The organism is Ancylobacter tetraedralis, assembly GCF_014195655.1.
Taxonomy (GTDB): Bacteria; Pseudomonadota; Alphaproteobacteria; order Rhizobiales; family Xanthobacteraceae; genus Ancylobacter; species Ancylobacter tetraedralis.
The window spans coordinates 1-55,920 of record NZ_JACICD010000009.1 but is presented as its reverse complement, the minus strand read 5'-3'; the positions used below and the strand labels follow the sequence as shown (position 1 = coordinate 55,920).

53 protein-coding genes, 1 tRNA gene and 2 pseudogenes (1 of these 56 only partly in view) are annotated in these 55,920 nt (G+C 66.8%); 30 read left to right on the top strand and 26 right to left on the bottom strand.

Translation table 11 applies throughout. The features are described 5' to 3' along the window. From FHS55_RS19350 to FHS55_RS19330, 5 genes are all read right to left on the bottom strand, one after another. A protein-coding gene (locus tag FHS55_RS19350) for an LptA/OstA family protein (RefSeq protein ID WP_183191435.1) crosses the window boundary here: on the bottom strand, positions 1-614 show its 5' portion. It extends 139 nt beyond the left edge of the window; only the first 614 of its 753 coding nucleotides appear in the window; the start codon lies at positions 612-614; its stop codon lies beyond the left edge, outside the window. Between the two features lie 76 nt (positions 615-690). Continuing rightward, positions 691-1,401: an LPS export ABC transporter periplasmic protein LptC gene (gene lptC / locus FHS55_RS19345; RefSeq protein ID WP_183191434.1), complete on the bottom strand. Its 711-nt coding sequence runs from the start codon at positions 1,399-1,401 to the stop codon at positions 691-693. A 258-nt stretch (positions 1,402-1,659) separates the two neighbouring features. Beyond that, entirely contained in the window at positions 1,660-2,292 is a 633-nt protein-coding gene (locus FHS55_RS19340; protein ID WP_183191433.1) for a ribonuclease D, read from the bottom strand. 84 nt (positions 2,293-2,376) lie between these two features. After that, on the bottom strand, positions 2,377-3,351 hold the full coding sequence (gene ubiA / locus FHS55_RS19335; RefSeq protein WP_183191432.1) for a 4-hydroxybenzoate octaprenyltransferase: 975 nt from the start codon (positions 3,349-3,351) through the stop codon (positions 2,377-2,379). Positions 3,352-3,361: 10 nt separating this feature from the next. Next, the gene (locus tag FHS55_RS19330) at positions 3,362-4,162 is read right to left on the bottom strand and encodes a hypothetical protein (RefSeq protein WP_246340298.1); all 801 of its coding nucleotides are present in this window, start codon (positions 4,160-4,162) and stop codon (positions 3,362-3,364) included. Positions 4,163-4,279: 117 nt separating this feature from the next. On the opposite strand from FHS55_RS19330, the gene FHS55_RS19325 reads away from it, so the two are divergent. The 3 genes from FHS55_RS19325 to FHS55_RS19315 all read left to right on the top strand — a co-directional run bounded on the left by FHS55_RS19325 (position 4,280) and on the right by FHS55_RS19315 (position 7,949). Further along, positions 4,280-5,059 (top strand): 16S rRNA (uracil(1498)-N(3))-methyltransferase, encoded by a 780-nt coding sequence (locus FHS55_RS19325; protein ID WP_183191431.1) that lies wholly within the window; start codon positions 4,280-4,282, stop codon positions 5,057-5,059. A 273-nt stretch (positions 5,060-5,332) separates the two neighbouring features. Further along, on the top strand, positions 5,333-6,454 hold the full coding sequence (locus tag FHS55_RS19320) for a carboxylate-amine ligase (RefSeq protein WP_183191430.1): 1,122 nt from the start codon (positions 5,333-5,335) through the stop codon (positions 6,452-6,454). Between the two features lie 124 nt (positions 6,455-6,578). Continuing rightward, entirely contained in the window at positions 6,579-7,949 is a 1,371-nt protein-coding gene (locus FHS55_RS19315; RefSeq protein ID WP_183191429.1) for a glutamate--cysteine ligase, read from the top strand. A 17-nt stretch (positions 7,950-7,966) separates the two neighbouring features. Here FHS55_RS19315 and FHS55_RS19310 read toward each other — a convergent pair whose 3' ends face one another. Then, positions 7,967-8,851: a LysR substrate-binding domain-containing protein gene (locus tag FHS55_RS19310; protein ID WP_183191428.1), complete on the bottom strand. Its 885-nt coding sequence runs from the start codon at positions 8,849-8,851 to the stop codon at positions 7,967-7,969. A 192-nt stretch (positions 8,852-9,043) separates the two neighbouring features. Between FHS55_RS19310 and FHS55_RS19305 the strand changes: the two genes are divergently transcribed. Both FHS55_RS19305 and FHS55_RS19300 read left to right on the top strand, forming a co-directional pair. After that, positions 9,044-9,391, top strand: a complete 348-nt coding sequence (locus FHS55_RS19305; protein WP_183191427.1) for a DUF1127 domain-containing protein — start codon at positions 9,044-9,046, stop codon at positions 9,389-9,391. 311 nt (positions 9,392-9,702) lie between these two features. Beyond that, on the top strand, positions 9,703-10,764 hold the full coding sequence (locus FHS55_RS19300; protein ID WP_183191426.1) for an LLM class flavin-dependent oxidoreductase: 1,062 nt from the start codon (positions 9,703-9,705) through the stop codon (positions 10,762-10,764). A 203-nt stretch (positions 10,765-10,967) separates the two neighbouring features. On the opposite strand, the gene FHS55_RS19295 is transcribed toward FHS55_RS19300, so the two are convergent. Further along, positions 10,968-12,368: a glutamine synthetase family protein gene (locus tag FHS55_RS19295; RefSeq protein WP_183191425.1), complete on the bottom strand. Its 1,401-nt coding sequence runs from the start codon at positions 12,366-12,368 to the stop codon at positions 10,968-10,970. 194 nt (positions 12,369-12,562) lie between these two features. Between FHS55_RS19295 and FHS55_RS19290 the strand changes: the two genes are divergently transcribed. From FHS55_RS19290 to FHS55_RS19255, 8 genes are all read left to right on the top strand, one after another. Then, positions 12,563-13,738 (top strand): ABC transporter ATP-binding protein, encoded by a 1,176-nt coding sequence (locus tag FHS55_RS19290; RefSeq protein ID WP_183191424.1) that lies wholly within the window; start codon positions 12,563-12,565, stop codon positions 13,736-13,738. Between the two features lie 11 nt (positions 13,739-13,749). Next, the gene (locus FHS55_RS19285; RefSeq protein ID WP_183191423.1) at positions 13,750-14,661 is read left to right on the top strand and encodes an ABC transporter permease subunit; all 912 of its coding nucleotides are present in this window, start codon (positions 13,750-13,752) and stop codon (positions 14,659-14,661) included. Further along, positions 14,662-15,480 (top strand): ABC transporter permease, encoded by an 819-nt coding sequence (locus FHS55_RS19280; protein WP_183191422.1) that lies wholly within the window; start codon positions 14,662-14,664, stop codon positions 15,478-15,480. A gap of 79 nt (positions 15,481-15,559) precedes the next feature. Then, positions 15,560-16,192 (top strand): dual specificity protein phosphatase family protein, encoded by a 633-nt coding sequence (locus FHS55_RS19275; protein ID WP_343056284.1) that lies wholly within the window; start codon positions 15,560-15,562, stop codon positions 16,190-16,192. An 88-nt stretch (positions 16,193-16,280) separates the two neighbouring features. Then, on the top strand, positions 16,281-18,143 hold the full coding sequence (gene mutL / locus FHS55_RS19270) for a DNA mismatch repair endonuclease MutL (protein WP_183191421.1): 1,863 nt from the start codon (positions 16,281-16,283) through the stop codon (positions 18,141-18,143). 24 nt (positions 18,144-18,167) lie between these two features. Continuing rightward, positions 18,168-19,448: an NAD(P)/FAD-dependent oxidoreductase gene (locus FHS55_RS19265; RefSeq protein WP_183191420.1), complete on the top strand. Its 1,281-nt coding sequence runs from the start codon at positions 18,168-18,170 to the stop codon at positions 19,446-19,448. A gap of 10 nt (positions 19,449-19,458) precedes the next feature. Further along, on the top strand, positions 19,459-19,983 hold the full coding sequence (locus FHS55_RS19260; protein ID WP_183191419.1) for a VTT domain-containing protein: 525 nt from the start codon (positions 19,459-19,461) through the stop codon (positions 19,981-19,983). 84 nt (positions 19,984-20,067) lie between these two features. After that, positions 20,068-20,589 carry a macro domain-containing protein gene (locus tag FHS55_RS19255; protein ID WP_183191418.1) on the top strand — a complete coding sequence of 174 codons (522 nt, stop codon included), beginning with the start codon at positions 20,068-20,070 and terminating at the stop codon, positions 20,587-20,589. A gap of 79 nt (positions 20,590-20,668) precedes the next feature. Here FHS55_RS19255 and FHS55_RS19250 read toward each other — a convergent pair whose 3' ends face one another. The 7 genes from FHS55_RS19250 to FHS55_RS19220 all read right to left on the bottom strand — a co-directional run bounded on the left by FHS55_RS19250 (position 20,669) and on the right by FHS55_RS19220 (position 26,591). Beyond that, complete coding sequence (locus FHS55_RS19250) at positions 20,669-20,881, bottom strand: hypothetical protein (protein WP_246340304.1); 213 nt, start codon at positions 20,879-20,881, stop codon at positions 20,669-20,671. A gap of 13 nt (positions 20,882-20,894) precedes the next feature. Further along, positions 20,895-21,185: a BrnT family toxin gene (locus FHS55_RS19245; protein WP_183191416.1), complete on the bottom strand. Its 291-nt coding sequence runs from the start codon at positions 21,183-21,185 to the stop codon at positions 20,895-20,897. Positions 21,186-21,299: 114 nt separating this feature from the next. Continuing rightward, positions 21,300-22,319, bottom strand: a complete 1,020-nt coding sequence (gene ilvC / locus FHS55_RS19240; RefSeq protein ID WP_183191415.1) for a ketol-acid reductoisomerase — start codon at positions 22,317-22,319, stop codon at positions 21,300-21,302. A gap of 15 nt (positions 22,320-22,334) precedes the next feature. Then, positions 22,335-23,006, bottom strand: a complete 672-nt coding sequence (locus FHS55_RS19235; protein ID WP_183191414.1) for a TetR/AcrR family transcriptional regulator — start codon at positions 23,004-23,006, stop codon at positions 22,335-22,337. Positions 23,007-23,083: 77 nt separating this feature from the next. Beyond that, positions 23,084-24,040, bottom strand: coding sequence for a DMT family transporter (locus FHS55_RS19230; RefSeq protein ID WP_210287077.1), 957 nt, complete (start codon positions 24,038-24,040; stop codon positions 23,084-23,086). Positions 24,041-24,109: 69 nt separating this feature from the next. Continuing rightward, complete coding sequence (gene ilvN, locus FHS55_RS19225) at positions 24,110-24,625, bottom strand: acetolactate synthase small subunit (protein ID WP_183191413.1); 516 nt, start codon at positions 24,623-24,625, stop codon at positions 24,110-24,112. A 205-nt stretch (positions 24,626-24,830) separates the two neighbouring features. Beyond that, positions 24,831-26,591: an acetolactate synthase 3 large subunit gene (locus tag FHS55_RS19220; protein WP_183191412.1), complete on the bottom strand. Its 1,761-nt coding sequence runs from the start codon at positions 26,589-26,591 to the stop codon at positions 24,831-24,833. A gap of 326 nt (positions 26,592-26,917) precedes the next feature. Here FHS55_RS19220 and dapB point away from each other — a divergent pair, with 326 nt between their 5' ends. From dapB to FHS55_RS19205, 3 genes are all read left to right on the top strand, one after another. Then, positions 26,918-27,733, top strand: coding sequence for a 4-hydroxy-tetrahydrodipicolinate reductase (gene dapB, locus FHS55_RS19215; protein ID WP_183191411.1), 816 nt, complete (start codon positions 26,918-26,920; stop codon positions 27,731-27,733). Between the two features lie 47 nt (positions 27,734-27,780). Further along, a complete protein-coding gene (locus tag FHS55_RS19210; RefSeq protein ID WP_183191410.1) occupies positions 27,781-28,404 on the top strand; it encodes a 2,3-bisphosphoglycerate-dependent phosphoglycerate mutase in 624 nt (207 codons plus the stop codon). A gap of 237 nt (positions 28,405-28,641) precedes the next feature. Next, positions 28,642-28,977: an SMR family transporter gene (locus FHS55_RS19205; protein ID WP_210287079.1), complete on the top strand. Its 336-nt coding sequence runs from the start codon at positions 28,642-28,644 to the stop codon at positions 28,975-28,977. A gap of 18 nt (positions 28,978-28,995) precedes the next feature. Here the strand turns inward: FHS55_RS19205 and FHS55_RS19200 are convergent, their stop codons facing one another. Together FHS55_RS19200 and FHS55_RS19195 are read right to left on the bottom strand one after the other, a co-directional pair. After that, positions 28,996-29,895 (bottom strand): bifunctional helix-turn-helix domain-containing protein/methylated-DNA--[protein]-cysteine S-methyltransferase, encoded by a 900-nt coding sequence (locus FHS55_RS19200; RefSeq protein ID WP_210287076.1) that lies wholly within the window; start codon positions 29,893-29,895, stop codon positions 28,996-28,998. Positions 29,896-29,970: 75 nt separating this feature from the next. Further along, positions 29,971-30,504: a DUF2244 domain-containing protein gene (locus tag FHS55_RS19195; protein ID WP_183191408.1), complete on the bottom strand. Its 534-nt coding sequence runs from the start codon at positions 30,502-30,504 to the stop codon at positions 29,971-29,973. A 118-nt stretch (positions 30,505-30,622) separates the two neighbouring features. Between FHS55_RS19195 and nth the strand changes: the two genes are divergently transcribed. Beyond that, positions 30,623-31,471: an endonuclease III gene (nth, locus tag FHS55_RS19190; RefSeq protein ID WP_183191481.1), complete on the top strand. Its 849-nt coding sequence runs from the start codon at positions 30,623-30,625 to the stop codon at positions 31,469-31,471. Here nth and FHS55_RS19185 read toward each other — a convergent pair. Then, the gene (locus tag FHS55_RS19185; RefSeq protein ID WP_183191407.1) at positions 31,428-32,138 is read right to left on the bottom strand and encodes a sulfate transporter family protein; all 711 of its coding nucleotides are present in this window, start codon (positions 32,136-32,138) and stop codon (positions 31,428-31,430) included. The two genes, nth and FHS55_RS19185, sit on opposite strands and share 44 nt — an antisense overlap. Positions 32,139-32,404: 266 nt before the next feature. On the opposite strand from FHS55_RS19185, the gene FHS55_RS19180 reads away from it, so the two are divergent. Then, complete coding sequence (locus tag FHS55_RS19180; protein WP_183191406.1) at positions 32,405-33,805, top strand: flavin monoamine oxidase family protein; 1,401 nt, start codon at positions 32,405-32,407, stop codon at positions 33,803-33,805. A gap of 56 nt (positions 33,806-33,861) precedes the next feature. Here the strand turns inward: FHS55_RS19180 and pheT are convergent, their stop codons facing one another. From pheT to FHS55_RS19150, 6 genes are all read right to left on the bottom strand, one after another. After that, entirely contained in the window at positions 33,862-36,267 is a 2,406-nt protein-coding gene (pheT, locus tag FHS55_RS19175; RefSeq protein ID WP_183191405.1) for a phenylalanine--tRNA ligase subunit beta, read from the bottom strand. 48 nt (positions 36,268-36,315) lie between these two features. Next, the gene (locus tag FHS55_RS19170; RefSeq protein ID WP_246340297.1) at positions 36,316-36,846 is read right to left on the bottom strand and encodes a hypothetical protein; all 531 of its coding nucleotides are present in this window, start codon (positions 36,844-36,846) and stop codon (positions 36,316-36,318) included. Beyond that, a complete protein-coding gene (pheS, locus tag FHS55_RS19165; RefSeq protein WP_183191404.1) occupies positions 36,843-37,943 on the bottom strand; it encodes a phenylalanine--tRNA ligase subunit alpha in 1,101 nt (366 codons plus the stop codon). Before pheS ends, FHS55_RS19170 begins: the two co-directional genes overlap by 4 nt. 206 nt (positions 37,944-38,149) lie before the next feature. After that, the gene (rplT, locus tag FHS55_RS19160; protein WP_183191403.1) at positions 38,150-38,518 is read right to left on the bottom strand and encodes a 50S ribosomal protein L20; all 369 of its coding nucleotides are present in this window, start codon (positions 38,516-38,518) and stop codon (positions 38,150-38,152) included. Positions 38,519-38,552: 34 nt separating this feature from the next. Beyond that, complete coding sequence (rpmI, locus tag FHS55_RS19155; RefSeq protein WP_183191402.1) at positions 38,553-38,753, bottom strand: 50S ribosomal protein L35; 201 nt, start codon at positions 38,751-38,753, stop codon at positions 38,553-38,555. A gap of 227 nt (positions 38,754-38,980) precedes the next feature. Beyond that, complete coding sequence (locus FHS55_RS19150) at positions 38,981-39,787, bottom strand: SH3 domain-containing protein (RefSeq protein WP_183191401.1); 807 nt, start codon at positions 39,785-39,787, stop codon at positions 38,981-38,983. Positions 39,788-40,123: 336 nt separating this feature from the next. Here FHS55_RS19150 and FHS55_RS19145 point away from each other — a divergent pair, with 336 nt between their 5' ends. Beyond that, positions 40,124-40,930, top strand: a complete 807-nt coding sequence (locus FHS55_RS19145; protein ID WP_183191400.1) for an undecaprenyl-diphosphate phosphatase — start codon at positions 40,124-40,126, stop codon at positions 40,928-40,930. 76 nt (positions 40,931-41,006) lie between these two features. On the opposite strand, the gene FHS55_RS19140 is transcribed toward FHS55_RS19145, so the two are convergent. Beyond that, the gene (locus FHS55_RS19140; protein ID WP_425485835.1) at positions 41,007-41,963 is read right to left on the bottom strand and encodes a complex I NDUFA9 subunit family protein; all 957 of its coding nucleotides are present in this window, start codon (positions 41,961-41,963) and stop codon (positions 41,007-41,009) included. Between the two features lie 469 nt (positions 41,964-42,432). Here FHS55_RS19140 and FHS55_RS19135 point away from each other — a divergent pair. From FHS55_RS19135 to FHS55_RS19090, 11 genes and pseudogenes are all read left to right on the top strand, one after another. Next, a tRNA-Leu gene (locus tag FHS55_RS19135) sits at positions 42,433-42,517 on the top strand. Positions 42,518-42,684: 167 nt separating this feature from the next. Beyond that, positions 42,685-43,437 carry a tyrosine-type recombinase/integrase gene (locus tag FHS55_RS23860; protein WP_343056282.1) on the top strand — a complete coding sequence of 251 codons (753 nt, stop codon included), beginning with the start codon at positions 42,685-42,687 and terminating at the stop codon, positions 43,435-43,437. Positions 43,438-43,455: 18 nt separating this feature from the next. Further along, positions 43,456-43,887: pseudogene (locus FHS55_RS23855) on the top strand (tyrosine-type recombinase/integrase); the annotation flags it as partial. A gap of 86 nt (positions 43,888-43,973) precedes the next feature. Then, a complete protein-coding gene (locus tag FHS55_RS19125; protein ID WP_183191398.1) occupies positions 43,974-44,663 on the top strand; it encodes a hypothetical protein in 690 nt (229 codons plus the stop codon). A 130-nt stretch (positions 44,664-44,793) separates the two neighbouring features. Beyond that, positions 44,794-45,021, top strand: a complete 228-nt coding sequence (locus FHS55_RS19120) for a helix-turn-helix transcriptional regulator (RefSeq protein WP_183191397.1) — start codon at positions 44,794-44,796, stop codon at positions 45,019-45,021. Between the two features lie 16 nt (positions 45,022-45,037). After that, positions 45,038-45,517 carry a helix-turn-helix domain-containing protein gene (locus FHS55_RS19115; RefSeq protein ID WP_183191396.1) on the top strand — a complete coding sequence of 160 codons (480 nt, stop codon included), beginning with the start codon at positions 45,038-45,040 and terminating at the stop codon, positions 45,515-45,517. A gap of 3 nt (positions 45,518-45,520) precedes the next feature. Further along, a complete protein-coding gene (locus tag FHS55_RS19110; RefSeq protein ID WP_183191395.1) occupies positions 45,521-46,624 on the top strand; it encodes a tyrosine-type recombinase/integrase in 1,104 nt (367 codons plus the stop codon). Positions 46,625-46,736: 112 nt separating this feature from the next. Further along, complete coding sequence (locus FHS55_RS19105; RefSeq protein ID WP_246340296.1) at positions 46,737-48,575, top strand: class I SAM-dependent DNA methyltransferase; 1,839 nt, start codon at positions 46,737-46,739, stop codon at positions 48,573-48,575. Further along, entirely contained in the window at positions 48,568-49,851 is a 1,284-nt protein-coding gene (locus FHS55_RS19100) for a restriction endonuclease subunit S (RefSeq protein WP_183191394.1), read from the top strand. The genes FHS55_RS19105 and FHS55_RS19100 overlap by 8 nt, the downstream gene beginning before the upstream one ends. Continuing rightward, positions 49,848-50,966 carry a Fic family protein gene (locus FHS55_RS19095; protein WP_183191393.1) on the top strand — a complete coding sequence of 373 codons (1,119 nt, stop codon included), beginning with the start codon at positions 49,848-49,850 and terminating at the stop codon, positions 50,964-50,966. The genes FHS55_RS19100 and FHS55_RS19095 overlap by 4 nt, the downstream gene beginning before the upstream one ends. Before the next feature lie 122 nt (positions 50,967-51,088). Beyond that, the gene (locus FHS55_RS19090; RefSeq protein WP_183191392.1) at positions 51,089-54,229 is read left to right on the top strand and encodes a type I restriction endonuclease subunit R; all 3,141 of its coding nucleotides are present in this window, start codon (positions 51,089-51,091) and stop codon (positions 54,227-54,229) included. Positions 54,230-54,515: 286 nt separating this feature from the next. Here FHS55_RS19090 and FHS55_RS19085 read toward each other — a convergent pair. After that, positions 54,516-55,643, bottom strand: a pseudogene (locus tag FHS55_RS19085) (IS3 family transposase). A gap of 69 nt (positions 55,644-55,712) precedes the next feature. Further along, the coding region (locus tag FHS55_RS23260) for a hypothetical protein (RefSeq protein WP_210287075.1) at positions 55,713-55,920 on the bottom strand (208 nt) is incomplete at its 5' end.

The following is a 55,920-nucleotide window of genomic DNA, read 5'->3' as shown; positions in this document are numbered from 1 at the left end:
CTGGTGAGATCGACGGTCAGCTTCCTGCCGCGAATGACGTTCGGACCCTGGGTCAGCACCACCGGGTTGCCGGTGAGGGTGATGGTGTTCGCCGCCGTCTCGAACACACCCTGGTCGCCGGTCGCCGTCTGCTCCTTGGTGGTGACAACCACCGAGCCGTTGATTTCGAGGCGCCGTATGGCGGAGGAATTGATCGGGCTGCCAGCACCGACCCCGGCCGGGGCCTCCGTGCCAGCGGCGGCCGTCTTCGCCTGACCAGCCTTGGCCTCGCCAGCCTTGGCCTCACCCGTCTTGGCATCGCCCGTCTTGGCCTCGCCCGTCTTGGCCTCGCCAGCCTTGCCGTCCGCTGCAGTCTTGCCGTCGTAGAAAACCACCAATTCCTTCGAGCGCATGGTGGTGTCGCCCTGCGTCACCACGACATTGCCGGAGAAGATGGCCTTTTTGTCCTGGTCGAGCACTTCCAGGCTGTCCGCATCGATGCGGATCGGCTGGTCGCGGTTGGACGCAAAGCCCTGCAGTGCATTCGGCACGCTGCGCGTTTGTGCAAACCCGGCATGCGGGGCACAGACGGACAGGAATATGGCGGCGGCGGCAAGGCGGGGGAGCGCGATCATGACACCATGTCTAGCCGTGAGCGGGCGCGCATTCAATGCTTCGCGTCCAAGCTTTGTCGCGGGCACCCGCTTTGCATCACGGCGAACCGTCGACCATCGAGCGGCGAAGCGCCGGATCGCCTCCCGGCAACGCCGCGGCACCGTCCTTCGCGTCCGCCGGCAGCTTGAAATCGAGCTGTACCCGGCCGGTCAGCAGCGCGCGCGCGTCCTTCTGCCAGACCTCCATGCGGTCGGCCGTGAGCTTGCCGTCGAGATAGGTCAGCACGACCGGATTCTCGGTCGACAGCCGCCCGCCTTTGATGTCGACGGTGGCGTCCTGCAATTCCCCGCCATAGCCGGAGGAGGTGGAGAAATGCACGCCGTTGCCGAGCGTGATCTGCTCGACCTTGGTGTCGTAGCTGCCGGTCTGGGCGATGAGCCGTGCCCAGCCCTGATCGGTCAGTTCCAGATTGGCGTTGATCTTCTTGAGGTCGATCTTGTTCGGCTGGGTGAGGTCCTGCGCGGCGGTTTCCGCCGTCACCTTGTAGCCGCGATTATCCTGGGTAAACCCCTGCAGCTTGGGGGACTCCATCACCACCTGGGTACCCGAGAACGAGACGCGCCCAAGCTCGAACGGCAGGTCGACCGACAGGCTGAACGGGTTGAGGTATTGCACCGCCAGCACACCGCCCACGACGAGCAGGACGCCCGCCGGGAGTGCGCGGCGGAAGAAGCGTACGCGGCGGCTGTGGCGCCGGGCGCGGGCGAAGTCATCACGCTCGCGGCGCGTGAGCCCGGACGCATGCATGGCGTCAGGCTCCGCAGCCGCTTTCGCGCGGACTGGAGGTTCCACATGGCGATTCATGCGCGACGACACATCCCCGGTAGCCCGGCTCCCTCCGGCACAATTGCAAGATGGCGGCTTAACGGGCCGCATGCAAGCACGCTGCCATCCGGCTGGCGGCCGGGCGACGCTTGCAGGCTCGTTTAAGCGAAAGATTACGGCGACTGTGGGTCCCCGTCCGGGCGGGACCCGGCACGCGGACTGGAACCGGATCGCCGCGCATCACGAATGCGAGAAAATATCCTGTTCCGGCCAGCCGGCGAGATCGAGCGCGGCGCGGGTCGGCAGAAAATCGAAGCAGGCCTGCGCCAGCTGGGTGCGATTCTCGCGCGCCAGCATCGCCGCGAGCCGGACCTGGAGCGCGTGCAGATGCAGCACGTCCGACGCGGCATAGATCAGCTGGGCATCGCTCAGGTCCTCGGCAGCCCAGTCCGAACTCTGCTGCTGCTTGGAGAGGTCGATACCGAGCAGTTCGCGCACCAGTTCCTTGAGCCCGTGGCGATCCGTATAGGTGCGCACGAGGCGCGAGGCGATCTTGGTGCACCAGATCGGACCGACGGTGAGGCCAAATGCCTTGCCGAGCACCGCGACGTCGAAGCGGGCGAAGTGGAACAGCTTCACGATGGCCGGATCGGTCAGCAGCTTCGAAAGGTTCGGCGCGCTGCCCGGACCGGCCCCGGCCGGGATCTGCACCACATCGGCCGTGCCGTCGCCGGGCGAAAGCTGCACCACGCACAGCCGGTCGCGATGCGGGTTGAGCCCCAGCGTCTCGGTATCGATGGCGACGAAGGGCGTGCGCTCGGCGCTGTAACGGGAGAGATCGACGAGGTCGCCGCGATGCAGGCGGATGCTCATGGCTGAAGGCTCTCCCGGAGGCGCGCACTGGAAAGGCGGCTCCTTACCACCGCGCGGGCCGTGACGGCAACCGCGATCGGCCCGTCACAGCGGCATGAGGTCGAGCATCATCCCCGCGAACAGCAGGAGGCCGGCATCGCGGTTCGAGCGGAACAGCCGCAGGCACAGCGCGCGGTCGTCAATATCCAGCCGGCGCACCTGCCAGCCCAGTTGCAGCGCGAACAGGGCGAGGCCGCCCCACGCGAACAGCCCCGACCCCGCGCTCCACAGCGCGAGCGCGAACAGCCCCACCGCCCCGGCATAGAACCCCGCCAGCCACGGATGGGTGTTGCGCTCGAACAGCCGGGCGGAGGACTTCACCCCTACCAGCGCATCATCCTCGCGGTCCTGATGCGCGTAGATCGTGTCATAGCCCACCACCCACAGGATCGAGCCGGCATAAAGCAGGAAGGCGCTCGCGGGAAGGCGCTCCAGCAGGGCGGCAAATCCCATCAGCGCGCCCCAGGAGAAGGCAAGGCCCAGCACCAGCTGGGGAATCCAGATGATCCGCTTCATCAGCGGATAGATCGCCACCACGCCGAGCGAGGACAGCGCCACCCCGATGGCGAAGGGCGGCAGGCACAGCAGCACGGCGAGGCCGACCAGCGCCTGAATGCCGAGGAACAGGAAGGCCCCGACCAGCCCCACCTGCCCGGAGGGCAGCGGGCGCCCGCGCGTGCGCTCCACCTTGCCGTCGATGTCGCGGTCGAGAATGTCGTTCCAGGTGCAACCCGCGCCGCGCATGGCGACGGAGCCAAGCGCGAACAAAGCCAGCAGCGCGAGCGCATAACCCGGCAGGGCCGCGCCCTCGCTCATGCCAATGCGCAGGGCCATCGCGGTGGACCACCAGCAGGGAATGAGCAGCAGCCAGCTGCCGATCGGCCGATCGGCACGCGCCAGCCGCAGGTAGGGGCGCAGGAAGGCGGGGGCCCAGCGCCCGACCCAGTCGCTGGTGGCATCCTCCGGCACGAGGCCGGCCAGCGGCCCCGAGGCCGGTCCGGGCGAGGCGGGGCCTGTCATGCTGGGCGGATCAGCGCAGCGCGTCGCCGGCGAGCGTGTCGAACACGCCGCCCTTGGCCGTGCCGGTCGGCGGCAGGCCGCTGGACAGGCCAAGCCCCGAGGACAGGGCGCCCTGCGGCGGAGGACCGCCGCCGCCGCTCTTCTCCAGCTGCGCGGCCTTGCAGACCTTGTCGCGAATGCCGGCAACCTGGCCGGAATTCTTCTTCAGGCCGGTCAGCACCTCGCCGGGCACGCCGCACTTGGTCTTGTTCGTGTTGAGATAATTGTAGAATTTCTGCTGCGCCGTGACGAAGTTGCGGAACAGCGGGCACAGCTCCGACGGGGGAACCTTCTTGTCCGCCGCCTTGCGCAGCGTGTCGTTGCGCGATTCCAGATCGTCGCGCAGCTTGGTCACGTTGCTCTGGCAGTCGGCGACATCGGCCGAGTTCGGGCCGGCCTGCGGGGCCGGCGCCATGCCGCCCGGCGCGGGCGCGAAGCCGCCGGCGAAACCGTCGGGAACCGCGCCCGGCATGCCGCCCGACATGGACGGCTCCGATGGCGCTACGGCCGGGGCCGGGGTGGCCGCGGGCACGGCGACACTCGTCGGAGCGGGCGCGGCCGTGGGGGCGATAGTGGGGGCGGTCGCGGCCGCCTCGCCGGTGCCGCCGGGCGTGCCGATCCACTGCGCACCGGCCGGAGAGGCGAGAAGCCCGCCGGCCAGCAGAACACCGAAGGCCAGCGCGAACGTACCCGCGCGGGTACGCGCTCCCGCAACAGCAGGCATTCCAGGCAGCGAGAGCGCGGCGCGCTCATCGGAAATCGACCGTCTCATGCAGCTTACCCGCCCGTGCAGCGTCGTTTACCAAGCGTGATACAAAGGCCCCACAGATGGGGCAATATCACGGCGGCTGGCGTTGACCGGTTAATTTGCGTCAGAATGTTCGCCATCATGGCCCGACCTCACGAAGATTCGACCGACCACCCCTATGATTTCCGCGCCCAGCGCCTGTTCGTCGAGGATGATCTCGGCGAAGGCGCGCTTGTGCCGCTCGACCGCGACCGCGCGCATTACGTCTCCGATGTGATTCGCCTCGAGGTCGGCGGTCATCTGCATCTGTTCAACGGGCGCGAGGGCGAATGGCGCGCCCGGCGCGAAGCGGGCGGGCGGCGCGAGGTGCTGCTGCGCTGCGAGGCGCGCCTGCGCGCGCAGGCCCCCCGGCCCGATCTCGACTATGTCTTCGCCCCGCTCAAGCATGCGCGCCTCGACTACATGGTGCAGAAGGCGGTGGAGATGGGCGCCGGCCGGCTGCAGCCGGTGATGACGCAGCATACCCAGGCCACGCGCGTGAACACCGAGCGCATGCGCGCCAACGCGGTGGAGGCCGCCGAGCAGTGCGGGATCCTGTCGATTCCCGACGTGCTGGAGCCCCTGCCCTTCACCCGCTGGCTCGCCGGACTGGAGGCCGGGCGCACGCTGCTCTTCTGCGACGAGGCGGCCCCGCTGGCTGATCCGCTCGCCCCCCTGCGCGCGGCGCTGCCCGGCCCGCTCGCCGTGCTGATCGGCCCGGAAGGTGGGTTCGCGGAAGGCGAGCGCCGCCAATTGCAGGGCCGCGCGGGCACGATCGTGCTCTCGCTCGGCCCGCGTATCCTGCGCGCCGACACCGCCGCCGTCGCCGCGCTCGCCCTGGTCGAGGCCGCCCGTCAGGGCGCCGCGCCGCCTGCGGACTGAACGCCTCGGGAACCCTGCGCCGGCTGCCGCGTTGATCGGCGCCCCCCACCGCCCCCGGCGGGCCGGGTGAGCCTTGTGACGCTTGGTGATCAGGTAACGTCGTCCGTCGATGACAGCAAACGCAACAACAATGCGTCGATTTTCGAATGATCAACGGGTCATACTCCGGTCTCACTCCGCCATCATCACTCCAGCCGGCTCGGACAGGCCGATTCTGCGTCGGCTAAGCTGCACGCGCTCGCCTGTGTTTCGATTCCTTCGGAGAAAGACGCCATGATCGAAGAATACCGCATCGGCATCGAGGAGGAATATTTCATCGTCGACGGCGAGACCAAGGGCACGCTCCGGCATATGCCCACCGCTTTCATGGCGAAGGCGCGCGAGGCACTTGGTGAGCGGGTCTCCGGCGAAATGCTGCAATCGCAGATCGAGGTGATGACCCGCCCCCATGACAGCGCGGCCGAGGCACGGGGCGAGTTGCAGGGGCTGCGCCGCATACTGGGCGGCGTCGCTGCCGATTTCGACCTTGCCTTCCTCGCCGCCGGCACCCACCCCACGGCCAGTTGGCAGGGTGGCAAGAAGACGCCGACGCGGCGCTATGACGGGCTGATGCACGACCTGCAGATGCTGGGCGAGCGCAACCTGCTCTGTGGCCTGCACGTGCATGTCGAACTGCCCGATCCCGACACCCGCATCGACGTGATGCGCCGCATCCTTCCCTTCCTGCCGGTGTTCGTGGCGCTGTCCACGTCCTCGCCCTTCTGGGAATCCAAGCGCACCGGGCTGATGGGCTACCGCCTCGCCGCCTATGACGAGTTGCCGCGCACCGGCCTGCCCGAGCTGTTCGAGAGCGCCAGGGACTATCAGGACTATATCGACGCGCTGGTAGCGGCGCGGGCGATTCGCGATTCGAGCTATGTCTGGTGGACCATCCGCCCCTCGCAGAAGCACCCGACGCTGGAACTGCGCGCGCCCGACAGCTGCACGCGCGTGGAGGATTCGGCAGCCATCGCCGCGCTCTACCGGGCCGTGGCGCGCCACCTCGTGCGCAATCCGAAGGTGAATGCCGGCATCGACGCCGTCGACCGCGCCATCGCGGTGGAAAACAAGTGGCGCGCCCAGCGCTACGGCATCCATGGCAGCTTCGTCGACCGCGATTCGAAGCAGGCCATTCCCGTGGCGCTGGCGGTGGAGACACTGATCGACCGCGTGGCGGAGGATGCGCAGGCGCTCGGCAGCCGGCAGGAGCTGGAGCATGTGCGCACCATTCTGGGCGGGGGCACCAGCGCGGATGTGCAGATCGCCATCTATCAGGAGGCGGAGCACCGCACCGGCAATCGCGGCGAGGCGCTGCGGGCGGTGACGAGTTGGCTCGCCCATACCTCGGCGCAATAGGCGCGCGAGCGGCCTGCTCCGCCCATCCCTGCTATTTCGCGTAACGGATCGGTGATTACGGCGATTTGCGTCGCCGCGCCGCCTGTGTATGGTCGCGCGCCCCAGCAGCCCGCCGGAGTCTTCCATGGCGCGAGACCAGATCGACACGCAGCACATCCAGAGCCGCGACGAACTCGTCGCCTGGTTCGAAGCCGGCTGCAAGGCGCCCTCGAAATTCCGTATCGGGACGGAGCACGAGAAGTTCCCCTTCACGCTGGAGGGGCACCATCCCGTTCCCTATGAGGGAGCGAACGGTATCCGCGCGCTGCTGGAGGGCATGCAGGCGTTGAATGGCTGGGAGCCGATCCTCGAGGGCTCCACCATTATCGGCCTCGCCGACAATATCGGGGGCGGGGCGATCTCGCTGGAGCCGGGCGGCCAGTTCGAACTGTCCGGCGCGCCGCTCATGACCATTCACGAGACCTGCGCCGAGGTGAATTCCCACCTCACCCAGGTGCGCGACGTCGCCACCCCGCTCGGCTTCGGCTTCCTCGGGCTCGGCATGAGCCCGAAATGGACGCTCGCCGAGACGCCGGTCATGCCCAAGGGCCGCTACAAGATCATGACCAACTACATGCCGAAGGTCGGCACGCGCGGCCTCGACATGATGTACCGGACCTGCACCGTGCAGGTGAATCTCGATTTCGCTTCCGAGCCCGACATGGTGAAGAAGCTGCGCGTCGGCCTCGCCCTGCAGCCGGTGGCCACCGCCCTGTTCGCCAACTCGCCCTTCACCGAGGGCAAGCCGAACGGCTTCCTCTCCTACCGCTCGGAAATCTGGCGCGACACCGACAATAACCGCGCCGGCATGCTGCCCTTCGCCTTCGAGGAGGGCATGGGCTTCGAGCGCTATGTCGACTACGCGCTCGACGTGCCGATGTATTTCATCAAGCGCGGCGACACCTATATCGACGTCGCCGGCTCCTCCTTCCGCGACCTGCTGGCGGGCCGGCATCCGGCGGTGCCGGGCGAGACCGCGACCGTCTCGGACTGGGCCAACCACCTCTCCACCATCTTCCCCGAGGTGCGGCTGAAGCGTTATCTCGAAATGCGCGGCGCCGATGGCGGGCCCTGGGGCAACCTGTGCGCCCTGCCCGCGCTGTGGACCGGGCTGTATTACGACACGACCAGCCTCGATGCTGCCTGGGACCTGGCCAAGGGCTGGACCTCTGACGAGCGCCAGAAACTGCGCGACGACGTGCCCCGCCTCGGCTTCAAGGCCGAGATCGCCGGCCGCCCGATGCTTGAGCTGGCCCGCGAGGTGGTCGCCATCGCCCGCGCCGGCCTCGCGCGCCGCGACCAGCGCGACAGCCAGGGCCGCGACGAGACGCGCTTCCTCAAGCCGGTAGAAGAGAGCCTCGCGGCTGGCCACACCCCGGCGGAGGCGCTGCTGGAGCGCTTCCACGGCGCGTGGGCCGGCTCGGTGGAGCCGGTCTTCGACGAAGACGCCTATTGAGGCATGCGCCGGGCGGCCTACTCTGCCGCCATCGACGTCTCGGAAATATTGTCCAGCCCCTGCACGATATGGATGGCGAGGGCGTCGGCCAGCGGGGAGGCTTCGTGCCGGTTGCGCAGCAGGCCGATGCGGCAGGGCGGCAGCGTGGGGAAGCCCTCGGAGGAGCCGAGAACCCGCATGCCGGGACGCAGGCCCGATTCGGGTAACACCGAAATGGCGAGGCCCGCCAGCACCGCCGCCGAGACCGCCGTGCTGTTCGATGAGGTGTAGAGGATGCGGAAGGGACGGCCGAGCGCCTGCAGCATGGCGATCGCCTCCTGCCGCCAGTTGCAGCTCTGCCGGCCGAGCGCCAGCGGCACGACGTCTTCCAGGTGCAGCGAATGGCGCATCGAGCCGACCCAGAGAAGCTGCTCGCGGCGGATGATTTCCGGCTCGCGGTGCATCGTCTCGCAATCGGTGACGATGGCGAGGTCGAGATCGCCGGTATCGATGCGGTCGATCAGATCCGTGGAAGGGTCGCACACCACGGTGAGTTCGACATTGGGATGGGTGGCGGAAAAGCGCGCCATGATTTCCGGGAGATAGCGGTCGGCGTAATCATCCGGCACGCCGAGCCGCACGCGGCCGGACAGTTCGGCGGAGGCCAGGCTCGCCATCGCCTCCATGTTCAGCTTGACGATGCGGCGCGCATAATCCAGCAGCCGCTCGCCCTCGTCGGTGAGGCGCGAGGCGCGCCCGTCGCGCGCGAAGATCGGCTTGCCGACCCGCTCCTCCAGTCGCTTCATCTGCATCGACACGGCCGACTGGGTCTTGTGCACCACTTCGGACGCTTTTGTGAAACTGCCCGTTTCGGCAATCGTTATGAATGTTCTTAATTGATCAATATCGAGCAGAACGGTCATGGACGGCCTCCCGGGCGGATGACATCACTGATGATGATAATTCAGATCAGAAACATTCGCTAGTGTGATTGGTCGGGTCCCCGCATAAGGATCCCGTCGCGAACGGGTGATGTCGAGAACGGGTGGTCGGCGGTGCCGGCCCCGCTCAGAAGAGGGACATCGCCGCCGCGCGGCCGACAGATGGAGGGATCAATGTCGTATTTTGGCGAAGCCCGCAGAAGTGCATTTTCGACCGTCGGCGCCACGGCTGGCGGCTGGCTGGTGAATGGCGTCCTGGGCGCCGTGCGCCTCGTCAAGGCGATCGGCCACCGCCGCTATCTCGTCCAGCTCGGCGAGTTCGACGATCACATGCTCAAGGATATCGGGCTGACCCGCGCCGACCTGCGCGACGCCTCGTCCGGCCCGCTCTGGCAGGACCCGACCGCCACGCTGGTGGTGCGCTCGGTGGAACGCCGGGCCAGCCGGCGTCAGGTGTCCCGCGCCAATCTGCGCCTCGTGAGCGCGCCGGCGCCGAAGGACGACCTCATTTCGTGCGGCTGATCATGCGCCGCGCCGTTCGAATTACCAGCGGTATCGACCCCCTCGTGCCGCTCAACTGAAGCCCGCTGGCTCTGTCCGGCGGGCTTTTTTCTTGGCGCGCACGGTCTCGCGCTCTCGCGCTCCCGAATTGTTCGCGCGCGACTCTGCTGCCTTCGCCACAAGGCCATGCCCTCCCGCGCGATGCCGGTCGCTTGCACGCGCGAAAGATCGACCTTGCAGACCGGGCGATGCATCCCGCGACGCGCCGGTCCATATGGAGACGGCCGGCGCAAGGCCGGTTCGCCCTTCAGGAAAACCGGGACATCCGCGTCATGGCAAAGCATCTCGATTTCGGGCTCGACACTTTCGGCGACGTGATGGCCGATGGCGAGGGCCGTCCGCTCACCCAGGCGCAGGCGCTGCGCAACGTGGTGGAGCAGGGCGTGCTCGCCGACGAGGTCGGCGTCGACTTCTTCGCCGTGGGCGAGCATCACCGCGACGATTACGCGATCTCGGCGCCCGAAGTGGTGCTGGCCGCCATCGCCGCCCGCACGCAGCGGGTCCGGCTCGGCTCGGCGGTAACGGTGCTCTCCTCCGATGACCCGATCCGGGTCTATCAGCGCTTCGCCACCGTCGACGCCATCTCGAACGGGCGCGCCGAGATCATTCTCGGCCGCGGCTCCTTCACGGAATCCTTCCCGCTATTCGGCTTCAACCTCGACGATTACGAGACGCTGTTCACCGAGAAGCTCGACCTTTTCACGCATCTCCTGCGGGAGAACGCGAGCGCGGAGGGGGTGAACTGGACCGGCAACCTGCGCCCGCCGCTGGTGAACCAGCACGTCTACCCGCTGCCGGAAAGCGGCACGATGAAGACGTGGATCGGGGTGGGCGGCTCGCCCGAATCGGTGGTGCGCGCGGCGACCTACGGCCTGCCGATGATGCTCGCCATCATCGGCGGCGGCGCCAGTCGCTTCAAGCCCTATGCCGAGCTGTACCGCAAGGCCTTCACGCAGCTGGGCACCCCGGTGCAGCCACTGGGCGTGCACTCGCCCGGCTATATCGCCGACACCGACGAGGCGGCCCGCGAGGAGTTCTTCCCCGCCTTCAAGGCCAATCGCGACCGCATCGGCCGCGAGCGCGGATGGCCGCCCATCGGGCGCGAGGAATTCGAGCGCGAGGTCACGGTCGGCTCGCTCTATCTCGGCTCGCCCGAGACGGTGGCGCGGAAGATCGCCCGCACCGTCCGGGCGCTCGACCTCGATCATTTCGACCTGAAATACAGCGCCGGCACGCTCGGCCATGCGCAGGCGATGCGCGCCATCGAGCTGTACGGCACCCGGGTGATCCCGCGCGTGCGGGAAATCCTGGCGGAGGAGAAAGCCGAGGCATAGGCGAGAGCATCGCCTTCCTTGCAGGCTGTCATCCCGGCTCACAGCCGAGCGCCGGCAGGAACGAGGCGGCGCGAAACGCCGTTTCCTCCCCCCATTGGGGAGAGGTGGCCCGCGCGGCGGGTCGGTGAGGGGAGCACGCGTGCGGAGCCACGAAGCCCCCTCACCCCAGCTCCCTCCCCGACGGGGAGAGGGAGCAGAACCCCTCACACGTTCAGCAGCAGATATTCCCGCTCCCATGGCGAGATGACGCGCATGAAGGTGTCGAACTCGGTCTGCTTCACCGCCGTGTAGGTCTTCACGAAGGAGGGCCCGAGCACGGTGGAAATCTCGTCCGAATGCTGCATCGCCGCCACCGCTTCCAGCAGGCCGCGCGGCAGCTCGAAATCGAGGCCCTTGGCATCGGATTCCAGCGGCTCGGTCGGGCGCAGCCCCTCGACCAGCCCGAGATAGCCGCAGGCCAGCGAGGCCGCGATGACGAGATAGGGGTTGGCGTCCGAGGACGGCACCCGGTTCTCCACCCGCCGCGCCGCAGGTGACGAGGGCGGCACGCGCAGGCCGGCGGTGCGGTTGTCGTAGCCCCACTGCACGTTGATCGGCGCCATCGAATCGCGGGTGAGCCGGCGATAGGAATTCACGTAAGGCGCGAGGATCGACATGACCGCCGGCAGGTAGCGCTGCTGGCCGGCGATGAAGGAGAAGAATTCCGGCGTCGGGTCGCCCTCCGCATCGGAAAAGATGTTCTTGCCCGTCTCGGAATCGACGATGGACTGGTGGATATGCATGGCCGAGCCGGGCTCGTCGGCGATCGGCTTGGCCATGAAGGTGGCGTAGATCTTGTGGGCAAGCGCCGCCTCGCGGATGGTGCGCTTGAACAGGAACACCTGATCGGCCAGCACGATCGGGTCGCCGTGCAGCAGGTTGATCTCCATCTGCGCCGCGCCGTCCTCGTGGATCAGCGTGTCGATCTCCAGCCCCTGCGCTTCGGAATAATCGTACATATCCTCGAACAGCGCGTCGAACTCGTTCACCGCCTGGATCGAGTAGGACTGACGGCCGATTTCCGGCCGGCCGGAGCGCCCGATCGGCGGCTTGAGCGGATAGTCGGCATCGACATTGGGCTCCACGAGATAGAATTCGATCTCGGGAGCGACGACCGCCTTCCAGCCCTTCTTGGCATAGAGGTCGACGACGTTCTTCAGCACCTGGCGCGGGGCCAGTTCCACCGGGCGCCCGTCGCGGTGATAGGCGTCGTGGATGATCTGGGCGGTGGGATCCTGCGCCCAGGGCACGATGGCCAGCGTGGAGAAATCCGGCTCCATCACCAGATCCGAATCGACCACGACCGAATCGACGAGATTGTCATAGGGCGGGTAGTCGCCCGAGATGGTCTGGAAGAACACCGAAAGGGGCAGGTTCATCGTCGGGCCGGAGAGGAACTTCGACACCGGCATGATCTTGCCGCGCCCAACCCCGGCGAGGTCCGGCACCGCGCATTCAATCTCGGTGATGCCGCGCGCGGCCATCCACGCTTTCGCTTCCTCGAGGGAGGCGACGCCGCGGGTGGAGCTGACGGCGTCCTTCTCGGTCCGCTTCTTCTTGGCCATGATTTCCGTATCCTGAGGCGCATGGTGCGCCGTCTGGAGGCAACCATGCTCTCACGACAGCCGTCAAGGCGAAGCCAGCTGCCCATTTCCGGGCATGGTAAAATTGTTCGCACTGTGCCGTTGAGTGCCCGCCCGAAGCCGGATAGCGTTCGCGTCAACAGCCGAGCATCCGGCGGGGACAACGGGGCCGACACATGAGCGCAGGCGTCGCCGAAAAGACGCAGAAGACGATCGGCGGCATCCGCCGTAAATTTGCCCCCTGGAAGGATCCGAGCGCCGTGCCGCTCATCCGCTTTCAGAACGTGACCAAGCGCTTCGGCGATTTCATCGCCATCGAAAATCTCTCCCTCGACATCTATGAGCGTGAATTCTTCGCGCTGCTCGGCCCCTCGGGCTGCGGCAAGACCACCTTGATGCGCATGCTCGCGGGCTTCGAGGAGCCGAACGAAGGCCGCATCACCCTCGCCGGCGAGGACCTCGTGGGCACCCCGCCCTACCGCCGGCCGGTGAACATGATGTTCCAGTCCTACGCGCTGTTCCCGCACATGAGCGTATGGGACAACATCGCCTTCGGCCTGCGGCAGGACGGCATGGAAAAGGGCGCCGTCGCCGCCCGCGTCGAGGAAATGCTCAAGCTGGTGAAGCTGGGGCAGTTCGCCAAGCGCAAGCCGCACCAGCTCTCCGGCGGCCAGCGCCAGCGCGTGGCGCTCGCCCGCTCGCTCGCCAAGCGGCCGAAGGTGCTGCTGCTCGACGAGCCGCTCGGCGCGCTCGACAAGAAGCTGCGCGAGGAAACCCAGTTCGAGCTCATGGACATCCAGATGGAGCTCGGCATGACCTTCCTGATCGTGACCCACGATCAGGAGGAAGCGATGACCGTGGCCGATCGTATCGCGGTGATGAACCACGGCAAGCTGGTGCAGGTCGACCAGCCGGCCGTGATCTACGAACACCCCAATTCCCGCTACGTCGCCGATTTCGTCGGCGACGTGAACATTCTCGATGCCACGGTCGTCTCGGTCGAGCCGGGCCTCGTCACCGTCCGGCCGGTGGCGGCGCCGGACATGCTCTTCCGCATCGCGCAGGATTGCCCGGCCAAGGTGGGCGACAGCGTGGCCATCGCGCTCCGCCCGGAGAAGCTGCGGGTGGAACTCGACCCGCCGGCGGATGCGAGCGTCAACTGCCTCTCCGGCGAGATCTGGGACATCGGCTATCTCGGCGACCTGTCCATCTACCATGTCGAGCTGCCCGGCGGCTCGCGGGTCAAGGCGGCCAAGCCGAACCTGACCCGCATGGTGGAGCGGCCGATCAGCTGGGACGACAAGGTCTATGTCTCCTTCTCGCCGGATGCCGGCGTCGTGCTGACGAGCTGAGGGGCAAGGTCATGACGGGCAAGGCGAGAGGGCGATGGCTGGTCGTCGCCATTCCTTATCTGTGGCTGCTGGCGCTGTTCCTCATCCCGTTCCTGATCGTCTTCAAGATCAGCCTGTCGCAGGATGCGATCGCCCAGCCGCCCTACACGCCGGTCTTCGATCTGGCGGCGGGCTGGGCGGCGTTCCGGGAGAGCCTCGGCGAGCTCTCGATCGACAATTACGGCTATGTTCTGAGCTGGGACAACGAGTTCATCGAGGCCTACGGCTCCAGCCTGTGGATCGCCGGCATCTCGACCGTGCTCCTGCTGCTGGTGGGCTACCCCATCGCCTACGCCATGGCGCGGGCGCCGAAATCGATCCGCCCGACCCTGCTGATGCTGGTGATCCTGCCGTTCTGGACCTCGTTCCTGATCCGCGTCTATGCTTGGATGGGCATTCTCTCGCCCGAGGGGCTGCTGAACCAGCTGCTGATCGCGCTCGGCATCATCTCGCCCGACGCGCCGCTGCAGATCCTCGCCACCGATACGGCGGTCTATATCGGTATCGTCTATTCCTATCTGCCCTTCATGATCCTGCCGCTCTATTCAGCGCTGGAAAAGATGGACGAGACGCTGCTGGAGGCCGCGGCCGATCTCGGCTGCCCGCCGCTCGCCGCCTTCTGGAAGATCACCTGGCCGCTCTCGCTGCCGGGCGTGTTCGCCGGCTGCCTCCTGTGCTTCATCCCGGCGGTGGGCGAATTCGTCATCCCGGACCTGCTGGGCGGCTCCGACACGCTGATGATCGGCAAGGTGCTGTGGACCGAATTCTCGGTGAACCGCTCCTGGACCGTCTCCTCGGCGGTCGCCGTGCTGCTGCTGCTGGTGCTGGTGGTGCCCATCGTCTTCTACCAGAACGTCCAGCAGCGCCAATTGGAGGGAAGGTAGATGCGCAAGGGCCTTTCCTGGTTCAACGTCACCTCGATCGCGTTGGGATTTGCCTTCCTCTACATTCCGATCATCCTGCTGGTGGTCTATTCCTTCAATGCCTCGCGCCTCGTCACGGTGTGGGCGGGCTTCTCCACGCACTGGTACTGGCAGCTCTTCCAGAACGAGCAGCTGCTCGATGCCGCCTGGGTGACGCTTCGCGTCGCCTTCATCACCGCCTCCGTCGCCACCGTGCTCGGCACCATGGCGGCGATCACGCTTACCCGCTATGGGCGGTTCAATGGGCGCATGCTGTTCTCCGGCATGATCTACGCGCCGCTGGTCATGCCGGAGGTGATCACGGGCCTGTCGTTGCTGCTGCTATTCGTGGCGGTGAACATCGATCGCGGCTTCTGGACCATCACGCTGGCGCACATCACCTTCACCATGTGCTTCGTCTGCGTCGTGGTGCAGTCGCGCCTCGTCACCTTCGACCGCAGCCTGGAGGAAGCCGCGCTCGACCTCGGCTGCCCGCCGCTGAAGACTTTCCTGGTGGTGACGCTGCCCATCATCCTGCCGGCCGTGGTCTCGGGCTGGATGCTGGCCTTCACCCTCTCGCTCGACGACCTCGTCATTGCCAGCTTCACCACCGGCCCCGGCGCGACCACGCTGCCCATGCGCATCTACAGCCAGGTGCGCCTCGGCGTGACGCCGGAAATCAACGCCGCCTGCACCCTCCTCATCGCCATCGTCACCGTGGTGGTGATCATCGCCTCCATCATGACCAAGCGGCAGGAAATGGAGCGGCAGAAGGCCGAGAGACTGGCCGCCGCGGGCTGAATTCCGACATGATTGCTGCCGAAGGATGGCGGAGAATACGCTGTCCTTCTCCAGCCTGAACCGCCTGCGAGCCCTTCCCATGAACGAGACCGAAACCATCGGCGCCACGCCGGCCCGGCCCGGCAGCGCCGAACCGCGCCGCCCCGGCCGGCTGCGGCGGGCGATGCGGCCGGCGCTCTGGATTCTTGTCGTCCTGGCGGTGGCGGGCGGCGCCTTTCTCGGCATCGAGCAGTTGATCGGCAATTTCCACACGGTGGTGGCGGGTGAACTCTACCGCTCGGCCCAGATCAGCGCCGACCAGCTGGCCGATGCGAAGGCCCGCTATGGCATTCGCACGGTGATCAACCTGCGCGGTCCCTCGACCCGCAGCTGGTATGTCGACGAAGTCCGGGAGAGCGAGCGGCTGGGTCTCAACCATATCGACTTCAAGCTCTCCGCCGAACAGGAACTCACCGAGCAGCAGGTTGAGGAACTTGTCGCGGTGATGCGCGACGCGCCCAAGCCGATCCTCGTGCACTGCAAGGGCGGCTCCGACCGGACCGGCCTCGCCTCCGCGCTCTATGTCGCCGCCATCGCCCGGAAGAGCGAAGCCGCCGCCGAATGGCAGCTTTCGCCGTATTACGGCCATTTCTCCATCCCCCTGCTCCCCTCCTGGGCGATGGACCAGAGCTTCGAGCGCGCCGAGCCCTGGCTCGGCTTCAAGGGCTCGTGACCCACAGCCGAGGCGCCCCGCGCGGGGCGCGCGCGCGGGCGGGAGGGTGTAGGCTCATCGCCCTCCGATTCGGGACCCTCGACACCTCATGCCGCTGCGCCTCCTGCCCACAACCCTCGTCGACCGCATCGCCGCCGGCGAGGTCGTGGAGCGTCCGGCCGCGGCGCTGAAGGAGATTGTCGAGAACGCGCTCGACGCCGGCGCCACGCGGATCGAGATCATCATCGACGGCGGCGGGCGGCGCCTGCTGCGGGTGACCGACGATGGCTGCGGCATGAGCGCGGACGAACTCGCGCTGGCGGTCGAGCGCCATGCCACCTCCAAGCTCGACAGCGAGGACCTCCTGTCCATCGCGACGCTCGGTTTTCGTGGCGAGGCGCTGCCCTCCATCGGCTCGGTGGCGCGGCTTGCCATTACCAGCCGGCCGCGGGGCATCGACAGCGCGCACGAGATCCGCGTCGAGGGCGGGGTGAAATCGCCGGTCCGCCCCGCCGCGCTCGGCACCGGCACGCGGGTCGAGGTGCGCGACCTGTTCTTCGCCACTCCGGCGCGGCTGAAATTCCTCAAGTCCGAGCGCGCCGAGACGGCGGCGGCGGTCGATGCCGTCAAGCGTCTCGCGCTGGCCCGGCCCGAGGTCGGCTTCACCCTGGTCGCCGACGAGCGCGCCCCGCTCACCTGGGCCGCGCGCGGCGAGGATGCGGCGGGGCGGCGCGCGCGCATCGCCGACGTGCTGGGCCAGGAGGTCGGCGCCAACGCGCTCGACATCGATGGCCGGCGCGAGGGCGCGCGGCTCACCGGCCTTGCCGGCCTGCCGACCTATTCCAAGGCCAATTCCCTGTCTCAATACCTTTTCGTCAATGGCCGTCCGGTACGCGACAAGGTGCTGATCGGCGCCATCCGCGCGGCCTATGCCGACCTGCTGCCGTCCGACCGCCACCCGGTGACGGCGCTGTTCCTCGATCTCGACCCGCGCGAGGTGGATGTGAACGTGCATCCGGCCAAGACCGAGGTGCGCTTCCGCGACCCCGGCCTGATCCGCGCGCTGATCGTGCGCACGCTGACCGATGCCCTCACCGCCGGCGTGCCGCGCACCGCCTCGACGGCGGCCGGCCGGCTCGCCCAGTTCGCCCGCGCCGATATCCCTTCGAGCTTCCGCCCCGCGCCCTATCCCGGCAATCACGACTGGACGCGCTCCTGGGCAGCGCCGGGCGGGGCCGAGGCCAGCGGTACGGCCGCGGAGCCGGACCACGGCGGCCATGAAACGCCCGGCCTGCGCGAGGCGCCGGCGCGATTCGATTTCGGCGGCCTGGGTTTAGCACCCGCCGCGGATGCCCGCGCCGCCGCCACGCCGGCCGCCCCGGATGTGATGGAACGCCCGCTCGGCGCCGCCCGCGCCCAGCTGCACGAGACCTACATCATCGCCCAGACCCGCGACGGCGTGGTGGTGGTGGACCAGCACGCCGCCCATGAGCGCATCGTCTACGAGCGGCTGAAGGCGGCGATGGAGCGTGACGGGCTTGCCCGCCAGCTGCTGCTGGTGCCGCTGGTGGTCGAGCTCGATCCCTCGGACGCCGCGCGGCTCGGCGAGCGCGGCGCGGCGCTGGAAAAGCTCGGCCTCGTGCTGGAACCGTTCGGCCCCGGCGCCGTGCTGGTGCGCGAGGTGCCCGCGCTGCTCGGCGAGGCGGATATCGCCACCCTGGTGCGCGAACTCGCCGAGCACGCGGCGGAATGGGACGACGCCCTGCCGCTGGAGCGGCGCCTCCTGCACATCGCCGCCACCCTGGCATGCCATGGCTCGGTGCGCGCCGGCCGGCGGCTGAGGGTGGAGGAGATGAACGCCCTGCTGCGCGAGATGGAAGAGACCCCCAACGCCGCGCAGTGCAATCACGGCCGGCCGACCTTCGTCACCCTGGCGCTGGCGGATATCGAACGCCTCTTCGCGCGGCGCTGAAGATTGGCATAGAGTACCCCCACGATGGCGTTCGACACCGACCACCCCAACAGCTGGTACGCCGCCACGGCGCACAGGCTTCCGCCCTTTCCCCAGCTCAACGGCACGGCGCGGGCCGATGTGTGCATCATCGGCGGCGGTTATACCGGGCTGTCGGCCGCGCTGCATCTGGCCGAGGCCGGCTTCGACGTGGCGCTGCTGGAAGCCTCCGGCGTCGGCACCGGCGCCTCGGGCCGCAATGGCGGGCAGATCCATTCCGGCCAGCGCCGTGACCAGGACTGGCTGGAGGCGCAGGTCGGGCTCGACGACGCCAGGAAACTCTGGCGGCTGGCGGAAGACGCCAAGGCGCTGTTGCATGATCTCATCGCCCGCCATGGCATCGATTGCGACCTGCGCCCCGGCCTGATCATCGCCGATCACAAGCCGGCCTATGCCGCGCACAGCCACGCCTATGCGCGCAAGCTGAACGAGGTCTATGGCTACGATCAGGCCGCCCCGCTCTCGCGCGAGGAATTGCGCGCGCTGGTGGGGACGGACGCGTATTGCGGCGGCATGATCGACCATGGCGGGGGCCACCTGCACCCGCTCAACCTCGCGCTCGGCCTCGCCGGCGCCGCCTGCCGGGCCGGGGCACGCCTCTTCGAGCATTCGCGCGCGCTTGCCATCGAGGAAGGCGCCAAGGTGCGGGTCGTCACGGCCTCCGGCGCGGTCGAGGCCGACTGGGTGCTGGAATGCGGCGACGGGCTGCAGGACGGGCTCGACCGGCGGCTCGACGCCTATGTCATGCCGATCGCCAATTATATCGCCGCAACCGAGCCGCTGGGCGCCCGCGCCCGGGACATCATCGCCAATGACGCGGCGGTGTCGGACAGCCGTTTCGTGGTGAATTATTACCGCCTGTCGGCCGATGGGCGGCTGCTGTTCGGCGGCGGCGAGAGCTATATGCGCCAGCTGCGCCCCAATCCCGGCGCCTTCGTGCGGCCCTACATGCTGAAGGTCTTCCCCCAGCTGGCCGATGTGCGCATCGATTATGGCTGGGGCGGCATTCTCGGCATCACCATGAGCCGCATGCCCTTCGTGCGGCGGCTCTCCCCGCGCGTGCTCACCGCCGCCGGCTATTCCGGCCACGGCGTGGTGCTGGCGCCCTATTTCGGCAAGCTGCTGGGCGAGGCCATCGCCGGGCAGCTCGGCACGTTCGATCTGCTGGCCGGGCTGCCGGTGCCGCCCTTCCCCGGCGGGCCACTGATGCGCTGGCCGCTGCTGGTGGCGGGGCTCAGCTATTACGCGCTGCGCGACCGGCTGTGAGAGCGGGCCGGTGATCGAACTGGAAGCCTATGCGCGCGAGGCGCTCGCCTTCGTCGAGGCGCATGCCCACTGGGCACCCTATATCGCCTTCGCGCTCGCCTTCGGCGAATCCTTCGCCGTGCTGTCGCTGCTGTTCCCCGCCACGATCGTGCTGATCGGGCTCGGGCCGATCATCGAGGCCGGCGGCATTCCCTTCCTGCCGGTCTGGGCGGGCGCGGTGGTGGGGGCGTCCCTGGGCGACGCCATTTCCTACTGGATCGGCCACGCCTTCAAGGACCGCGTGCGCGCCGCCTGGCCGCTGCGCAACCACCCCGCGGCGATGGCGCGGGGCGAGCGCTTCTTCCATCGCTTCGGCTCGTCGAGCGTGTTTCTCGGCCGCTTTTTCGGCCCCTTGCGGGCCTTCGTGCCGCTCATTGCCGGCATGTTCGCGATGCCGCATTTCCTCTTCCAGATGGTCAACATTGCCTCGGCCATGGCCTGGGCCCTGCTGCTGCTGGCGCCCGGCGCGGCGGCGGTGAAGGCGCTGGGCTGGTAAGCTAGGTTGCGATTCCTCAATGACCGGACGCCTCGCGTGGCCGAAACAGGACGCGAGGAACGGCTCATTCAGGAGGAACGACAGATGGCGAAGATCTACGAGGTCGAGGGCGACATTCTGCTGACCGGCGCCGAGGCCATCGCCCATGGCGTGGCGCCGGGCGATCATTTCGACACCGGCCTCGCGCTGGCGCTGCGCGAGCGCTTCCCCTCGCTGGCCAAGGACTTCCGCCATTATGCCCACCTCGAACACCCCAAGCCCGGCACCATCTGGGCGTGGGGCGGCGTGAGCGTGGAAGGCCATGCGGTGCGCATCGTCAGCCTCTTGACGCAGGAGCCCGCCGAAAATGCCACCGGCCGCCCCGGCCGGGCCACGGTGGAGAATGTCGGCCACGCGCTGCGCGCCCTCGCCCGGCACGCCAAGGCCGAGGGCCTCACCAGCCTCGCCCTGCCCCGCCTCGCCACCGGCGTCGGCGGGCTGGACTGGGCCGATGTGAAGCCGCTGGTCGAGCGCCATCTCGGCGAACTCGGCATCCCGGTCTATGTCTATGTGGTTTACCACGCGCAGGTGAAGGCCAAGGAGCCAGGCCTCACCGCGGCGGTCTGAGCGCGACCCCGGCGACGGATACGGAAAGGGCGACCCTCGGGTCGCCCTTTTGCGTTGGAACGGGTGGGTGGCGCGCGGCCTATTCCGCCGCTTCCTTCGGCGGCATGTCACGGGCGGTGTCGTCGCTGGCCTTCTCAGCCTGCGCCGCCATCTCGCGCCGCGCTTTGGCGGGAAGGACCAAGTCGAACTCGGCCAGCTCTTCCGCGGTGGGCCAGGTCATGTCCTTGTCCCACGCCCAGTGCGCACGGATTTCCTCGTCTGACATGGCGCGAAACTTTTCCCAGTCGACCATCTTGGCCAACCGGTCAGCCTCCTCCAACTGCTTCTTGGTAGGCATGGCGCTCCACCTCATTCGCGTATCGGAAGGATATGGCGCGCCGCCGCCGACCTCGCCATGTCCACGCGCACAATAACACGTCCGGGCCATAGGCTGCGATGGTCTCGAATCGAGGCTCCCCGCGCTCTCCGCGCGAGGGCCGGTCGAGCCGCGGCCTGCCGTCGAACAGCAATGCCGAAAGCGGCAACGGCAAACCGTGCTTCGCCCGGTTCGCCGCGTCCTTGTCGTCATCCCACTCGAAGTCGTCGGTCTCGCCCATGCACGTCCCTTATCGCCGACCACCATGATTTCATTATAGCGGGGACGAGATGAGGCCCGTGACGGGACAATGTCCCGGCACGGGCCTGCGTGAGACGGATACGGCAGCCAAACCTCAGTTCTTCGCCTTGTCGACCAGCTTGTTCTTGCCGATCCACGGCATCATGCCGCGCAGCTTGGCGCCGACTTCCTCGATCTGGTGGCTGTCATTGATGCGGCGGATGCCCTTGAAGCGGGCGGCGCCGGCGCGGTATTCCTGCATCCATTCCGAGGTGAACTTGCCGGTCTGGATGTCGGTGAGCACGCGCTTCATCTCGGCCTTGGTCTCGGCGGTGATGATGCGCGGGCCGGAGACGTATTCGCCCCACTCGGCGGTGTTGGAGATCGAGTAGTTCATGTTGGCGATGCCGCCCTCATAGATGAGGTCGACGATCAGCTTCACTTCGTGCAGGCACTCGAAATAGGCCATTTCCGGGGCATAGCCGGCTTCCACCAGCGTCTCGAAGCCGGCGCGGATCAGCTCCACGAGGCCGCCGCAGAGCACGACCTGCTCGCCGAACAGGTCGGTCTCGCACTCTTCCTTGAAGGTGGTCTCGATGATGCCCGAGCGGCCGCCGCCGACGCCCGAGGCGTAGGACAGGCCGAGGTCGAGCGCGTTGCCCGAGGCGTCCTGGTGCACGGCCACGAGGCACGGCACGCCGCCGCCCTTCTCATATTCGCCGCGCACGGTGTGGCCGGGGCCCTTCGGCGCGATCATCAGCACGTCGACGGTCGACTTCGGCTCGATCAGGCCGAAATGCACGTTGAGGCCGTGGGCGAAGGCGATCGCCGCGCCGTCGCGGATATTGGGGGCGATCTCGTCGCGATAGATGTCGGCCTGCAGCTCGTCCGGGGTGGCCATCATCATCAGGTCCGCCCACTTGGCAGCCTCGGCGACGGTGAGCACCTTGAGGCCGTCGGCCTCGACCTTCTTGGCAGTGGCCGAGCCGGGCTTCAGGCCGATGGCGAGTTCCGTGGCGCCGGAATCCTTGAGGTTGAGCGCATGCGCGCGGCCCTGGGAACCATAACCGATGATGGCGACCTTCTTACCCTTGATGAGGTTGAGGTCGGCGTCGCGATCGTAATAAACGCGCATGGGTGTCTCCTTATGTCACGCGTTGATCGTGGGGCGGCCGGGAGCGTGGTTTCCCGTGCCGTAGAGAGCGAGGAACTGGTCGGTGGCGCGCGCCGCGTCGCGCTCGATCTCAGGCCCGGCGAGGTCGAGCCGGTCGCCAAGCAGGAGGCGGATCTGCACATCCCGGCCGACCAGGCCGATAAAGCTGCGAAAGGCGGTCTCGGTGTCGGCAAAGGCGATGAGCCCCGCCTCCCGGCCGGCCTCAAACACTGGCCGCAGGCGCTCGCCGATGGCGAACCGCCCGTTGGCCAGCACGATGGCGCCGAGATTGCCGGCGCCCTTGCCGCCCTTGCCGCCCTGCGCGATGGCCAGGCGGTTCAGCGCGATAGAGGTCGGGCTGGAAATGACGGAGAGCCAGTTGGCGGCGAAGCGGATCAGGCTGTCGCGCAGCGCCGAAACGTCCAGCCGCTGGCGGTCATAGTTGCCGGCACGCACCTTCGAGGCCTGCCAGCGCACCGTGGCGGTCAGCAGCCCGTCGCGGTCGCCGAACCATTTGTAGAGCGTTTCCTTGGAGCAGCTCGCCCGGCGCGCCACCGCCGTCATCGTCAGCTCGCCGCCCTGCTCGACCATCAGCGCCAGCACGGCGTCGAGAACGGCCTGCTGCCGCTCGGTCAGCGCCTCGCCCTGGGGATCGTGCTGCGTGGTCATGGTCTGAAAAACACCGTACCGTACGTTACGGTTCTCCTACAGGAGGTCGCGCTGCCCCGCAAGCGGGGCCTGCGGTTTCATCGGCCTTTCCCACCGCGGCCCCACGCACCGGGCCCGCCACGCCAGGGCAGCCGCTGGGCTGAGGCGAGCGCGACGCCGCCCGCCGCCAGCGCCATGCCGGCCCAGGCGAGCGGGGGCATCCTCTCGCCCAGAAGCAGCCAGGCGATGACCGCCGAGCAGGGCGGCACCAGGAAGAACAGCGCCGAGACGCGGGAGACTTCCCCGGCGCGGATCATGGCGAGATAGAGCGAGATGGCGATCAGCGAATTGCCGATGACGAGATAGGCCAGCGCCGCCACGAAGGGCAGCGACCAGTCGACATGGCCGTCATCCAGCAACAGCGCGAGCGGCAGGGTGAAGACGAAGCCGACGACATATTGCACGCTGTTGGCCACCAGCGGGTGCTGGGCGACGCCGAACCGCTTCTCGTAGAGCGCGGCGGCGGACATGGCGAGCAGGGCGCCGATGGCGAGCCCCAGCACGCCGGCCGAGGCCGTCTCGATCGCCGCGCGCGAGACGATCACCAGCGCCGCTCCGCCGAGACCGAGCACCAGCCCGGCCCAGCGCAGGGCGTTCACCCGCTCGCCGGCGATAAGCGGGGCGGCGAGCCCGACCACGATCGGCTGCATCGAGGCGATGAGGGCGAGCGTGCCGGCCGATATGCCGTAGCGGAAGGCGAAATAGCTCAGGTCAAAATAGAGCACCTGGATAAGGAACCCCACGACCACGAGGTTGAGCCAGGCCCGCCGCGTGCGCGGCAGCGCCGGGCGGAACCAGGCGAGAAGCGGCAGCAGCACCACCAGCACCAGCCCGTAGCGCAGGGCGAGCAGAGTGAACGGCCCGGTCGACAGGATGCCGATCTTGCCGACCGCGAAGCCGCCCGACCAAAGCAGCAGGAACAGGAACGGCGCCACCTGCAGCCAGAAGGGCTTGCCGCGGGCCACCGCCGGCGCGGCCATGCTGCGTTCACTCAACGACGTCGCGCTCCCCGCCCCGCCTTCCAATCCCGCTTCCGCGGGCCCGGCTGGGCCCGCGCCTCGTGCTCACATGGCGTCGGGCCCGCGCCCGATGGCGGCGACGCCGGTGCGCGACACTTCGACAAGGCCGAGCGGCTCTAGCAGCGAGACGAACTGGTCGATCTTGTCCGGCTTGCCGGTGATCTCGAACACGAAGCTCTCCAGCGTCGTGTCGACCGTGCGGGCGCGGAAGCTGTCGGCGATCAGCAGCGCCTCCTGCCGGATCTCGCCCTTGCCGCGCACCTTGATCAGCGCGAGCTCGCGCTCGACGGCCTTGCCGATCACGGTGAGGTCGACGACGCGGTGCACCGGCACCAGCCGGTCCAGCTGGCTCTTGATCTGCTCGATGATCATCGGCGCGCCGGTGGTGACCACGGTGATGCGCGAGCGCCGGGAATCGTGGCTGACCTCGGAGACGGTGAGGCTGTCAATATTGTAGCCGCGCCCGGAGAACAGGCCGACGATGCGGGCAAGGACGCCCGGCTCGTTGTCGACCAGCAGCGAGAGGGTGTGGCGTTCGGCGGGTTCTTGAATGGGGGGCATGGGGCACTCTGAAGGCTGGGTCTCGGCACGCCAGACCCCCTCTCCCCGCCCGAACCCGGCTGTTGCCGCGTTCGGTTGCTCAGGGCCGAAGCCGGAATATCCGGCTTCGGGGGAGAGGGGTGGGGTGAGGGGGCACTGGCGCATCGCCCCTCACCCGACCGCTACGCGGTCGACCTCTCCCCCACGGGGAGAGGTTCAAGCCTCATCACACCAGCATCTTGCCTTCCTCGGAAATCGCCTCGTCCAGCGCCTCGGGATGATCGGGCATGATCATCTCGTTATGCGGCTTGCCCGAGGGGATCATCGGCAGCACGTTCTCGGTCTTGTCGACCAGGCAATCGAACAGCACGGGACGGTCCACATTGATCATCTCGGCGATGGTGGCGTCGAGATCGGCCGGGTTCGCGCAGCGCAGGCCGACCGCACCATAGGCCTCGGCGAGCTTGACGAAATCAGGCAGCGATTCCGAATAGGAATGCGAGTAGCGCCCGCCATGCAGCAGGTCCTGCCACTGGCGCACCATGCCCATATATTCGTTGTTCAGCACGAAGATCTTGACCGGCAGGTTGAACTGCAGCGCGGTCGAGAGCTCCTGCAGGCACATCTGGATCGAGGCCTCGCCGGCAATGTCGATGACGAGGCTGCCCGGATGGGCCACCTGCACGCCGATGGCGGCGGGCAGGCCATAGCCCATGGTACCGAGGCCGCCCGAGGTCATCCAGCGGTTGGGCTGCTCGAAATGGAAGTGCTGGGCGGCCCACATCTGGTGCTGGCCGACTTCCGTTGTGATGTAGACGTCCTTGTCCTTCACCTGGTCATACAGCGCCTTGATGGCCTGCTGCGGCTTGATGATGCGATCGGACGGGGTGAAGGCGAGCGACTTGCGGGCGCGCCACTTGTCGATCTGCACCCACCAGTCGGCGATGGCGCGCCGGTCCGGCTCGATCTTCATCGCCCGCCAGAGCGTGAGCATGTCCTCGAGGACGTGCTTCACGTCGCCGATGATGGGAAGGTCGACCTTGACGTTCTTGTTGATCGAGGACGGGTCGATGTCGATATGGATCTTCTTCGAATGCGGCGAGAAGGCATCCACCCTGCCGGTGATGCGATCGTCGAAGCGCGCGCCGACGCACACCATGACGTCGCAATCATGCATCGCCATGTTGGCTTCATAGGTGCCGTGCATGCCGAGCATGCCGAGCCACTGCTTGTCCGCTGCCGGATAGGCCCCCAACCCCATCAGCGTCGAGGTCACGGGATGGCCGGTAAGCCGGGCGAGTTCGCGCAGCAGGCGGCTCGCCTCCGGGCCGGAATTGATGACGCCGCCGCCGGTGTAGAACACCGGCCGCTTCGCCTTGGCCAGCAGTTCCACCGCCTGGCGGATCTTCTCCGGGTCGCCCTTGAGGCGCGGCTGGTAGGTCTTGTGCTGGATGTTCTCCGGGCCGACATACATGCCGCGCGCGAACTGGATGTCCTTGGGGATGTCGACCACGACCGGGCCCGGACGGCCGTTCTGCGCGACATAGAAGGCCTCGTGCAGCACGCGGGCGAGATCATTGATGTCCCGCACCAGATAATTGTGCTTCGTGCAGGGCCGCGTGATGCCGACCGTGTCGCATTCCTGGAAGGCATCCGTCCCGATCAGGTGCGTCGGCACCTGGCCGGTGATGCAGACCAGCGGGATGGAATCGAGCAGCGCGTCGGTCAGGCCGGTCACGGCATTGGTCGCGCCGGGGCCGGAGGTGACGAGCACGACGCCAACCTTGCCGGAGGAGCGCGCATAGCCTTCCGCCATGTGCACCGCGCCCTGCTCGTGGCGCACGAGAACGTGGCGAACCTGGTTCTGGTGGAACATGGCGTCATAGATCGGCAGCACGGCGCCGCCGGGATAGCCGAACATGTGTTCGACGCCCTGATCGATCAGCGCCTGCATCACCATTTCGGCGCCGGTCATCTCGCGCATCATGGTCGTGTTCCTCTGAGCTTTATTCGGTCTTGGCCGTTGCGGGGGTCCAGAAAATCAAAAGGCCCCGAAAGGGGCCAATTTCGCGCGTCACCGTTTGGCGGAGCAGCCCTCAGGCAAGCTCCGCGGCGACGCGCCGTCCTACGATAAGGGTAATTTTATTGCGCATTACGGCGCCGCTCCTTCAAAAAGTTGCGCGACCTGTACAGGCGCCAACGCCCGACGTCAAGCCACGGGCGGATCATCGCGCAGAATGAGCCACGATCAAGCACTTTTCGCGACGCCGGATCGCCGCTATACGCCGTTGGGAGCGGAGAGAGATCACGGACATGACGCAGATGCGGCTCGTTGTCGTGGGGGCGGGCGGGCGCATGGGCCGCACCGTCATCCGGGCCATCGCGGAGGCGCCCGACCTCGTGCTGTCGGCCGCCATCGATACCGCCGGCGCCGACACGATCGGCCGCGATGTCGGCGAACTCGTCGGCCTGCCGGCCTTCGGCGTGCCGGTGAGCGAGGACGCGCTGACCGCCTTCGCCGCCGCCGAGGGGGTGATCGACTTCACCATCCCGCAGGCCAGCATCGCCTATGCCGCGCTGGCCGCGCAGGCCCGCATCGCCCACGTGATCGGCACGACCGGCCTCTCTGCGGAAGATGAGGCGAAGATCGAAGCGGCGGCGCGGCACGCTCCGATCGTCAAGTCCGGCAATATGAGCCTCGGCGTCAACCTGCTCGCCGCGCTGGTGAAGCGCGTGGCGCGCACGCTGGATGAGGATTTCGACATCGAGGTGGTGGAGATGCACCATCGCGCGAAGATCGACGCGCCCTCCGGTACGGCCCTGCTGCTCGGGCGCGCGGCGGCGGAGGGGCGCGGCGTCGACCTCGACACGCAGGGCGTCTTCACGCGCCACGGCCACACCGGCGCCCGCCATCCCGGCGATATCGGCTTCGCGACGCTGCGCGGCGGCACGGTGGTGGGCGAGCACAACGTGATCTTCGCCGGCCCCGCCGAGCGCATCGAACTCGCCCACAAGGCGGAGGATCGCGGCATCTTCGCCCGCGGCGCCATCGCCGCCGCCCGCTGGGCGCGCGGGCGCAAGCCGGGACTCTATTCCATGGCCGACGTGCTCGGCCTCAGCGACATCTGACACGGCCCCTTCGCCACCAACCACCCGCCCTGCAGGAGACCGACACGATGACCGAACGCCTTCTCGTCCTCGTCCGCCACGGCCAGAGCGAGTGGAACCTCAAGAACCTGTTCACCGGCTGGCGCGACCCCGACCTGACGCCGCTCGGCGTCGAGGAGGCGCTGAAGGCCGGCCAGCGGCTGAAGGCGGACGGCTACCAGTTCGACATCGCGTTCACCTCCGCGCTCTCGCGCGCGCAGAAGACGCTCGACCTCGCGCTCGGCGAACTCGGCCAGACCGGCCTGCCCATCCTCCGCGACCAGGCGCTCAACGAGCGCGACTATGGCGACCTCGCCGGCCTGAACAAGGACGATGCCCGCGTCAAATGGGGCGAGGAGCAGGTGCATGTCTGGCGCCGCTCCTATGACGTGCCCCCGCCCGGCGGCGAGAGCCTGAAGGACACGGTCGCGCGCGCCCTGCCCTATTACGTCACCGAGATCCTGCCCAAGGTGCTGCAGGGCAAGCGCGTGCTGGTCGCCGCGCACGGCAATTCGCTGCGCGCGCTGATCATGGTGCTGGAGAGGCATAGCCCCGAGAGCATCATGAAGCGCGAACTCGCCACCGGCGTGCCGGTGATCTACCGGCTGAAGGCCGACTCTACGGTGGAGAGCGTGGTCGACCTCGCGGGTTGACGGGCGCTCCAGCGGCGCGCAAGCCGCTCCGTGCCATGAGAGCACGCCGCCACGAAGCCCCATGCCTGTCCCGTGAACGCCACGTCAGCGCACAGGCATGGGGTCGCGACCCGTCCGGGTAACGGCCCGGACGACCGGATGGCCCTCATCGCCTTGGCGGGGTTGTCTTGTCGATCGGCCGATGTCTCGACAAGGGGCAAGGCGTGAGCGTTACCGCCGGAGGGGCTGCCTGTGAGTTTGTTCGCCACCTACATCGTGCTTCTGATCGCCATCGCCGCCGAGGTCGTCGGCACCACCGCGATGTCGCGCTCGGACGGGCTCACCAAGCTGGGACCGAGCCTGATCACGCTGGTGGGCTATGCGATCGCCTTCTGGTGCCTGTCCATCGTGCTGCGCACCATGCCGACCGGCATCGCCTATGCGGTGTGGGCGGGCCTCGGCATCGTGCTGATCACCGCCGTTTCGTGGATCTTCTACGGCCAGAAGCTCGACGCGCCGGCGCTGATCGGCCTCGGCCTCATCGTTGCCGGCGTGCTGGTGATCAACCTGTTCTCGAATTCAGTGGTGCACTGAAGGAACGGCAGGGGGCACCTAGAGCCCGCCCCATGCCTTGCACAGCCGGCCCGCCTCCCAGCCCAGGATCGCCCGCTTGCGGGTGAGGCCCCAGTGATAGCCGGTGAGATCGCCATTCTTGCCGATGACGCGGTGGCACGGCACGACGAAGGATATCGGATTCTTGCCGACCGCCGCGCCCACCGCGCGTGCCGCCTTCGGCCGCTCGACGCAGCCGGCGATGCTGGAATAGGTGGTCGCCTTGCCCATGGGAATGCGCATCAGCGTCTCCCACACCTGCACCTCGAAATCCGTGCCGATGAACACGATGCGCAGCGGATCATTCGCGCTCCAGGCGCGGGCGTCGAATATGCGCGCCGCGTAGGGCGCGGTTGCCAGCGGATCCTCGATATAGATCGCGTTCGGCCAGCGCCGGCGCATGTCGGCCAGCGCCGGGTCCTCCTCGCCCTCATCGGCAAAGGCGAGGCCGCACAGGCCGCGCGGCGCGACCATGGCCAGCGCCTTGCCGAACTGCGAGGCGTGGAAGCCGTAGCGGATGACGAGGCCGGCGCCGCCGGTCTTCCATTCGCCGGGCGACATGCTCTCATGCACGACGAACAGGTCGTGCAGCCGTCCGGGACCGGACAGACCAAGCTCATAGGCGGCGTCGAGCACATTGTCGGACTGCGACAGAACCCGGCGGGCGGCGTCGATCGTCACCGCCTGCAGAAAGTCCTTCGGCGTCAGGCCGCACCAGCGGCGGAACAGCTCGGTCAGCGCGCGCGGCGACACCCCGGCGGCGCGGGCGATCTCGTCCACCTCCGGCTGGTCGCGGAAGCGCAGGTTCACATATTCCACCGCCCGACGCACGATCTCGTAATCGGCGGCAGCGATCTCCAGCGGCTGGGCGGCGTCGAGATTGGGCGCGAGCACGGTCATTCTCCTGTGGCTTGCTCCATCCGACCATGGCGTGCCGGCCGAGGCCACCCGATTTCGACGCAGGCGCCGCGATACTCACGGTGCGGAGCGCGATACCCCCCGCTTGGCCGCGCTCAGCGCCAAGGACAGCTCAAGCGCAAGCTCCTCGCGCTGCGCCGCATGCAGGAAGGCGCCCACCACGACGGGCACCCCACGCGAGAACAGCGTGAGCTTCTGCACCCCGAAATCCTCCAGCAGTTCCTTGTCGAGGCGGGTCCAGAGCGGGTTCATCCGCGCCTCGCGCGCCGCGCCATCGGCCTCCACCTGCCGTACCGTAATAAGGCTCGGCGTGACGGTGATCTCCTCCATCGCGCGGGCCTGTCGAAAATTGATGCGGAAGGCCCACCAGATCGCCAGAACATCGAGCCCGAACAGCCCGAAGACCGGCCAGGCGCCCATCAGCAGGAAAGCGGTGCCGCAGACGAAGCTTATCGCCACCACAACGATCATGACGATGAGAAAGCCGCGCGGGTCGAGCGAGCGATAGGGCGTGAGCCGCGCCGAAAACAGCGTCGGCTCGTCGTCGGACGCCGGGTTGCCTGTCGCGGGATCGGTATTGGCAGCGCTCATGAAGCGGCATTATAGGTCGAAAATGACGGATACGGGCAAGGATTCGGCGCGACGGCGCGGCACAGGCGGCAAGGCCCCCCGGAAGACGGGGGCGGGCCTTGAGACAGGCAACGCCGCCCTGCGGCCCGCAGGAGCCAAGCGGACTGCCGCCGGCAAGGCCGGCAAGGCCGCACTTTCCCTCGCCACGAATGCCGCACCCACCAAAGCCACGCCCGCCAAACGCGCGACGCCGGCGCCGGCAGCGCTTCCGGATCCCGCAGCGCCCCGCCCGGCGCGCCGGCGCGCGGTGGCCAATGCCGCGGCGGCGGCGGTCGGCGGCGGCTTCAAGCCGTGGAGCCCGGCCGAGGTCGAACACGCCTTCGCCCGCTTCGAGGCGGCCGATCCCGAGCCGAAGGGCGAACTCGACTATGTCGACCCTTACACGCTGCTGGTCGCGGTGGTGCTCTCCGCGCAGGCGACCGATATCGGCGTGAACAGGGCGACGCGCGCACTGTTCGCGGCCGCACCCACGCCGGAGGCGATGGTCGCGCTGGGCGAGGAAGGCGTGGCGCAGCACATCCGCACGCTCGGCCTCTACCGCGGCAAGGCGAAGAACGTGGTCGAGCTCTCGCGCCGGCTCATCACGGAGCACGGCGGCACGGTGCCGGCCGATCGCGCGGCGCTGGAAGCGCTGCCCGGCGTCGGCCGCAAGACGGCCAATGTGGTGCTCAACATCGCCTTCCAGCTGCCGACCATCGCCGTCGACACCCATCTGTTCCGCGTGGCCAACCGCACCGGCCTCGCGCCCGGCCGGACGCCGCTGGAGGTGGAACTCGGCCTGGAACGGGAGATACCCGACCGTTTCAAGCTCCACGCCCATCACTGGCTGATCCTGCACGGGCGCTATGTCTGCAAGGCGCTGAAGCCGGACTGTCCGCGCTGCCTTATTTCAGACCTGTGCCGTTGGCCGCAGAAATCCCCCGCCTAGCATAGGAGCGCGAGCGGGTAAGCCGCTTGTGCAGCCGCACCATGAAGATGGTGGCGAAGACCGGGGTGATGAGGTTGAGAATCGGGATCGAGACCAGCACGGCGATGATGAGCCCGCCGAAGAAGATGGACAGCGCATGGTGCCGGCGCACCAGCGCCACCTGGTCCTCGTCGCGGTAGCGCATCGCCGCGAGCGAGAAATATTCACGCCCGAGCAGATAGCCATTGGCCACGTAGAACACGATGAAATTCACGCCCGGCACCAGCAGCAGCAGCAGGGCGACGAGGTTGACCGCGATGGCGACGCCGAAGAAGCGCAGCGACAGCAGGAGCGAACGCCCGAACGGGATCGCCCGGCCCACGCTCTGGTCGGCGAACTCCGTCGCCTCCACCTGTTCGGCGACATCATCGAGGAAGAAGCCGGCGACCAGCGTCGTGACCGGGGGCACCAGAAAGATCGCCCCAACCGCGATGCCGAGCGCGCCAAGAATATCCAGCGTGAGCTGCGCCCATCGCAAATCGAGCGCGACAAAGCTGGTAAGGGCATAATGCGCGCCAATGCCGAGCGCGATGAGCAGCCCGACCGCAAGCCCGACCGACAGCAGCAGCACGCGCCGATACTCGCGGGAGAAGGTCAGAACGAAGGCTCGTTGGGCGTCTTGCAGCATGCTGATTCTAGTTTTGAACACTTCCAGATAAACACAGATACGTAACGCTCGCAAAATAGACACGCGGCCGATCACGACGCTTGGCGAGCCGAAAGGTTCCCTCCGCGTGAAGAAATTCCGTGCTTGCCTTTTCCGATTCGCCGGGCGAGTCCCGATTCGTTCCGACTCGAACAAATCATGATTCGCATCAGCCACTTAGCCGGCGTCTTCGTCCCTCCCCCCGGGTGTGCTAGCCTTCGCGGGCTGCCGCCGAGGTATTCGCCCGCATGAACGATACGCCGCCCCTCCCCGGCTCGACGCCGCTTTCCCGCGGGCTGACCCGCCGCCGGCTGATCGCGGCCGGGGGCGCCGCGCTCCTCGCGCTGCCGGCCTTTCGCTCGGCTTGCGCCCAGGCGGGCGCGAGCGATGTCGACGTCGCCATTGTCGGCGGCGGCGCGGCCGGGATCGCCGCCGCGCGCGCGCTGGCCGCCGCCGGGCGCAGCTATGTGCTGCTGGAGGCCGGCGAGAAGCTCGGCGGGCGGGCGCGCACCGATACCGCCTTCGGACATGTCTTCGATCTCGGCGCCCCCAGCTTCGCGCGCGGCGTGGAGACGGAGGGTCTGGCGGGCGCGGCCATGGCGGCCAAGCTGCCGCTGGCGGACCTGCCGAGCGGGCGGCGCCTGTTCATCGACGGCCACGAGGCGCGCGAGGGCGGCTATGATGCCTTCCTGGCCACACTGGGGCGCGCCCGCCGGGACATTCTCGCCGCCAGCGACGCCGGCAAGGACGTCGCCTGCGCCTCCGTCCTCACCGCGCCCGGCGACTGGTCGGCAAGCGTGGCTGCGCTGCTCGGCCCGCTCGGCGTCGGACGCAGTCTGGCCGAGCTGTCGACCGTGGACCTCGCCCTGCGCGCCGTGCCCGCGGATGACACCACGAGCCCGATCGGCATCGGCGCGCTGCTGGAAGCGCTCGGCGCCGGGCTGAACGTGCAGACCCATGCGCCGGTGACGCTGATCACCAATGCCGGGCGCCTGCACATGCTGAGCATTGCAGGCCAGCGCACGCAGATCCGCGCCCGCGCCGTCGTGCTCGCCGTTCCGGCCCCGGTCATCGCCAGCGGAGCGCTGCGCTTCAACCCGCCGCTGCCGCCACGTCTGGTGAATGCCTTCCGCGCCTTTCCGGCCGGCTCCATCGAACAGGTGGCCTTCCTGCTGCCGGGCAATCCGCTGCGGCTGGAAAACGACGAGACCGTGCTGCCCAAGGTCTCCGGCGCGGCAGATGCGCCCCCGCCGGCCCTGCTGCGGGCGCGGGTGAACGGCACCGATCTTCATGTGCTGAGTTTCGGCGGCGCGCCGGCGCGCGAGATCGCGCAGAAGGGCGAGAGCGCCGCGCTGCGCCTGTCCCGCGCCTTCCTTGCCGCGGCGTTCAGCCCGCAGGCGGCCGCGGCGGTGCACGAGGTGGTCGCTTCGCGCTGGAGCACCGATCCGCTGATCCGCGGCGCGATCGCCACCGCCCAGCCCGGCCAGGGCGCCCAGCGCCGGCTGTTCACCGAGCCGGTGCAGGGCCGCATCTTCCTCGCGGGCGAATATACCGCGCTGGACAGCTGGGGAACCCTCGCCGGGGCGTGGGCTTCCGGCGAGGTCGCCGCCGCCAAGGCGCTGCGGCTGGTGGGCGGCGGGCCGGCCTGATGCCCCTCACCCCCGGGCCGCGCCCGGGGATGCCATCGCGGTGCCGCGCGCGGGCCTCAGCCGCGCAAGGTAGCGCCGGTCTTCTTCGACACCTCGGCGACGATCTTCGCCGCCACCGCCTCGATCTCGGCATCGGTGAGGGTCTTCTCACGCGGCTGCAGCGCGACCGAGAGCGCGACGGACTTGGCGTCGGCATCCACGCCCGGCCCCTCATAGACGTCGAACACGTTGACCGCCGTGATCAGCTTGCGGTCGACGCCGGCCGCCGCCTTCACGATGTCGCCCGCCGCGACGGAGCGCGGCACCACGAAGGCGAAGTCGCGCTCCACCGGCTGGAAGGCGGAGAGCTCCAGCAGCGGCTTCACCCGCGTCGCCTTGACCTTGGGCTCGGGAACGCGGTCGAGCAGCACCTCGAAGCCGACCACCGGGCCATCGGCGTCGAGCGCTTCCAGCACGCTGGGATGCAGCTCGCCGAAATGGCCGATGACGTTGGCGCCGAGGCGGAAGGTGCCGGAGCGGCCGGGATGGAACCAGGCCGGCGCGTCGGTCGAGATCTGCAGATTGGCCACCGGCGCCCCGGAAGCGGCGAGGATGGCGAGGGCATCGGCCTTCGCGTCGAACGCATCCACCGGCGCCGCCTTGGCCGCCCAGTGCCGACCCGCCCCGGCGGGCCGCGCGAGCGCGCGGCGGATGCCGCTGGCCGCCATGAACTGGTCCTGCGGGCGATCGCCCTTGAACACCTGGCCGACCTCGAACAGAGCGACATCGCCGAGGCCGCGGTCGGTATTGGCCTGGCCTGAGCGGATCAGGCCCGGCAGCAGGCTCGGGCGCATGTCGGAGAGATCGGAGGCGATCGGGTTGGCCAGCGCCAGCGCGGCGCTGCCGCCGCCGAACCGCTCGGCCTGCGGCTTGGACACGAAGGACCAGGTGACGGCCTCCACCAGCCCGCGCGCGGCGAGCGCGCGCTTCGCTTTGCGCGTGCGCAACTGCAGCGTGGTGAGCACCGGCTTGCGGGCGGTCTCGTCGCGCGGGAAGGGCGTGGAAGGCACGCGGTCGAGCCCGACGATGCGGATGACCTCCTCCACGAGATCGGCCTTGCCCTCGATGTCGCCGCGCCAGGATGGCGGGGTGACGCGCACCGTGCCGGAGGTGCCTTCAACCGTGAAGCCAAGCTTGCCCAGCGTCTCCACCTGCTCGGCGTCGCTGGCCACCAGCCCGGTGAGCTTCTCGGTCAGCGCCAGCGGGAAGTCGATGACGCGCGTGGTATCGGGGATCGCGCCGGCCAGCACCACCTCGGAGGGCTCGCCGCCGCAAAGGTCGAGGATGAGCTTCGTCGCCAGTTCCAGCCCCGGCACGGTAAAGGCGGGGTCGATGCCGCGCTCGAAGCGGAAGCGCGCATCGGAATTGAGCCCGAGCTTGCGGCCGGTGGCGGCGATGTTGATCGGCTCCCACAGCGCGGATTCGACCAGCACGTCGGTCGTGGTCTCGTCGCAGCCGGATTCCTCGCCACCCATCACGCCGGCCAGCGATTCCACGGCGCGGTCGTCGGAGATGACGCAGATCGAGGGATCGAGCGCATAGGTCTTCCCGTCCAGTGCCAGCAGGCTCTCGCCTTCGCGCGCCCGGCGGACCACCAGGTCGCCCTGCACCTTCTTGGCATCGAACACATGCAGCGGGCGGTTCTGGTCGAAGGTGAGCAGATTGGTGACGTCGACCAGCGCGTTGATGGGCCGCAGGCCAATGGCGCGAAGCTTCGCCTGCAGCCAGTCCGGCGAGGGGCCGTTGGTGACGCCGCGGATGAGCCGCAGCGCGAAAGCCGGGCACGGCGCGTCCGGCGCGATGGTGACGGAAACCGGGCAGGGATAGGCGCCCGGCACGGGGACGATCGCGTCGTCCACCAGCGTGCCGACCCCGGCGGCCGCGAGGTCGCGGGCGATACCGTGGATGCCGAGGCAGTCGGCGCGGTTCGGCGTCACCGCGATCTCGATCACCGGGTCGTTGAGGCCGATCCAGTCGACATAAGGGACGCCCACCGGCGCATCGTCCGGCAGTTCGATGATGCCGTCATGATCCTCGGAGAGCTCCATCTCGGCGGCCGAGCAGAGCATGCCCCGGCTCTCGACGCCGCGAATGGTGCCGATGCCGAGCGTGATGTTCTTGCCCGGAATATAGGTGCCGGGCGGGGAGAACACGCTTTTCAGCCCGGTGCGGGCATTGGGCGCGCCGCACACCACCTGCACCGGCTCGCCGGCGCCGGTATCGACCATGCACAGGCGCAGCTTGTCGGCATTGGGGTGCTGAACGGCGGAAACGACATAGGCGATGGTGAAGCCCCGGAGCTTGGCCGCCTTGTCCTCGACGCCTTCGACCTCCAGCCCGATGCGGTTCAGCGCGTCGGTGACGTCGTCGAGCGTGTAGGCACCGGACAGGTGCTCGCGCAGCCAGGAGAGGGTGAATTTCATGGGAGAGCCCTACCGTTCCGCTTGTTCATATGCACCGACATCGCTGGCCTACCGGTAGCCCTTCTCGTCCGCCCCCTCGCCCGACCAGGCGAGAGCCGCATCATCGGCGGCGACAAGGAACTCGATGCCGACATTGCGCTTCTTGCCGGCGTCCTCGGGCGAGATGCGATAGTCGAGGATCTTGCCCTGACGGTAGGACGGCTCCGTTCGGGACTTGTGCAGCGCCAGCCGGGCGCCGGACTTGACGGCCCGTATGACCTCGTCCTCGGGCACGATCCAGAATCCGGTCCAGAAGAAGCGCTCGCCATCCATGCTGACGCCGCGGTCGTTCTCGCAGACGAAGTGGAACGCGCTGACGCCACTGCGGGTCACGCGCCGGGCCGCCGTCGCGCCGCCAGACGACGCTCTTCCCGATGGCGTCGCGCCGCGGCTCGTGGGGCCGCGCTCGGCCAGCACCTCCTCGCACTGGGCGGCGAGGTCCGAGGCGCCACGCTTTTCGGCATTGGCGAGAAGCTGCTTGAGCTGCGGCGTCTCCATCGCCCGCAGACGATCGATGGACCAGTCGGGTGCCTTGATCATGCGCTGAGCCCCCCGGCGAGAGTCGGGAAATCGAGCGGGCGGAAGCCGTAATGCGACAGCCACCGCACATCCGCCTCGAAGAAGGCGCGCAGGTCCGGCATGCCATATTTCAGCATGGCGATGCGGTCGATGCCCATGCCCCAGGCGAAGCCCTGGTACTCGTCCGGGTCGAGCCCGCAATTGCGCAGCACATTCGGATGAACCATGCCGCAGCCGAGGATCTCCAGCCAGTCCGAGCCCTCGCCGAAGCGGATCTCGCCCGGACGGGAGCGGTCGCACTGGATGTCGACCTCCATGGACGGCTCGGTGAACGGGAAGAAGGACGGCCGGAACCGCATCTTCACGTTGTCCACCTCGAAGAACGCCTTGCAGAATTCCTCAAGGATCCACTTGAGGTGGCCGAGATTGGAGCCCTTGTCGATGACGAGGCCTTCCACCTGATGGAACATCGGCGTGTGGGTCTGGTCCGAATCGGAGCGATAGGTGCGGCCGGGGCAGATGACGCGGATCGGCGGCTTTTTCGACATCATGGTGCGCACCTGCACCGGCGAGGTGTGGGTGCGCAGAACCATGCGCGACCCGTCGTCCCGGGTCGGCAGGTAGAACGTGTCGTGCATCTCGCGCGCCGGATGTCCGGGCGGGAAGTTCAGCGCGGTGAAATTGTGGAAGTCGTCCTCGATGTCGGGCCCTTCCGCCACCGAGAAGCCCATGTCGGCGAAGATGGCGGTGAGCTCGTCGATCACCTGACTGATCGGGTGCAGGCGGCCAAGCTCGGCCGGCGTCTCGCGCACCGGCAGCGTCACGTCGACCCGCTCGGTCTCCAGCCGCACCGCCAGCGCAGCTGCCTTCAGCGCGCCACGGCGGGCGACCAGTGCCGCGTTGAGACGGTCGCGCAGGCCATTGATGGCGGGGCCGGCGCTCTTACGCTCCTCCGGGCTCATGCCGCCAAGGCTCTTGAGCAGCTCGGAAACCGAGCCCTTCTTGCCCAGCGCGGCGACACGGATCGCCTCCAGTGCCGACTCGTCGGCGGCCTCGGCGATGCCGGCATGGAGCGCGCGCTCCAGCGCGTCGAGATCAGGAAGGGCGGCAACGGACATGACGGCTCCTCGGACGGAACGGGTTCGGCGGCGCCGCGACTTCCCGGCGAGACCGGAGGAAGGCACGGCGGACAGGCGGGGCGCTTATAGCCGCGGGGGGCCGTGAGGCAAAGTCACCCGCCCGTGGGTAAGCGCCATGAACGCGAAAAGCCCCAACGCTCGCGCGCGGGGCTACTCGCATTTTGGTCCCGACAGGACGGGAAGGATCAGGCGGCCTGCTTTTCCAGCGCGGCCTTGGCCTGCTCGACCAGCACCGCGAAGGCGGCGGGCTCATGGATGGCGATATCCGAGAGCACCTTGCGGTCGACCTCGATCCCGGCCTTGCCGAGACCATCGATAAATCGGCCATAGGTGAAGCCGAGTTCGCGGGTGGCGGCGTTGATGCGCTGGATCCACAGGGCGCGGAAATTGCGCTTCTTAACCTTACGGTCGCGATAGGCGTATTGCTGCGCCTTCTCGACCGCCTGCTTCGCGACGCGGATGGTATTCTTGCGGCGGCCAAAATAGCCCTTCGCCGCCTTGAGCACTTTCTTGTGCTTGGCGTGAGAAGTTACGCCGCGCTTGACACGTGCCATGGGAGTTCTCCTCGGAACTGGCTAAGGGGTGGCGTCAGCCGTTGGGCAGATAGAACTTGCGAACGTTGAAGGCATCACGCTCGGACATGACCGTGGTGCCGCGCTGATCGCGGATCTGCTTGTTGGTGCGCTTGATCATGCCGTGGCGCTTATTGGCCTGGGCCATGATCACCTTGCCGGTGCCGGAGAGCTTGAAGCGCTTCTTCGCTCCGGACTTGGTCTTCATCTTGGGCATTTGGCTCGGTCTCCACGGGCACGGCATTCCTCTCGCGAGGCATCCGGCCCAATCTAGTGTGAGCGTTCGAACCGCCACGGCAGCCCTTGTAGCCGGGCGGTTCTTGAAGGAGGCACCCTTTAGCGGAGCGGCCGGCGAATTTCAAGCCCACCGGCGGCGGCAACGCCAGAAGGAGCCTGTTGGCTACACCGGCCGGTCCGCATCTGCGTCCCGGCCGGTGCTTTGAGTCACCGCTCCTGCTGCGGGCAGCCCGGAGAACGCGGCTGCATCACGCACCGATCCTGCTGGCCCTGCGGGGAGGCCTGAGGGGGCTGACGTGGCGGCTGGGCCTGCTGCTGGGGCGGCGGACCGCCCTGCGGCGGACGGCCACCGCCATTGTTCCAGTTCGGGTTGCCCTGCTGGGGCGGCGGCCCACCCTGCGGCGGACGGCCATTATTGTTCCAGTTCGGGTTGCCCTGCTGCGGCGGCGGACCGCCCTGGGGAGGTCGACCGTTATTGTTCCAGTTCGGGTTGCCCTGCGGGGGACCATTGGACCAGCCCTGACCGGGAGGCGGGCCAAAGCCACCACCCGGGGGCCGACCGTAACCGGGAGGAGGAGGACCATAGCCCGGCCCGGGCGGGGGCGGGCGATAGCCACGCGGCGGCGGCGGGCCCCAGCGATCATTGTTGGAATACCAGGAGCGTCCGCGATAATTGTTGCCCCAGTATTCGCCGAAGCTGAAACCGATGATCGGCACGCCGATGGTCGGCGCGTAATCATAGAATTCGACCTGACGGCCGCGATACTCATAGCCGAGATAGCGAGCGGCGATCCAGCCGCGGTTGCCGCGCCAGTTCACGTCGCACCAGGTGTAGTCCTGCAGGCACCCATAGATGCGTAGCGGCGTCCCGGCCTCGAGGATCACCACGGCCGGATAGGCCGTGCTGGGACCCGCGCGCAGGTTCACATTCGTTGTCACATAGCCCCGCTCCTGCGCCAGAGCGGCTCCGCCGAGCGCCAGCAACACGGCGACGCTCGCCAAAATTCGTTTCATCCGTCATTCCCCCAACGCTGCACGTTCCTACAACGCCGACCATCGCCAAAAGGAGGCATGGTCTTTGGCGGATTCGTGTTGCCAAAGTGTTGAGAGGGCGGTGGCCGGCGGAAATCTTACCCAAGGTCGTCTCGCGCGCCTTGCGCCGCCTGACGTCACGTGACGTTGATTGTGGCGGGCGAAGCAGACAGGATGCGCCGCCCGTCTGCCGGGCCGTGGTCGACTGTCCCGGGCACCCGCAGGGCGGAACGCCCGGTTCCGCCGGCATCTCTATCCTGCCCACCCTTTGCCTTGGCCGCCCCTTCCGCCGCCTCCCCCTCCAGGACGGACCCCTTCATGTCGTTCGGCACGCTGCTCGAAGCCTTTTTCCTTGGCCTTCTCGAAGGCTTCACCGAGTTCCTGCCGGTCTCCTCGACCGGCCACATCCTGCTCGCGGCGCATTTCATTGGCTTCGAAAGCCAGGGCAAGGTGTTCGAGGTACTGATCCAGCTCGGCGCCATCCTCGCCATCGTCACCGTGTATTTCGGCCGCTTCTGGCAGGTGCTGATCACCTTGCCCACCAGCGCCCGCTCGCGCAATTTCGTGCTGGGCCTCATCATCGCCTTTCTCCCGGCGGCGGTGATCGGCGCCTTCGCGCACGGCTTCATCAAGAGCGTGCTGTTCGAATCGCCCGCGCTGATCTGCACGACGCTGATTCTCGGCGGCATCGTGCTGCTATGGGTCGACACGCTGAAGACCCGCCCGACGCAGATTGACGCCATGGCCTTTCCCAAATCGCTGGCGCTCAAGATCGGCTTTGCCCAGTGCCTGGCGATGGTGCCCGGCGTATCGCGCTCCGGCTCCTCCATCGTCGCGGGCATGCTGCTGGGTGCCAGCAAGCCGGCCGCGGCCGAATTCTCCTTCTTCCTCGCCCTGCCGACCATGGCGGGCGCCTTCGCCTATGACTTCTACAAGAACCGCGACGCGCTCTCGATGGATGACGGCATCCTCATCGCGGTGGGCTTCATCGCGGCGTTCCTCTCGGCCGTCTGCGTGGTGCGCACGCTGCTCGCCTTCGTCTCGCGCCATGGCTACACGCCGTTCGGCTGGTGGCGCATCGCGGTGGGCGGCATCGGCCTGGTGGCGCTGGCGCTGGTCGGCTGAGGCACGCCGGAGACATGAAAAAGCCGCCGGACAGGCCCGTCCGGCGGCTTTTTTTGATCCGCGGAAGCGGGCAGCCTCAGGCGGCTTCCGTCCGGGCGAACTGGCCTGCCTTGCGGTAGCGCCAGAGATAGGACGGCAGGATCGCGCCGAGCGCGGCCGGGGAAATGCCGAGCCCTTCCAGCGTGCGCCCTTCCGCCTGCGCGGCGGCAGACACCACATTGTCGTAGCCCAGCAGCTTCACCTGGTCGCGGGTGAGCAGCGGGCTCGGCAGCAACTCCAGAAGGCGCGCCTGCAGGGCGGCGATCCCGGCCGGCACCGGCAGCAGCAGCCGCGTGCGGTCGACCTCCCGCAGCATCAGTTCCATGAGCTGCTTGAAGGTGAGCACATCCGGCCCGCCCAGCTCATAGATCGTCCCCAGCCTGGCCTCGCCATCCACCGCCTTGGCGACCGCGGTCGCCACATCGCCGACGAAGACCGGCTGGAAACGCGTTCCGCCGCCGCCGATCAGCGGCAGCACGGGCGAAAGGCGCGCCATGGCGGCGAACCGGTTGAAGAACTCGTCCTCGGGGCCGAACACGATGGACGGCCGCAGGATGACGGCCTCCGCCACCGCAGCGAGCGCCGCCGCCTCGCCCGCCGCCTTGGTGCGGGCATAGAGCGAGGACGACTGGGCATCCGCGCCGATCGCCGAGACATGGACCAGCCGGGCGCCGACCTGTCGGGCGGCGAGCGCCACCTGCTTGGCGCCGAAATCATGCACGGCCGCGAAGCTCTGGCGGCCGCTCTCGTGCAGCACGCCGACGAGGTTGATGATGACTTCCGCGCCTTCGGCCGCGCGCAGCACCGAGGCGGGGTAGCGCAGATTGGCCTGCACCGGGTTGATCTGCCCCACCGCGCCGAGCGGCTGCAGATGGCCGGCCAGATCGGGACGACGGACCGCGGCGCGGATGCGCCAGCCGCGCCGCGCGAGCGCGCGCACGACATGGCGGCCGAGGAAGCCCGAGGCGCCATAGACGGTGACGAGCCGCTCCATCGGGGCGGCTCTCTTCAGCAGCTCGGCCTCGTTTTCCAGCGGCAGTTCGTCGGATGTGGCGGCGTCGACCATCGGCTCTCCTCCCGGCCCGGCAATGGGGACTGACCGACGATTAGCGCGCCGCCGCCCCAGCGTCCAGCGCGTGTATACCACGCAATGGCGCTCCCGCGCCGAAACCCGCCCGGAACGGCAGGGGCGTCGCTGTTCTGGACACGCCCGGCCATACGCCCGGCCCTGTCATTCCGGTCGACGGCATCCGTCCGGCGGCCATCCTCGGCGGCACGCTGTTCCGGCGCCAGAGTCCGAGCCGAGCCGGCAGCCCCCGCGAGCGAACGCCCGCAACGGCCCAGGGAGACCGGAAGACGCCGGCATGTGAATAACTCGCACGAACCGGAGCGAGTTCATCAAAGCCTCGTTGACAAGACCGAGGGTCCCCGACTATGTCTCCCCGCCATGGCCGACAGGCTGTGCCCAGGTGGCGGAATTGGTAGACGCGCTGGTTTCAGGTACCAGTGGGTAACACCGTGGAGGTTCGAGTCCTCTCCTGGGCACCATTTGACCTTTTTGCAAGGTCCGACAACTTCCAAAATTCGTTGAAAATGCTGGGTTTCCCGACCTTAGAGGTTCCGGGAAGATCCGGCTTTTTCCGTTGGAAGCCGGCACTTTTGGGGGTATTTTCGGGGGTATCGCCGAAAAACCTCATCCAAGGCCATATACACCTATGGCGCTTACCGAAGTCGCCATCCGCGCCGCAAAGGCTGCCGCGAAGCCCTACAAGCTCGCTGACGGCGGTGGGCTCTATCTCCTTGTCAATCCAACCGGCTCCCGCCTGTGGAGGCTGAAATACCGTGTCGGCCGGCGTGAGAAAGTCCTCGCGATCGGACCCTATCCCGATGTGACTCTGGCCAAGGCGCGCGAGCGGCGCACGGAGGCGCGGCGGCAGCTTGCGGACGGCTTTGACCCCTCCGCCCTGAAGAAGGAGGCGCGGCAGAAAGCGAAAGCCGCCGTGACAAACACCTTCCGGGCCATCGCCGAGGAGCATTTAGCCAAGCTGGAGCGCGAAGGCCTCGCCGATATCACGCTGAACAAGCGGCGCTGGCTGCTCGGCTTCGCCTATCCCAAGCTCGGCGAGCGCGACGTCGCCACGATCACAGCGAAGGAACTTCTGGAGGTTCTGCGCGCCATCGAGGAGACCGGCCGGCACGAGACGGCGCGGCGGATGCGGGCCGCGCTCGGCGCCGTCTTCCGCTTCGCGATTGCCACCGCGCGGGCGGAGAACGACCCGACTTTCGCCCTGCGCGACGCCCTGACAACCCCGAAGGTGACGCACCGTGCCGCCGTGACGACGCCCAAGAGCCTCGGCGCACTGCTTCGCGCCATCGACGGCTATGAAGGCCAGCCGGCAAGCGTTGCCGCCCTGCGTCTGCTTCCCCTGCTGTTTCCCCGTCCCGGCGAACTGCGCCTCGCGACATGAGCGGAATTCGACCTCGACAAGGCGATATGGTCGATACCGGCCGAACGGATGAAGATGCGCCGCCCCCATCGCGTGCCGCTGCCACCGCAGGCGCTCACCATCCTGCGCGATCTACGGCGCCTCACCGGCAACCAGCCCTTCGTCTTTCCGGGCATCGGCGCCGGGCACAAGCCGATCAGCGAGAACACGCTCAACGGCGCGCTGCGACGGCTCGGCTTCACGGCGGACGTTGCCACCGCGCACGGCTTCCGCGCCACGGCCTCGACCCTGCTGAACGAAAGCGGGCTTTGGAATCCTGACGCCATCGAGCGCCAACTCGCCCACGCCGAGCGCAACGAAGTTCGGCGCGCCTATACGCGCGGCGAACACTGGGAGGAGCGCACCCGCATGATGACTTGGTGGGCTGACTACTTGGAGAAGATCAAGATGCCGGGCGCAAAGGCGGATTGACCTCGGATAGTGGGGAAAGCGCACGCTACTGGAAGACGGCGGAAGCCATCGGCGCATAATAGGCGAAACATGGGGATCGCTGCGTCATGGCAAATCTCGAACATTGGACAAAAGCGGACGCTCTGAATGTCTATCAGATTGCTCTCTTGCTCAAAGGGTTAGACCCATCTCCATTATGGCGGCTACGTTATAGCTCGCTACCTTTGAGCACTCAGGACGCCACGGCTGTCTATGTGATGCTGTTGACCAGTGCGGTGGCAAGCGGGACAATCGCTCCCTCAACAATCTCGCACTACGATAACGGCCGGTACGATTGGGATGACACGCTGATCAGCCTTGATTCGCTTCGAGGATGGCTAGCGGGGCGCGATATGAAGGACACCATCTTCGGCCCTCCCACGTCGGCCCGACACACGCCCGCGCAGAAATCTAGCCCGTTCCACGCCCCGAAACTCGCCGCCGCGCTGGCCGCGTGGGAAGCGGTAACGTCCGGTCCTGAACTGTTGCGCGGAAAGTCCCCGAAGCGGGCGTTGGAAACGTGGCTCACCGAGCACGCCGCCGAATACGACCTACTGAACAAGGACGGCACGCCGAATCGTACCGGCATCGAGGAAATCGCGAAGGTAGCGAACTGGAATCAGAAGGGCGGCGCGCCAACCACCCCTGCTCTTCCGTCAGAACCCTCCCCCTCCTTCCGTGGAACCTTCAGTAGGGCTGCCGAGAACCCTCCTCTCCGTGCGGTCAATTGGGGGGAGGATGACGAAATACCCTTCTGAAAGCAGCGGCGCCGCCTCTCCCCCACCCTAACAATTGATAGATAAGGGTTTTTTACAAGCCGTCCGGCTATTTTCGCCCGGCGCATCCATTCATGTTCCGTCTATGTTCCAACGAACGGAGACGGACGCCATGAGCGCCATCAAGACCGAGACGACCGCGACCACCGCCCGCGCCACGCTGATACGGCTGGAGCAGGTCAAGGCCCGCACCTGCCTGAGCCGCAGCACCATCTATGCCTATATGCGCGAGGGCCGCTTTCCCGAGCCCATAGCCCTTTCCGACCGCTGCGTCGCTTGGATCGAGAGCGAAATCGACGCCTGGATCGCCGAGCGCATCGCCACCCGCCGGGGCGCCTGAGCGGATGCCGGCGCGGATGAAACGGCCGCAGCGGCGCCTTCCCGTGCAGCGGGTGAAGCAGGCCGCCACCTATGACGTCGCCGAGATCGCCCGGCTCCTCGGCAACCACCGCAACACGGTACGGCGATGGCTGAAAGACGGGCTCCAGCCGATCGACGATGCCCGCCCTGTGCTGGTGCGCGGTGCCGAGCTGAAGGCCTTCCTGACCGAACGGCAGAAGGCGCGACGCCAGACCTGCGCGCCGGATGAATTCTTCTGCTTCCGCTGCCGTGCCCCCCGGCGGGCCGCCGCCGGCATGGTGGACGTGTGCCACCGCACCGACGCGATCGCCGCCCTCACCGGCCTGTGCGCCACCTGCGGCACGACCATACACCGCACGGTGCGGCGCGCGACGCTGCCGGCGCTCGCCAAGACCTACGACCTTCAGACGCTGGCACCGGAGAGACTGAACGGGTGTTCCGTCCCCAGTCTGAATGGTGACCTGAAAGGACGATAGGCAGTGACCAAGATTAATGCCGGCAATGAGCGCCTGAAACGCGAGTATATCCATTATCTGAAGGAGGCGAAGGGCAAGAGCGAGGCGAGCCTCGACATGGTGCGCAAGGCGCTCCTGCGCTTCGAGACCAGCACCGGCTGGCGCGACTTCAAGACCTTCCGCCCGGAGCAGGCGAAGGCGTTCAAGCAGCGCCTCGCCGAGACGGAGGGCGTGCGCAGCGGCGAGCCTCTGAGCGCGGCGACGCAGACCGCGACGCTCACGGCCGTCAAGGAGTTCTTCCTCTGGCTGGCGTGGCGCCCCGGCTTCAAGTCGAAGCTGCACATGGCGGATATCGACTATCTCAACCCGTCGCGAAAAGACGCGGCGAAGGCCAAAGCCGCGAAGCTGCGGGAATATCCGAGCCTGGAGCAGATACGCGCCGCCCTCGCCGTCCTGCCGGCGGAAACGGCCATCGAGCGGCGCAACCGCGCCCTCCTCGCCTTCGCCATCCTCACCGGGATGCGCGACCGCGCCATGGCGTCGCTATCCCTGCGCGACCTCGACCTCACCAAGTCGCCGCCGCTGGTGCGGCAAGACCCGAACCGCGTGGAAACCAAGTTCGCTAAGGCCATCAACACCTACTTCTTCCCGCTCGGCGATGACCTTGCCGCCGTCGTCACCGACTGGGTACGCGAGCTACGGGAGGAGCATCTGTTCGGCCCCACCGACCCGCTCTTTCCCCGCACCCGTATCGGACAGGGGGCGGACCTCGCCTTCGCGCCGCAAGGCATCGAGCGGGCGCACTGGACCGACGCCTCGCCGATCCGCACGATCTTCAAACAGGCCTTCACCCGCGCCGGCCTGCCCTATTTCCCGCCGCACTCTTTCCGCCACACGCTCGGCCACCTCGCGCAGACCATGTGCCGCACGCCGGAGGAGCTGCGCGCCTGGAGCCAGAATCTCGGCCACGAGAACATCGCCACCACGCTCACGAGCTATGGCAGGATCGACCCGCACCGGCAGGGCGAGGTGATCGGGGCGATGGCTGTGGAAAGCCCGCCAACCGAAGCGCTGACGCGGGACATGGTGGCGCTGCTGGTGCGGCATGGGAGATGGCCGGGTGGGTGAGGCACGCGGCATTTGCCTACCCCGCCGGACTTCGATTTTATCCCACCGGCGGTGGGCATACGGAACGACTCACCACCAATCGACGCATGCTTACGGGAAACCAAGAAGGCCAATGACGGACCAGCCACTTAAAGACGCGCTTCTCGCCAAGCTGACCGAACTGGGCGGTTCCGCTGGCAATGGCCGCTTACGCGAAGCGCTACAATGGAGCGAGCCCACTTACGCGGCGGTGAAGGAAGCGCTGGTGGCGCAAGGCCTTCTCGTGCCGGGGCGCGGACGCGGTGGCTCGGTGGCGCTCGCCAGCCCGCCGGAGGGGCGCGAGCCGGCAGAAACGGAAATGACCGAAACACCCGCCACGCCAGCACCTGCAAAGGCCGCCCGCACGAATGGCAACGGCAAGGGCGGCGATCTCGGCTTCGAGGCGGAGCTGTTCAAGGCGGCGGACAAGCTGCGCGGCAATATGGAGCCGTCGGATTACAAGCATGTCGCGCTCGGCCTGATCTTCCTCAAGCACATATCCGACAGCTTCGAAGCGAAGCGCGCCGAGCTTCTCGCCGATTATCCCGAGGGCGCCGAGGACCGCGACGAATACGCCGCTGACAATGTGTTCTGGGTGCCGCCAACGGCGCGCTGGTCGCATCTCCAGGCCAACGCCAAGCAGCCCTCGATCGGCAAGATGATCGACGAGGCGATGCTCGCCATCGAGAAGGACAATGAGAACCTCAAGGGCGTTCTGCCGAAGGACTATGCCCGCCCCGCCCTCAACGCGGTGATGCTCGGCGAATTGATCGACCTCGTCTCCAACATCGCGCTCGGCGCGCAGAAGGGCGAGGCGCGCGACGTGCTCGGCCGCGTCTACGAGTATTTCCTCGGCCAGTTCGCGGGCTCGGAAGGAAAGCGCGGCGGCGAGTTCTACACGCCGCGCTCGGTGGTGCGGGTGATGGTCGAGATGATCGAGCCCTATAAGGGCCGGGTCTATGATCCCTGCTGCGGGTCGGGCGGCATGTTCGTGCAGTCGGAAAAATTCGCGCTGGAACATGAGGGGCGCATCGGCGACATCGCCGTCTACGGGCAGGAGTCGAACTACACGACGTGGCGCCTGTGCAAGATGAACCTCGCCGTGCGCGGCATCGATGCCGACATCAAATGGAACAGCGAGGGCAGCTTCCACAAGGACGAGCTGCGCGACCTGAAGGCGGATTACATTCTCGCCAACCCACCCTTCAACATTTCCGATTGGGGCGGCGAGCGGCTGCGGGAAGATGCGCGCTGGGCCTATGGCACCCCGCCGGCCGGCAACGCCAATTTCGCCTGGGTGCAGCACATCGTGCATCACCTCGCACCCGCAGGCGTGGCAGGCGTGGTGCTGGCCAATGGCTCCATGTCGTCGACGCAGAACAATGAAGGCGCCATCCGGCAGGCGCTGATCGAGGGCGTGAAGGGCGCGCCGGGGGTTGTCGACTGCATGGTCGCGCTGCCGGGCCAGCTGTTCTATTCCACGCAAATTCCCGTCTGCCTGTGGTTCCTCGCCCGCGACAAGTCCAACGGCATCGCCCGCAACGCCAAGCTGCGCGACCGGCGCGGCGAAGTGCTGTTCATCGATGCGCGCAAGCTCGGCCACATGGTGGACCGCACCCGCAAGGAATTTTCCGACGCCGATATCGACACGATCACCCGCGCCTATCACGCCTGGCGTGGCGAAGGAGATGCCGGCGCCTACGAGAACGTGCCGGGCTTCTGCAAGTCCGCCACGCTGGAGGAGATCAAGGCGCATGGCTATGTGCTGACGCCGGGGCGCTATGTCGGCGCGGCGGATGTCGGGGACGACGAGGTGCCGTTTGCGGAGAGGTTCGCCGCTCTTCAAGCGAAGCTCAGCGAGCAATTCACCGAGGCAGAGACACTGACTGCTGCCATCCTGAAAAAGCTGGCCGGAGTGGGCGTGGATGGTTGAGTGGCGAGAAACCACATGGGGAGCTGAAATCAGCCTTGAATACGGCAAGGGTATTCGGGGCTATGCGGATGCAGTAGGTCCGTATCGAGTTTTCGGATCGAACGGGCCGGTCGGCTGGACGAACGAGCCACTGGCTCCCGGACCAGGAGTAATTCTCGGACGCAAAGGGGCATATCGGGGCGTCCAGTTCTCGAAAGAGCCGTTCTTCGTGATCGACACGGCATACTACGTCGTGCCGAAGTCCGAACTGGACATGAGATGGCTCTACTATTCGATCATTCATCACAAGCTTGGCGAGATCGACGACGGGTCACCGATTCCTTCGACGACTCGCGCGGCCGTGTATGTACGTGATCTCAGCGTTCCCGAACTTGCAGAACAAGAAGCTATCGCCTCCGTCCTCGGCGCACTCGACGACAAGATCGAGCTGAACCGGCGGATGAATGAGACGCTGGAGGCGATGGCGCGGGCGATCTTCAAGGATTGGTTCGTCGATTTCGGCCCGACCCGCGCCAAGATGGCGATGCGTGGCGAAGACCCGCAGAAGGAAAACGTCGCGCGCGCGCCCTACCTCGCGCCTGATATCTGGTCCCTCTTCCCCGACCGCCTCGACGATGACGGCAAGCCAGAGGGGTGGGGTAGTGTTTTTCTCGGCGATTTGGCCGAGCAGATTGCAATGGGACCCTTCGGATCAAACATCAAGGTAGAGACGTTTGTAGAGAGTGGAGTGCCTATCATCAGCGGCTCTCATCTTCGGGGGATGCGCCTTGACGACAGAGGTTACAATTTTGTTTCCACTGAGCATGCAGATCGGCTTTCTCGGTCCAATGTGAAGCGTGGTGACGTTATATTTACCCATGCCGGCAGCATTGGTCAGGCCTCTATCATTCCAGATACATCGAAGTACGATCGCTACATTTTATCACAACGACAGTTTTACATGCGGTGCAATCTCGGATTGATATCGCCGATGTATATCGTCCACTTTTTTCACACAAGTGAGGGGCAACACGCGCTTCTCGCAAATGCGTCCCAGGTTGGGGTGCCGTCAATCGCGAGGCCTGCTACTTATATTCGGTCAATTAAAATATGCTGTCCCCCAAAGATGCTATTGTCAGCATTCGACACGATTGCGAGATGCCTGCATCTGAAGGCCGGTCTAAATCTGAAAGAAAATTCCACTCTTACTGCCACGCGTGATTTCCTGCTTCCGAAGCTCATGTCGGGCGAGATCCGCGTCCGCGACGCTGAGAAGCTCGTCGAGGCGGTGGCATGAACGCCGTCCTCTATCATCAGGGCCGGTTTCCCCCGCCCACGCTCGACTGGCCGCAGCTTCTGCCGCTGATCGGCCCGGCCAATGCCGCCATCGCCCGCTATGCCGGGCTGCTGCACGGCATCCCGAATCCCAATGTCCTGCTCTCGCCCATGACCGTGCAGGAAGCCGTGCTCTCAAGCCGCATCGAGGGCACGCAGGCCACCATGGGCGAGGTGCTGGAGCTGGAGGCGGAAGGCGGCCCGCTCGACGAAAGCACGCCGAAGAAGGCCGATATCCGCGAGGTGCTGAACTATCGCGCGGCTCTGAACGAGGCGACGCGGCTGCTGGAAACTCTGCCGCTGTCGCAGCGCCTCATCCGCGACACCCACCGCGTGCTGATGCAGGGCGTGCGCGGCCGCTCGAAAGACCCCGGCGAATATCGCCGCATCCCGAACTGGATCGGCACCGACGGCTGCACCATCGAGCAGGCCCGCTTCGTGCCCGCCCCGGCTGACAAACTGCCGGGCGCCATGGATGCTTGGGAGGCCTATCTCCACGCCGACGCGCCGGACGTGCTGATCCAACTCGCGATCGCGCATGCGGAGTTCGAGGCCATCCACCCTTTCCTCGACGGTAACGGCCGGCTTGGCCGCCTTCTGGTGCCGCTGTTCCTGTTCAGTCGTGGCCTGCTGGCGCGCCCGAACTTCTATCTGAGCGAATATCTCGAAAGCCACCGCGCCGAATATTACGATCGCCTGCTGGCGATCTCCCGCGATGACGACTGGACCGGTTGGTGCGGCTTCTTTCTGCGGGCGCTGATCGCACAGGCGGAGACGAACCAGAACCGCGTGCAGGCCATCCTCGCCCTCTACCAAGCGCGCAAGGACTGGATCGCCGAGGAAACGCACTCCCAATATGCGGTCCGCGCGCTCGACTGGATGTTCCAGCGCCCGATCTTCCGCGCGTCCGATTTTCGCGACGCGGCCGGAATTCCCGCGCCGACGGCCACGCGCATTATCCGGATATGTCGCGACAACGGGTTGCTGCGCGAATTGCGTGCCGGCAGCGGACGCCGAGCCGCCGTTCTGTGCTTTCCTGAGCTGCTGAATCTGGCGGAAGGTCACAATGCATTTTGAGGATCACCCATGCCACGCTAGGGACTTTGCCGATCATAAATCGATGAGTATGATCGACAAAAGCCTTTGCCGCGCACCCATGAGCCACAACCGCCTCTCATGGCGAGCGGGAGCCCTGTCTGATGGCCTATCTCTCCGAAGCCGCGCTTGAACAGGCCGTGCTCGGCTATCTCGGCGGGCTCGGCTATGGGCTGGCGAGCGATGCCGAGATCGGCCCGGACGGCAAGGCGCCCGAACGCGAGGCTTACGCCGACGTCATCCTCGCCCCGCGCCTCATCGCCGCCATCGCCCGGCTCAACCCCGCCATCCCGCCTGAGGCGCGCGGCGACGCGCTGCGCAAGGTGCTCGCCACCGAGCGCCCCTCGCTCATTGAGGAGAACCGCCACCTGCACCGGCTGATGGTGGAAGGCGTCGATGTGGAGTTCTATGGCGAGGACGGCACGATCCGGGGTGACAAGGTCCGGCTGATCGACTTCGATGATGTCGCCGCCAATGACTGGCTGGCCAGCGCACAGTTCACCGTGATCGAGGGCCGCACCCACCGCCGGCCGGATGTGGTGGTGTTCGTCAATGGCCTGCCGCTCGGCGTGATCGAACTGAAGGCCCCCGGCGGCGAGAACGCCACCCTCACCGGTGCGTTCAACCAGCTACAGACCTATAAGGGACAAATCCCCTCGCTGTTCCGCACCAATGCCGTTCTCGTCACCTCCGACGGCATCACCGCCCGCATCGGCTCGCTGACCGCCGACCAGGAACGTTTCATGCCCTGGCGCACGACGGACGGCAAAGTGATCGCCGCCAAAGGGCAGCCGGAGCTGAAGGTTCTGATCGAGGGGATTTTCGAGCCCCGCCGCCTGCTCGACCTGCTGCATGACTTCACCGTGTTCGGCGAGACGGGTTCGGGGCTGGCGAAGATCATTGCCGGCTATCACCAGTTCCACGCCGTGCGCCACGCGGTGGACAAGACGGTGGAGGCCTCGGCCCCGCAGGGCGACCGGAAGGTCGGCGTGATCTGGCATACGCAGGGTTCGGGCAAGAGCCTGCTGATGGCGTTTTATGCCGGTCAGCTGGTGCGGCGCCCCGAATTGGAAAACCCGACCATCGTAGTCATTACCGACCGCAACGATCTCGACGACCAGCTTTTCGGCACCTTCTCCATGTGCCGCGACCTGATCCGGCAAACGCCGATCCAGGCCGACAGCCGGGGGGATTTGCAATCGGCCCTCAACCGCGCTTCGGGCGGCGTGATCTTCACCACCATTCAGAAGTTCTCGCCCATGACCGGCGAGGCCACCTATCCGATGCTCTCCGACCGACGGAACATCGTCGTCATCGCCGACGAGGCGCACCGGAGCCAGTACGGATTCAGCGCGCGGATCGAGCAGAAGACCGGCGAGATCGCCTATGGCTTCGCGAAATATCTACGCGACGCGCTGCCCAACGCCTCGTTCATCGGCTTCACCGGAACACCGATCGAGAAGGATGATGTCAACACCCCCGCCGTGTTCGGCGAGTATATCGACATCTACGACATCAGCCGGGCAGTGGAAGACGGCGCGACCGTGCCGATCTATTACGAGAGCCGCCTCGCCCGCATCGAGCTTCCCGAGGAGGAGAAGCCGAAGATCGACAGTGAGGTCGAATATCTCACAGAAGACGACGCGCTGACGGAACAGGAGAAGTTCAAGCAGCAGTGGTCCACCGTCGAGAAGCTGGTCGGCTCCGAGAAGCGCCTCGCCTTGATAGCGGACGATCTGGTGCGGCACTTCGAGGATCGCGTCGCCGCCTTGGACGGCAAGGCAATGATCGTCTGCATGAGCCGCCGTATCTGCGTGGCGCTCTATGACCACATCGTACGGCTTCGGCCCGAGTGGCACAGCGACGATGACGCTGGAGGCGCTATCAAGGTGGTGATGACCGGCTCCGCCTCCGATCCGCAGGGGTGGCAGGCGCATATCGGCTCAAAGATGCGCCGCGACCTTCTGGCCAAGCGCGCGAAGGACCCGAAGGACGCGCTGAAGCTGGTGATCGTCCGGGATATGTGGCTGACCGGCTTCGACGCCCCGTCGATGCACACGATGTATATCGACAAGCCGATGAAGGGCCACGGCCTGATGCAGGCGATTGCGCGGGTGAACCGGGTGTTCCGCGACAAGCCTGCAGGCCTCGTGGTCGATTATATCGGCATCGCGCAGAACCTGAAGAACGCGCTCGGTCAATATTCCGGCTCGGACCAACGACAGGCGGGCATAGACGAGGCCGAAGCCGTCGCCGTTCTGCTCGAAAAGTACGAAGTCGTGAAGGCGATGTATCATGGCTTCGACTATGAGGGCGGCTTGGCAGGAAGCCCACATGAGCGCCTCGTCGTCCTTGCCGAAGCCATCGAATGGATATTGACCCGCCAGCACGAAGCGGCGGCGAGGGAAACCAGCGAAGACGCGAAGCGCCGCGAGAACCGCCGCTATCAAGACGCTGTCCTGGCGCTTTCCAAGGCCTTTGCCTTGGCTGCGGCGAGTGACGAGGCGCGCGATATCAGGGACGAGGTCGGCTTCTTCCAGACCGTCCGCGCCGCGCTCGTGAAGTCGGCTGATGGAATAGCTGGGAGCACAGCCGATCGGGAATTCGCTATTCAGCAAATCCTTGATCGGGCTGTCGTTTCAACCGAAATCGTCGACATCCTCGCCGCTGCCGGAATAACGACGCCCGATATATCGATTCTTTCGGACGAGTTTCTTGCCGAGGTCAACCAGATTGAAAAGAAGAATCTGGCACTGGAGGCGCTTCGCAAGCTCCTGAACGACGAAATTCGTTCTCGCAGCAATACCAATGTGGTTGAGACCAAGCGCTTTTCCGAGCGTCTGGAAGCAGCGATTGCGCGGTATCACACGAACGCCATCAGCACCGTCGAGGTATTGCAGGAACTGATTGACCTCGCCAAGGACGTTAGGGCAGCCCGCAGGCGAGGCGAAGACGAGGGCCTCTCACAGGACGAGATCGCCTTCTATGACGCGCTTGCCGAAAGCGAGAGCGCCGTCGAGCTGATGGGCAACGATTCCCTCAAGATCATTGCCCACGAACTCCTCGTCAGCCTCAAGGGAAACGTCTCGGTCGACTGGTCGCATCGCGAGAATGCCCGCGCGAGAATGCGCGTGCTGGTGAAACGGGTGCTACGGAAACACGGCTATCCGCCCAACCTCCAAGATGCTGCCGTACAGACGGTTCTGAGGCAGGCGGAAGCACTGTCGGCAAGCTGGGCGTTCTGAGAGGCTCGCGACCAGCATAACGCGAGCAGGTTGAGGCCATCCATAAAGGCAGCACGCATCGATTGGGGGTATTTTTGGGGGTACCAGATAAACGGCTCGATGAATATCTATTCCATTACAATTCATTAACTCAATCCATTGAGTCCTCTCCTGCACCATTTGATCATCCGACATCGTCCGATGAAGACCGAAAAGCCGCTGAAACCAAAGGGTTTCGGCGGCTTTTTCGTTTGGGACAGTCCGACGCTATCCGTTGGCATATTTGTTGTGACCTGCCACTGCTTTGTCATCCAGTGGCGATTAGAGCCTCGGCGGGTTTTGCGCGGGATTGCGCGTTGGTGCTGAGACTGGCGGCGTAGGCCGCCGGCGGGATGTATCCGAGCGCTGAGTGAGGACGACGCAGGTTATAGTCGTCAACCCATGCTGCGATTTTCGTTCGTGCATAATCGAGCCCGAAGAAGAGGCTCTCATTGAGCAGTTCGTCGCGCATGCGGCCGTTGAAGCTTTCGCAGAAGCCGTTTTGCATGGGTTTTCCCGGGGCGATGAAATGCCAGGTAATGTGGTGGTCGTGCGCCCAGGCGAGCATGGCATTCGAGGTGAACTCGGTGCCGTGATCGGAGACGATCATGCCCGGCTTGCCCCGCCGCTCGATCAGCGCTGTCAGTTCGCGCGCCACGCGCCGTCCCGAAATCGAAGTGTCGGGAATGGCGGCAAGGCATTCTCGCGTGACGTCGTCGACGATGTTCAGGATGCGGAAACGGCGGCCGCAAGCGAACTGGTCATGGACGAAATCCAGTGACCAGCGCGCATTGGGCTTCGCTTCGACCAGGATCGGCGCCCGTGTTCCAACGGCGCGGCGTCTCGCTCGCCGCTTGCGCACCATCAGGCCTTCCTCGCGATAGAGCCGATAGATGCGGTTGATCCCGGACGGCTCAGCGGCGCAGAAGGACGAACAGCCGCCGATAGCCGAAGCGCCTGCGCTCATTGGCAAGCTCGCGCAGCTGCGCGCGCAGGGCCAAATCCGGCGGCCGGCGAGATCGATAGCGGACCATCTTCCGATCGGCGGCTACAATGTTGCAGGCCCGCCGTTCCGAGAGGCCCATCACGGCCCGCAGATGCGCGACAGCTTCACGCTTGGCGACGGGCCCTACCATTTTTTTGCGAGAAGCTCGCGCAGTGCGGCGACATCCAGCATCTGTTCGGCCAGCAACTTCTTGAGCTTGGCGTTCTCGTCCTCAAGCTGCTTCAGGCGCTTGGCCTCGGACACGTCCATGCCGCCGTAGCGGGCCTTCCAGTTGTACAGCGTCGCTTCCGAGACGCCGTGCTTGCGCGCCAGATCGGCGGTCTTCGCCCCAGCCTCATGCTCGCGCCAAACCGCGATGATCTGTTCTTCCGTGAACCGTGCTCGCTTCATCTGTCCGTCCTTCAGAAGGCCGCACTCTAAATCGACGTGGAGGAAAAACGCAGTGGCAGGTCAGCTCGACTACAACACCGCCCGGCCGCCCTCGAAGCTGGGAAGAATCACCGCTTGATCGCGTACGGTCCAGTTCTTCAGCGTCACAGCATCCAAGCCGACTGCCTTTGGCACGCGGGCGTATTTTGACGCACAAAAACCCCGCCGTGGGGTAACCACAGCGGGGATTTGTTGGTTTGTGAAGAAGCGAGCTGTGCTTTGCAGGCCTGGCAGCGAC

Coding starts and splice junctions, on each gene's coding strand:
- lptC (WP_183191434.1), bottom strand. CDS start 1,401: ATGCATGCGTCCGGGCTCACGCGCCGCGAGCGTGATGACTTCGCCCGC.
- FHS55_RS19340 (WP_183191433.1), bottom strand. CDS start 2,292: ATGAGCATCCGCCTGCATCGCGGCGACCTCGTCGATCTCTCCCGTTAC.
- ubiA (WP_183191432.1), bottom strand. CDS start 3,351: ATGACAGGCCCCGCCTCGCCCGGACCGGCCTCGGGGCCGCTGGCCGGC.
- FHS55_RS19330 (WP_246340298.1), bottom strand. CDS start 4,162: ATGAGACGGTCGATTTCCGATGAGCGCGCCGCGCTCTCGCTGCCTGGA.
- FHS55_RS19325 (WP_183191431.1), top strand. CDS start 4,280: ATGGCCCGACCTCACGAAGATTCGACCGACCACCCCTATGATTTCCGC.
- FHS55_RS19320 (WP_183191430.1), top strand. CDS start 5,333: ATGATCGAAGAATACCGCATCGGCATCGAGGAGGAATATTTCATCGTC.
- FHS55_RS19315 (WP_183191429.1), top strand. CDS start 6,579: ATGGCGCGAGACCAGATCGACACGCAGCACATCCAGAGCCGCGACGAA.
- FHS55_RS19310 (WP_183191428.1), bottom strand. CDS start 8,851: ATGACCGTTCTGCTCGATATTGATCAATTAAGAACATTCATAACGATT.
- FHS55_RS19305 (WP_183191427.1), top strand. CDS start 9,044: ATGTCGTATTTTGGCGAAGCCCGCAGAAGTGCATTTTCGACCGTCGGC.
- FHS55_RS19300 (WP_183191426.1), top strand. CDS start 9,703: ATGGCAAAGCATCTCGATTTCGGGCTCGACACTTTCGGCGACGTGATG.
- FHS55_RS19295 (WP_183191425.1), bottom strand. CDS start 12,368: ATGGCCAAGAAGAAGCGGACCGAGAAGGACGCCGTCAGCTCCACCCGC.
- FHS55_RS19290 (WP_183191424.1), top strand. CDS start 12,563: ATGAGCGCAGGCGTCGCCGAAAAGACGCAGAAGACGATCGGCGGCATC.
- FHS55_RS19285 (WP_183191423.1), top strand. CDS start 13,750: ATGACGGGCAAGGCGAGAGGGCGATGGCTGGTCGTCGCCATTCCTTAT.
- FHS55_RS19280 (WP_183191422.1), top strand. CDS start 14,662: ATGCGCAAGGGCCTTTCCTGGTTCAACGTCACCTCGATCGCGTTGGGA.
- FHS55_RS19275 (WP_343056284.1), top strand. CDS start 15,560: ATGAACGAGACCGAAACCATCGGCGCCACGCCGGCCCGGCCCGGCAGC.
- mutL (WP_183191421.1), top strand. CDS start 16,281: ATGCCGCTGCGCCTCCTGCCCACAACCCTCGTCGACCGCATCGCCGCC.
- FHS55_RS19265 (WP_183191420.1), top strand. CDS start 18,168: ATGGCGTTCGACACCGACCACCCCAACAGCTGGTACGCCGCCACGGCG.
- FHS55_RS19255 (WP_183191418.1), top strand. CDS start 20,068: ATGGCGAAGATCTACGAGGTCGAGGGCGACATTCTGCTGACCGGCGCC.
- FHS55_RS19250 (WP_246340304.1), bottom strand. CDS start 20,881: ATGGTCGACTGGGAAAAGTTTCGCGCCATGTCAGACGAGGAAATCCGT.
- FHS55_RS19245 (WP_183191416.1), bottom strand. CDS start 21,185: ATGGGCGAGACCGACGACTTCGAGTGGGATGACGACAAGGACGCGGCG.
- ilvC (WP_183191415.1), bottom strand. CDS start 22,319: ATGCGCGTTTATTACGATCGCGACGCCGACCTCAACCTCATCAAGGGT.
- FHS55_RS19235 (WP_183191414.1), bottom strand. CDS start 23,006: ATGACCACGCAGCACGATCCCCAGGGCGAGGCGCTGACCGAGCGGCAG.
- ilvN (WP_183191413.1), bottom strand. CDS start 24,625: ATGCCCCCCATTCAAGAACCCGCCGAACGCCACACCCTCTCGCTGCTG.
- FHS55_RS19220 (WP_183191412.1), bottom strand. CDS start 26,591: ATGATGCGCGAGATGACCGGCGCCGAAATGGTGATGCAGGCGCTGATC.
- dapB (WP_183191411.1), top strand. CDS start 26,918: ATGACGCAGATGCGGCTCGTTGTCGTGGGGGCGGGCGGGCGCATGGGC.
- FHS55_RS19210 (WP_183191410.1), top strand. CDS start 27,781: ATGACCGAACGCCTTCTCGTCCTCGTCCGCCACGGCCAGAGCGAGTGG.
- FHS55_RS19200 (WP_210287076.1), bottom strand. CDS start 29,895: ATGACCGTGCTCGCGCCCAATCTCGACGCCGCCCAGCCGCTGGAGATC.
- FHS55_RS19195 (WP_183191408.1), bottom strand. CDS start 30,504: ATGAGCGCTGCCAATACCGATCCCGCGACAGGCAACCCGGCGTCCGAC.
- FHS55_RS19185 (WP_183191407.1), bottom strand. CDS start 32,138: ATGCTGCAAGACGCCCAACGAGCCTTCGTTCTGACCTTCTCCCGCGAG.
- FHS55_RS19180 (WP_183191406.1), top strand. CDS start 32,405: ATGAACGATACGCCGCCCCTCCCCGGCTCGACGCCGCTTTCCCGCGGG.
- pheT (WP_183191405.1), bottom strand. CDS start 36,267: ATGAAATTCACCCTCTCCTGGCTGCGCGAGCACCTGTCCGGTGCCTAC.
- FHS55_RS19170 (WP_246340297.1), bottom strand. CDS start 36,846: ATGATCAAGGCACCCGACTGGTCCATCGATCGTCTGCGGGCGATGGAG.
- pheS (WP_183191404.1), bottom strand. CDS start 37,943: ATGTCCGTTGCCGCCCTTCCTGATCTCGACGCGCTGGAGCGCGCGCTC.
- rplT (WP_183191403.1), bottom strand. CDS start 38,518: ATGGCACGTGTCAAGCGCGGCGTAACTTCTCACGCCAAGCACAAGAAA.
- rpmI (WP_183191402.1), bottom strand. CDS start 38,753: ATGCCCAAGATGAAGACCAAGTCCGGAGCGAAGAAGCGCTTCAAGCTC.
- FHS55_RS19150 (WP_183191401.1), bottom strand. CDS start 39,787: ATGAAACGAATTTTGGCGAGCGTCGCCGTGTTGCTGGCGCTCGGCGGA.
- FHS55_RS19145 (WP_183191400.1), top strand. CDS start 40,124: ATGTCGTTCGGCACGCTGCTCGAAGCCTTTTTCCTTGGCCTTCTCGAA.
- FHS55_RS19140 (WP_425485835.1), bottom strand. CDS start 41,963: ATGGAGCGGCTCGTCACCGTCTATGGCGCCTCGGGCTTCCTCGGCCGC.
- FHS55_RS23860 (WP_343056282.1), top strand. CDS start 42,685: ATGGCGCTTACCGAAGTCGCCATCCGCGCCGCAAAGGCTGCCGCGAAG.
- FHS55_RS19125 (WP_183191398.1), top strand. CDS start 43,974: ATGGCAAATCTCGAACATTGGACAAAAGCGGACGCTCTGAATGTCTAT.
- FHS55_RS19120 (WP_183191397.1), top strand. CDS start 44,794: ATGAGCGCCATCAAGACCGAGACGACCGCGACCACCGCCCGCGCCACG.
- FHS55_RS19115 (WP_183191396.1), top strand. CDS start 45,038: ATGAAACGGCCGCAGCGGCGCCTTCCCGTGCAGCGGGTGAAGCAGGCC.
- FHS55_RS19105 (WP_246340296.1), top strand. CDS start 46,737: ATGACGGACCAGCCACTTAAAGACGCGCTTCTCGCCAAGCTGACCGAA.
- FHS55_RS19100 (WP_183191394.1), top strand. CDS start 48,568: ATGGTTGAGTGGCGAGAAACCACATGGGGAGCTGAAATCAGCCTTGAA.
- FHS55_RS19095 (WP_183191393.1), top strand. CDS start 49,848: ATGAACGCCGTCCTCTATCATCAGGGCCGGTTTCCCCCGCCCACGCTC.
- FHS55_RS19090 (WP_183191392.1), top strand. CDS start 51,089: ATGGCCTATCTCTCCGAAGCCGCGCTTGAACAGGCCGTGCTCGGCTAT.